The organism is Leptospira barantonii (genome assembly GCF_002811925.1).
In the GTDB taxonomy this organism is placed as follows: Bacteria; Spirochaetota; Leptospiria; order Leptospirales; family Leptospiraceae; genus Leptospira; species Leptospira barantonii.
In genome coordinates, this window is sequence record NZ_NPDS01000001.1 from 345,629 (window position 1) to 401,786 (window position 56,158).

At 45.1% G+C, this 56,158-nt stretch carries 55 protein-coding genes and 3 tRNA genes (2 of these 58 cut by a window edge); 29 read left to right on the forward strand and 29 right to left on the reverse strand.

What is annotated here, in order from left to right; translation table 11 throughout:
* A protein-coding gene (locus CH367_RS01590) for a GGDEF domain-containing phosphodiesterase (protein WP_100760763.1) crosses the window boundary here: on the reverse strand, positions 1-485 show its beginning. It extends 1,234 nt beyond the left edge of the window; only the first 485 of its 1,719 coding nucleotides appear in the window; it begins with the start codon at positions 483-485; its stop codon lies off the left edge, out of view.
* A 316-nt stretch (positions 486-801) separates the two neighbouring features.
* On the opposite strand from CH367_RS01590, the gene CH367_RS01595 reads away from it, so the two are divergent.
* Positions 802-1,203, forward strand: a complete 402-nt coding sequence (locus CH367_RS01595) for a hemerythrin domain-containing protein (RefSeq protein ID WP_100761305.1) — start codon at positions 802-804, stop codon at positions 1,201-1,203.
* Positions 1,204-1,275: 72 nt separating this feature from the next.
* Here CH367_RS01595 and CH367_RS01600 read toward each other — a convergent pair whose 3' ends face one another.
* Positions 1,276-2,142 carry an MBL fold metallo-hydrolase gene (locus CH367_RS01600; protein WP_100760764.1) on the reverse strand — a complete coding sequence of 289 codons (867 nt, stop codon included), beginning with the start codon at positions 2,140-2,142 and terminating at the stop codon, positions 1,276-1,278.
* Positions 2,143-2,641: 499 nt separating this feature from the next.
* On the opposite strand from CH367_RS01600, the gene CH367_RS01605 reads away from it, so the two are divergent.
* Positions 2,642-4,315, forward strand: a complete 1,674-nt coding sequence (locus tag CH367_RS01605; RefSeq protein ID WP_100760765.1) for a porin — start codon at positions 2,642-2,644, stop codon at positions 4,313-4,315.
* Positions 4,316-4,321: 6 nt separating this feature from the next.
* Here the strand turns inward: CH367_RS01605 and CH367_RS01610 are convergent, their stop codons facing one another.
* Both CH367_RS01610 and CH367_RS01615 read right to left on the reverse strand, forming a co-directional pair.
* Positions 4,322-5,014 (reverse strand): TetR/AcrR family transcriptional regulator, encoded by a 693-nt coding sequence (locus tag CH367_RS01610; RefSeq protein WP_100760766.1) that lies wholly within the window; start codon positions 5,012-5,014, stop codon positions 4,322-4,324.
* Positions 5,015-5,018: 4 nt separating this feature from the next.
* A complete protein-coding gene (locus CH367_RS01615) occupies positions 5,019-8,132 on the reverse strand; it encodes an efflux RND transporter permease subunit (protein ID WP_100760767.1) in 3,114 nt (1,037 codons plus the stop codon).
* Between the two features lie 181 nt (positions 8,133-8,313).
* On the opposite strand from CH367_RS01615, the gene sppA reads away from it, so the two are divergent.
* The 7 genes from sppA to CH367_RS01650 all read left to right on the forward strand — a co-directional run bounded on the left by sppA (position 8,314) and on the right by CH367_RS01650 (position 11,608).
* Complete coding sequence (sppA, locus tag CH367_RS01620; RefSeq protein WP_020986454.1) at positions 8,314-9,267, forward strand: signal peptide peptidase SppA; 954 nt, start codon at positions 8,314-8,316, stop codon at positions 9,265-9,267.
* 4 nt (positions 9,268-9,271) lie between these two features.
* The gene (locus CH367_RS01625) at positions 9,272-9,871 is read left to right on the forward strand and encodes a hypothetical protein (protein ID WP_100760768.1); all 600 of its coding nucleotides are present in this window, start codon (positions 9,272-9,274) and stop codon (positions 9,869-9,871) included.
* Positions 9,868-10,620, forward strand: coding sequence for a 5'/3'-nucleotidase SurE (gene surE / locus CH367_RS01630; RefSeq protein WP_100760769.1), 753 nt, complete (start codon positions 9,868-9,870; stop codon positions 10,618-10,620). The genes CH367_RS01625 and surE overlap by 4 nt, the downstream gene beginning before the upstream one ends.
* Complete coding sequence (locus CH367_RS01635) at positions 10,610-11,317, forward strand: tetratricopeptide repeat protein (RefSeq protein WP_100760770.1); 708 nt, start codon at positions 10,610-10,612, stop codon at positions 11,315-11,317. Before surE ends, CH367_RS01635 begins: the two co-directional genes overlap by 11 nt.
* Before the next feature lie 35 nt (positions 11,318-11,352).
* Positions 11,353-11,424: transfer RNA gene (locus CH367_RS01640), tRNA-Pro, on the forward strand.
* 16 nt (positions 11,425-11,440) lie between these two features.
* Positions 11,441-11,517: transfer RNA gene (locus CH367_RS01645), tRNA-Arg, on the forward strand.
* Between the two features lie 15 nt (positions 11,518-11,532).
* Positions 11,533-11,608: transfer RNA gene (locus CH367_RS01650), tRNA-His, on the forward strand.
* 150 nt (positions 11,609-11,758) lie between these two features.
* On the opposite strand, the gene CH367_RS01655 is transcribed toward CH367_RS01650, so the two are convergent.
* On the reverse strand, positions 11,759-12,421 hold the full coding sequence (locus CH367_RS01655) for a hypothetical protein (protein WP_100760771.1): 663 nt from the start codon (positions 12,419-12,421) through the stop codon (positions 11,759-11,761).
* A gap of 95 nt (positions 12,422-12,516) precedes the next feature.
* On the opposite strand from CH367_RS01655, the gene CH367_RS01660 reads away from it, so the two are divergent.
* Positions 12,517-13,431: a TIGR01777 family oxidoreductase gene (locus CH367_RS01660; protein WP_100761306.1), complete on the forward strand. Its 915-nt coding sequence runs from the start codon at positions 12,517-12,519 to the stop codon at positions 13,429-13,431.
* 1 nt (position 13,432) lies between these two features.
* Here the strand turns inward: CH367_RS01660 and CH367_RS01665 are convergent, their stop codons facing one another.
* Genes CH367_RS01665 through galK form a run of 3 tightly spaced genes read right to left on the reverse strand, consistent with a single transcriptional unit; the run spans position 13,433 to position 15,676 of the window.
* Positions 13,433-14,050 carry a uracil-DNA glycosylase family protein gene (locus CH367_RS01665; protein WP_100760772.1) on the reverse strand — a complete coding sequence of 206 codons (618 nt, stop codon included), beginning with the start codon at positions 14,048-14,050 and terminating at the stop codon, positions 13,433-13,435.
* 15 nt (positions 14,051-14,065) lie between these two features.
* Entirely contained in the window at positions 14,066-14,488 is a 423-nt protein-coding gene (locus tag CH367_RS01670; protein WP_100760773.1) for an STAS domain-containing protein, read from the reverse strand.
* 36 nt (positions 14,489-14,524) lie between these two features.
* The gene (gene galK / locus CH367_RS01675) at positions 14,525-15,676 is read right to left on the reverse strand and encodes a galactokinase (protein ID WP_100760774.1); all 1,152 of its coding nucleotides are present in this window, start codon (positions 15,674-15,676) and stop codon (positions 14,525-14,527) included.
* Between the two features lie 207 nt (positions 15,677-15,883).
* Here galK and CH367_RS01680 point away from each other — a divergent pair, with 207 nt between their 5' ends.
* From CH367_RS01680 to CH367_RS01690, 3 genes are all read left to right on the forward strand, one after another.
* Positions 15,884-17,221: a glucose-6-phosphate isomerase gene (locus tag CH367_RS01680; RefSeq protein ID WP_100760775.1), complete on the forward strand. Its 1,338-nt coding sequence runs from the start codon at positions 15,884-15,886 to the stop codon at positions 17,219-17,221.
* A 126-nt stretch (positions 17,222-17,347) separates the two neighbouring features.
* On the forward strand, positions 17,348-17,680 hold the full coding sequence (locus tag CH367_RS01685) for a hypothetical protein (RefSeq protein ID WP_100760776.1): 333 nt from the start codon (positions 17,348-17,350) through the stop codon (positions 17,678-17,680).
* A 402-nt stretch (positions 17,681-18,082) separates the two neighbouring features.
* Positions 18,083-18,973: a hypothetical protein gene (locus CH367_RS01690; protein ID WP_100760777.1), complete on the forward strand. Its 891-nt coding sequence runs from the start codon at positions 18,083-18,085 to the stop codon at positions 18,971-18,973.
* On the opposite strand, the gene CH367_RS01695 is transcribed toward CH367_RS01690, so the two are convergent.
* Genes CH367_RS01695 through CH367_RS01710 form a run of 4 tightly spaced genes read right to left on the reverse strand, consistent with a single transcriptional unit; the run spans position 18,964 to position 24,598 of the window.
* Positions 18,964-19,692, reverse strand: a complete 729-nt coding sequence (locus CH367_RS01695; RefSeq protein ID WP_100760778.1) for a sugar phosphate nucleotidyltransferase — start codon at positions 19,690-19,692, stop codon at positions 18,964-18,966. The two genes, CH367_RS01690 and CH367_RS01695, sit on opposite strands and share 10 nt — an antisense overlap.
* Before the next feature lie 19 nt (positions 19,693-19,711).
* Entirely contained in the window at positions 19,712-20,710 is a 999-nt protein-coding gene (locus CH367_RS01700; protein WP_100760779.1) for an aminoglycoside phosphotransferase family protein, read from the reverse strand.
* Between the two features lie 6 nt (positions 20,711-20,716).
* A complete protein-coding gene (locus tag CH367_RS01705; protein WP_100760780.1) occupies positions 20,717-22,228 on the reverse strand; it encodes a hybrid sensor histidine kinase/response regulator in 1,512 nt (503 codons plus the stop codon).
* Positions 22,229-22,276: 48 nt separating this feature from the next.
* Positions 22,277-24,598: a PAS domain S-box protein gene (locus tag CH367_RS01710; protein WP_100760781.1), complete on the reverse strand. Its 2,322-nt coding sequence runs from the start codon at positions 24,596-24,598 to the stop codon at positions 22,277-22,279.
* A 194-nt stretch (positions 24,599-24,792) separates the two neighbouring features.
* Between CH367_RS01710 and CH367_RS01715 the strand changes: the two genes are divergently transcribed.
* Complete coding sequence (locus CH367_RS01715; protein WP_100761307.1) at positions 24,793-25,656, forward strand: alpha/beta fold hydrolase; 864 nt, start codon at positions 24,793-24,795, stop codon at positions 25,654-25,656.
* A 92-nt stretch (positions 25,657-25,748) separates the two neighbouring features.
* Here the strand turns inward: CH367_RS01715 and CH367_RS01720 are convergent, their stop codons facing one another.
* Complete coding sequence (locus CH367_RS01720; protein WP_208861966.1) at positions 25,749-26,960, reverse strand: DegT/DnrJ/EryC1/StrS family aminotransferase; 1,212 nt, start codon at positions 26,958-26,960, stop codon at positions 25,749-25,751.
* Between the two features lie 162 nt (positions 26,961-27,122).
* Between CH367_RS01720 and add the strand changes: the two genes are divergently transcribed.
* Positions 27,123-28,451, forward strand: a complete 1,329-nt coding sequence (gene add, locus CH367_RS01725; protein WP_100760782.1) for an adenosine deaminase — start codon at positions 27,123-27,125, stop codon at positions 28,449-28,451.
* 40 nt (positions 28,452-28,491) lie between these two features.
* Positions 28,492-28,902 (forward strand): VOC family protein, encoded by a 411-nt coding sequence (locus CH367_RS01730; protein ID WP_100760783.1) that lies wholly within the window; start codon positions 28,492-28,494, stop codon positions 28,900-28,902.
* Positions 28,903-28,936: 34 nt separating this feature from the next.
* On the opposite strand, the gene CH367_RS01735 is transcribed toward CH367_RS01730, so the two are convergent.
* The 4 genes from CH367_RS01735 to CH367_RS01750 form a co-directional block, all read right to left on the reverse strand.
* Positions 28,937-29,257: an LA_3781 family PerA/PerB upregulated protein gene (locus CH367_RS01735; protein WP_100760784.1), complete on the reverse strand. Its 321-nt coding sequence runs from the start codon at positions 29,255-29,257 to the stop codon at positions 28,937-28,939.
* A gap of 10 nt (positions 29,258-29,267) precedes the next feature.
* Positions 29,268-29,648, reverse strand: a complete 381-nt coding sequence (locus tag CH367_RS01740; RefSeq protein WP_125226082.1) for a Bor/Iss family lipoprotein — start codon at positions 29,646-29,648, stop codon at positions 29,268-29,270.
* The gene (locus CH367_RS01745) at positions 29,623-30,069 is read right to left on the reverse strand and encodes an LIC_10463 family lipoprotein (RefSeq protein ID WP_100761309.1); all 447 of its coding nucleotides are present in this window, start codon (positions 30,067-30,069) and stop codon (positions 29,623-29,625) included. The genes CH367_RS01740 and CH367_RS01745 overlap by 26 nt, the downstream gene beginning before the upstream one ends.
* 64 nt (positions 30,070-30,133) lie before the next feature.
* Positions 30,134-35,812, reverse strand: a complete 5,679-nt coding sequence (locus CH367_RS01750; RefSeq protein ID WP_100761311.1) for a beta strand repeat-containing protein — start codon at positions 35,810-35,812, stop codon at positions 30,134-30,136.
* A 459-nt stretch (positions 35,813-36,271) separates the two neighbouring features.
* Between CH367_RS01750 and ygiD the strand changes: the two genes are divergently transcribed.
* Entirely contained in the window at positions 36,272-37,042 is a 771-nt protein-coding gene (gene ygiD / locus CH367_RS01755) for a 4,5-DOPA-extradiol-dioxygenase (protein WP_100760785.1), read from the forward strand.
* 4 nt (positions 37,043-37,046) lie between these two features.
* On the opposite strand, the gene CH367_RS01760 is transcribed toward ygiD, so the two are convergent.
* The 4 genes from CH367_RS01760 to CH367_RS01775 form a co-directional block, all read right to left on the reverse strand.
* Positions 37,047-38,558, reverse strand: a complete 1,512-nt coding sequence (locus CH367_RS01760) for an HTTM domain-containing protein (protein ID WP_100760786.1) — start codon at positions 38,556-38,558, stop codon at positions 37,047-37,049.
* Positions 38,482-39,498: a DNA-processing protein DprA gene (gene dprA, locus CH367_RS01765; RefSeq protein WP_100760787.1), complete on the reverse strand. Its 1,017-nt coding sequence runs from the start codon at positions 39,496-39,498 to the stop codon at positions 38,482-38,484. The genes CH367_RS01760 and dprA overlap by 77 nt, the downstream gene beginning before the upstream one ends.
* Positions 39,495-40,385, reverse strand: a complete 891-nt coding sequence (locus CH367_RS01770) for a tetratricopeptide repeat protein (protein ID WP_100760788.1) — start codon at positions 40,383-40,385, stop codon at positions 39,495-39,497. The genes dprA and CH367_RS01770 overlap by 4 nt, the downstream gene beginning before the upstream one ends.
* Before the next feature lie 164 nt (positions 40,386-40,549).
* The gene (locus CH367_RS01775; RefSeq protein WP_100760789.1) at positions 40,550-40,897 is read right to left on the reverse strand and encodes a DoxX family protein; all 348 of its coding nucleotides are present in this window, start codon (positions 40,895-40,897) and stop codon (positions 40,550-40,552) included.
* A 90-nt stretch (positions 40,898-40,987) separates the two neighbouring features.
* On the opposite strand from CH367_RS01775, the gene CH367_RS01780 reads away from it, so the two are divergent.
* From CH367_RS01780 to CH367_RS01790, 3 genes are all read left to right on the forward strand, one after another.
* The gene (locus CH367_RS01780) at positions 40,988-41,434 is read left to right on the forward strand and encodes a GNAT family N-acetyltransferase (protein ID WP_100761312.1); all 447 of its coding nucleotides are present in this window, start codon (positions 40,988-40,990) and stop codon (positions 41,432-41,434) included.
* Positions 41,435-41,621: 187 nt separating this feature from the next.
* Positions 41,622-42,674, forward strand: coding sequence for an Lcl C-terminal domain-containing protein (locus CH367_RS01785; protein ID WP_100760790.1), 1,053 nt, complete (start codon positions 41,622-41,624; stop codon positions 42,672-42,674).
* 80 nt (positions 42,675-42,754) lie between these two features.
* Positions 42,755-43,501 carry an LIC_13076 family protein gene (locus CH367_RS01790; RefSeq protein ID WP_100761313.1) on the forward strand — a complete coding sequence of 249 codons (747 nt, stop codon included), beginning with the start codon at positions 42,755-42,757 and terminating at the stop codon, positions 43,499-43,501.
* A 10-nt stretch (positions 43,502-43,511) separates the two neighbouring features.
* Here the strand turns inward: CH367_RS01790 and ispF are convergent, their stop codons facing one another.
* The 3 genes from ispF to CH367_RS01805 all read right to left on the reverse strand — a co-directional run bounded on the left by ispF (position 43,512) and on the right by CH367_RS01805 (position 45,548).
* A complete protein-coding gene (ispF, locus tag CH367_RS01795; RefSeq protein ID WP_100760791.1) occupies positions 43,512-43,997 on the reverse strand; it encodes a 2-C-methyl-D-erythritol 2,4-cyclodiphosphate synthase in 486 nt (161 codons plus the stop codon).
* Between the two features lie 64 nt (positions 43,998-44,061).
* Complete coding sequence (nadA, locus tag CH367_RS01800; RefSeq protein ID WP_100760792.1) at positions 44,062-45,036, reverse strand: quinolinate synthase NadA; 975 nt, start codon at positions 45,034-45,036, stop codon at positions 44,062-44,064.
* A complete protein-coding gene (locus tag CH367_RS01805) occupies positions 45,033-45,548 on the reverse strand; it encodes a hypothetical protein (protein ID WP_100760793.1) in 516 nt (171 codons plus the stop codon). Before CH367_RS01805 ends, nadA begins: the two co-directional genes overlap by 4 nt.
* Positions 45,549-45,718: 170 nt before the next feature.
* On the opposite strand from CH367_RS01805, the gene CH367_RS01810 reads away from it, so the two are divergent.
* Positions 45,719-46,786 carry a lipoprotein LipL41 gene (locus tag CH367_RS01810; RefSeq protein ID WP_100760794.1) on the forward strand — a complete coding sequence of 356 codons (1,068 nt, stop codon included), beginning with the start codon at positions 45,719-45,721 and terminating at the stop codon, positions 46,784-46,786.
* A complete protein-coding gene (gene lep / locus CH367_RS01815) occupies positions 46,767-47,147 on the forward strand; it encodes a LipL41-expression chaperone Lep (protein WP_100760795.1) in 381 nt (126 codons plus the stop codon). Before CH367_RS01810 ends, lep begins: the two co-directional genes overlap by 20 nt.
* 17 nt (positions 47,148-47,164) lie before the next feature.
* Here the strand turns inward: lep and ftsZ are convergent, their stop codons facing one another.
* From ftsZ to CH367_RS01830, 3 genes are read right to left on the reverse strand one after another with little or no spacing between them, the layout of a single operon-like run.
* The gene (gene ftsZ, locus CH367_RS01820; RefSeq protein ID WP_100760796.1) at positions 47,165-48,373 is read right to left on the reverse strand and encodes a cell division protein FtsZ; all 1,209 of its coding nucleotides are present in this window, start codon (positions 48,371-48,373) and stop codon (positions 47,165-47,167) included.
* 25 nt (positions 48,374-48,398) lie between these two features.
* Entirely contained in the window at positions 48,399-49,628 is a 1,230-nt protein-coding gene (gene ftsA / locus CH367_RS01825; protein ID WP_100760797.1) for a cell division protein FtsA, read from the reverse strand.
* Position 49,629: 1 nt separating this feature from the next.
* Positions 49,630-50,376: a cell division protein FtsQ/DivIB gene (locus CH367_RS01830; RefSeq protein WP_100760798.1), complete on the reverse strand. Its 747-nt coding sequence runs from the start codon at positions 50,374-50,376 to the stop codon at positions 49,630-49,632.
* A gap of 276 nt (positions 50,377-50,652) precedes the next feature.
* On the opposite strand from CH367_RS01830, the gene CH367_RS01835 reads away from it, so the two are divergent.
* Complete coding sequence (locus tag CH367_RS01835; protein WP_100760799.1) at positions 50,653-51,453, forward strand: MlaD family protein; 801 nt, start codon at positions 50,653-50,655, stop codon at positions 51,451-51,453.
* A 69-nt stretch (positions 51,454-51,522) separates the two neighbouring features.
* On the opposite strand, the gene CH367_RS01840 is transcribed toward CH367_RS01835, so the two are convergent.
* Positions 51,523-51,921: a type II toxin-antitoxin system VapC family toxin gene (locus CH367_RS01840; RefSeq protein WP_100760800.1), complete on the reverse strand. Its 399-nt coding sequence runs from the start codon at positions 51,919-51,921 to the stop codon at positions 51,523-51,525.
* On the reverse strand, positions 51,918-52,157 hold the full coding sequence (locus CH367_RS01845; RefSeq protein WP_100760801.1) for a type II toxin-antitoxin system Phd/YefM family antitoxin: 240 nt from the start codon (positions 52,155-52,157) through the stop codon (positions 51,918-51,920). Before CH367_RS01845 ends, CH367_RS01840 begins: the two co-directional genes overlap by 4 nt.
* 214 nt (positions 52,158-52,371) lie before the next feature.
* Between CH367_RS01845 and CH367_RS01850 the strand changes: the two genes are divergently transcribed.
* The 6 genes in view from CH367_RS01850 to kdsB are tightly spaced (at most 40 nt apart) and all read left to right on the forward strand, a layout consistent with a single transcriptional unit that may run on beyond the window.
* The gene (locus CH367_RS01850; protein ID WP_100760802.1) at positions 52,372-53,472 is read left to right on the forward strand and encodes a glycosyltransferase; all 1,101 of its coding nucleotides are present in this window, start codon (positions 52,372-52,374) and stop codon (positions 53,470-53,472) included.
* A gap of 5 nt (positions 53,473-53,477) precedes the next feature.
* Complete coding sequence (locus CH367_RS01855; protein ID WP_100760803.1) at positions 53,478-53,702, forward strand: flagellar FlbD family protein; 225 nt, start codon at positions 53,478-53,480, stop codon at positions 53,700-53,702.
* A 6-nt stretch (positions 53,703-53,708) separates the two neighbouring features.
* Positions 53,709-54,491: a motility protein A gene (locus CH367_RS01860; protein ID WP_100760804.1), complete on the forward strand. Its 783-nt coding sequence runs from the start codon at positions 53,709-53,711 to the stop codon at positions 54,489-54,491.
* Positions 54,492-54,506: 15 nt separating this feature from the next.
* Positions 54,507-55,334 carry a flagellar motor protein MotB gene (gene motB / locus CH367_RS01865; RefSeq protein WP_100760805.1) on the forward strand — a complete coding sequence of 276 codons (828 nt, stop codon included), beginning with the start codon at positions 54,507-54,509 and terminating at the stop codon, positions 55,332-55,334.
* Between the two features lie 40 nt (positions 55,335-55,374).
* Positions 55,375-55,899: a flagellar basal body-associated FliL family protein gene (locus tag CH367_RS01870; protein ID WP_010573664.1), complete on the forward strand. Its 525-nt coding sequence runs from the start codon at positions 55,375-55,377 to the stop codon at positions 55,897-55,899.
* Positions 55,899-56,158, forward strand: the 5' end (the start) of a protein-coding gene (gene kdsB, locus CH367_RS01875; protein ID WP_100760806.1) for a 3-deoxy-manno-octulosonate cytidylyltransferase. The gene runs 481 nt beyond the window's last position; only the first 260 of its 741 coding nucleotides appear in the window; it begins with the start codon at positions 55,899-55,901; its stop codon lies off the right edge, out of view. Before CH367_RS01870 ends, kdsB begins: the two co-directional genes overlap by 1 nt.

The window sequence follows — 56,158 nt, forward strand, 5'->3', positions numbered from 1 at the left end:
AAATGTCCGTCCGTTCCGGTTTCTTCCTCGGAGATCTGGTTTCCGAAATGATTTAAAAAATATTTTTGATTCGGCAGATTGGTGCTTTTGTCCCATTGACCCGCCTCGTATTCCCTGCGCGGTTGTGCGATGGGTTGCGGTTTGAATCGGATCATGTAAGAATCTTCCAAATCGTGAATGCTCAGCTTCAATTGGAAGTTCGTTTCGCTCAGGAAAGAATCTTCGGCGTCTTCCGTTTCCCGCAAAAGATGGGAGATGTTCGTATCGTTTCCGAGATCCTGTTTTTCTTTGGATTTGAGGAGAGGTATTATCTTTTCGTAAAGTATTTGGAAATTGGGGAACGACCAAAAATTTTGAAACTTATGATTTGCGTATACGGTTTTCCATTCACGATCGACAACAACGATTCCTTCCGCAGACTGATCCGAAAAATACAATAAGGATTTCTGCAAGGATGGCGATAGATTCTGTAATTGCGTTCCCATGTATGAAATTCTAACGTCAAACAGCGATAATGAAATCCGTACTATAATTCAAAATATTCGCTATTATAAGTATACATAGATAAATGCTTTCGTTTTGAGATAGTTTTCACAAAAAAATTATTTCTTTGTGATACTCGATCGTTTTGATTCACCCGAGTATATCTCTGAGATTCAGCGCTCGCATACGGATTCTTGCGCTAAAACAAATAAATCATTGGCCTCAGAACGGTTTTCTTCTTTCTGGAATAGTGTTTTTACTTTCGGTTTACTTGGAACGAGTGGCGAAATAAATTTTCCGAACGCAAGGGTATCGGTTTTGAATATAGAGTTCTATAAGGTTCAGTATGTAGAAATTCAAAAATTGCTGAACGACATTGAAAAAAGACTTCTCGGTGAAATTTCGGAAGGAATGGACGAACTACTTCACGAGTTGGCGAGCTTTTCCGCTCGACTGAAACTTCATTTGAACTTTGAAGAAAACCTGTTGTATCCCACAATCAAAAGTATGAAAGACGAAGGAGCCGTCACCCTCGCCGAAGAATTCAAAGTTCGTACGATCGATTTAAAAAATCATTTTAAGAAATATTATTGTAAGTGGACGCTTCCTTCTTCCATTCTCCAGGAAGAAAATCTGTTTCGGGCCGAAACGGAAAAGTTGATCTTTAAACTCAGAGATAGAATTCGCACCGAAGAAAACGAGATTTACGTTCTTTTTTAAAACAGAAAGTCCAGTAACCAAATTCGGATTCTTAGGCTCTTCTAAATTGTTCTGATCGCTGACGCCGAGTTCTTATCTTTTTTCCATCCATTCGATACAATCGTTCAAAAGTTTTCCCATCGCCTCGGATCCCTTGTTTAGGGGATAACCGTGTCCCGGTAAAATCCATTCGAAAGAATATTCCTGCAAACGTTTCATCGATCGGATCTGTTCCGGCCAAGAATACCAACAAACACTTCGAAACGCGATCAATCGTTCTTTACGAGGATCGTAAGCCAGATGATCCCCCGTAAACAAAAACCGATCCTTATGTAAAAGAACCGCGTGTCCTTTCGTATGTCCGGGGGTCGGTATGATCTTTACATCTTCGTCCAACTCGAAAATCGATTCTCCCGTGAGAATGATCTCGGAGTTCGGGGCCGCACCTCGATCGAATTCGTGGATGATTCTTTCGGAGCCGAATCGTTCGTGAAACTTCTGATGATCCGCCACATCGTCTTGGTGGGTTAGGAAATGATAACGGATTCCTCCGAGCGCTTCGATCTTGTCGGCGAGGGAAGGCACGTAGCGGGGAGAATCGATCAATATGTTTCCGTTCTCCCTTTGAATGAAATACGAGAACGCCCCGAACGAATCCTTGGAATGATACCCGCTGTGATATACGTTTTCTTCGATTCGGGTCGGGAAGGTTTCCTTGGCTTCCTGAAGATCCATTCTGTCTTCGGTCCCGATGGAAGTCGTAGGACAAGCGATTAGGGCACGCAGAGCGTTGACTTTCTCGATCGGTGTTTCGGGTTGTTTCCATACGTAAGAAGCCCCGTTTTTTTCGGAGAATGTAGTCGGCGCGAGAATTCTACAGGTTTCACAATCGATACAAGTCGAATCCACGTAGAAATTGCCTTCTAAGTTTTCTGTGCGCTTTTTGAGCCTATTTGCCATAATTCTTAGACTTTGAATCCTCGTTTTTTGTAAGGTTCTCCGAATTCGTTTGAGGCATCATTCGATTTGAATCTCGAACCGCCGGAACTTGCTGTGTTCGCTCGGAAATAAATTTCTGAAACCCGCTTTTTGTCCGTTTAAAGACTTTCTTTTTTCGTCGAATCGTTTTATATTTTCAGGCTACCTTTCGGAAGTTTTCCCGTAATGTTTCCGAAGGATCGTCTTTAAATTCTCTTCATCGTTTTTCGGAATTTGAAAAACGTTCCATATACAAAGTCCGTTTCTCATCGAGTTTCGGACCTTTCGTTCCTTTCAAGAAGCATCGGTTTGCAATACGGTCTTTTCGCATCGAAGAAGACGCGTTTTTCAGATTTGAGATTTTGTAATCAAAATGAAACATTTCTCTCATCTGATTGTAACGTAAATGAAATATAGATTTCGATGACATTACAAAAAGTTCGAGTAGAGAAGGGGAACGGCTCGGGGCCGGTATCTTGAAATGGAAAAGAAAGAGAAACGTAATATAAGAAGTAGAAAGTTACAAATCGGTTTTCTGATCTTCAGCTTGATTTTGTTGGCTGAAACCGGTTTATTCGCGCAGGATAAACCCGCAGGAGGCGATAAGCCCGCGGAGAAACCTAAGAAAGAATTTTACGAGGACAACGATACGGGTTTGATCTATTCAAAACCGGGTCCGAACCGCACGAAGATCGATTCTCTCGGTAGTAAGGATTCTAATAATTTTCCGGAACGGAAGGACATGCAACTTCCGAATCATTTCAAACACAGACCGGACAATATCAACGAGGAGAAACTCGTAATCGCGGCGAGAACTCAGTTTCGCGGAGTGAGCGGGGATCACAATTCTTCCTTTTCCGGTAACGAAGACTTTCATACCGCGGACGCGAACTTTCGAAGACTTCGTCTCGGGTTCTTTTATCAAGGCGCGAAGTGGTGGGGTTTTGCGACACAACTCCGTCTGGAGAACGCGCTGAACAGTCAGTTCTTAAGAGTGACCAAGGATAAAACCACCGGCGACGTTCAGGACGTAACTCTCAACGATTCGAGAGGTTTGATCCACGAGGCCGTGATCTGGATGAACATTCCGTTTATGCATTCCCGGATTACATTGGGTCAGATCAACGTTCCGTTCAACAGAGAATACATTCAAAGTTCTGCGAACTTCATTTCTTTGGAAAGATCGATGATCACCAACATGCTTCCTCAGTTCGATACGGGCGCGATGGTCGCGATTCATCCTCTCGAATTACTCGATAAAAAATATGTGCGCTATTTGTCCTTACACGGTTTTATCGGTAACGGTCACGGGGGCGGTGGTGACTACGGTTACGGTAGAAGACAGGACAACACGGCGGCTCGTCAAAATCTTCCGCAACTTCTTGCTCCGATTTATTACGGAAGAATTCAATACAACGCATTCGGCGGTTTGAATAAAAAAGACAAGGACATCGGCTGGGTGGAAGGAGACGAGATCTTTCAAGACGACGCTAAGTTGTCTTTCGGTGCGGCGGTCGCACAAACGACTCAGTTAAAAACTTCTCAACCGGTTCCGGTCGAATATCTCATGAAGGATCTAAACCCGACTACGAGACTTGCGATTCAACAAACGACTCCGACCGGAGGAACCGATCCGACGGGGCTTCAATCCAATTATCTCGCGGATCGATCGATCACAACTCCGGGACGTCCCAATCTCGGAATCGTAGGTCATACGTACGACTTCACGTTTACATGGAAGGGTTTTTATCTCAACGGAGCTTGGAGTAAATTCTCCGGCGCGGCCGCGAATCAAGTGATGGGTTATCACGGGATGATCGGTTATAACATCCATTTATACGATTCCAAATACATCATGCCCGTTCTGAAGGCGGAGTTTATGAAAGGCGATTGGAACCAGAATCAGATGTTCGAACCCGGTGAAGCGTATTACGTTTATTGGGCGGGTATCAACTTACTCGGAGATTATCATCTCTATAAGGTTCAGCTTTTTTATCAGGTCATTCACACGAACACCGCTAAGAATTATTTCTGGAACACGACGGATAACCGCGATTCAAGAACCGTTTATCTTCAGTTCCAAGCGAACTTTTGGACGGGGACTTCTTCACCCGAGAATATTTCCGGTGGGGCGATCTACAGACAGGATTATTGATCTTATTTAGGAAACGAGAAGGGATCGATCGAACAATTTCAAAATCGATCCCATCTCCACGTTCCCGCTTTCAGAACAGAACAAAGAATAGGCTTGGTTGATCGTAAAACCGTCGACCAAGTATCGAAACAAAACGAATATCTCCTCTCGATCCATATCCTTTTTCAAGTAGTTTAGATTTTGTGCATGTTTGATGTTTTTAAGATGGTATCTGCGATACAATCGATTGTAGTAATCGATCTTCTTCTGAAGTTTTTCTTTGGTAAGAATTTCGTTCGTTAAGAATTGATAACAAACTCGGTTGAGTTCTTTTTTGGAATGAATGTCCAGAAGAATCGGCTTGAGATATTTATCTCTGATATCCTCGGAACTTTTACACTTTAAGAACAGGGATTGTGTGACTTCCAAATCCTTTCGAGCCGCGTAGTCGATCAGGATGTAAATCAAATCGTCCTTGCTCTTAAAATGTTCGTAAAAGGTTCCTTTTGCAAAACCCGCTTGAGCGGTGATGTCTTCCACTCTCGCTTCGTGAAAACCCTTGCTACTAAAAACGGCGAGGGTCGCCTCCAGAAGTTTATCTCTCGTCTCTACGGATTTTTTGGATTCTTTTCCGGAAGCGGGGTAATAAGCCCCGAATCCCGGAAAAGAATTCTTTTTCCCGGGATCCGATCGATATTCTTCTTTGGCGTTCGAGCTCAACGAATCACTTCTTCTTGTTCGATTTGCCGGTGATCTTCATCGTAAGATCGTTAAACACCGATAAGGTGACGGGAACGTATAGAAGGCTTCCCAACGTTCCGAAACCCAATCCCCAACCGAGCGCGAGGGTCATAGGAATCAAAACCGGATCCGAACCTCCGAGACTGTATGCGGTAGGCAACAAACCCGCAACGGTGGTAAGAGTCGTCAGAAGAATCGGTCTGAATCTTCTTTGACTCGCTTCGATCAGAATTTCGTCCATCGTCGCTTTGGAATCCTTCTTGATCGAATCGATACAATCCACAAGAACGATCGAAGCGTTTACAAGAACTCCGGCGAGACCGATGATACCGATCATCGCCAAGAAGCTGATCGATTTTCCGGAAAGAGGAAATCCGATCACGATACCGATGATTCCCAAAGGAATCGTACTCAGAATCAAAACTGGTTTCCAGAAACTTCGGATCGTAAGCGCGAGAATTCCGAAAATACCGAAGATCGCTATGATTCCCGCCTTGGCGAGAGAGGCCATCGATCTCTGCGTATCTTTTTCTTCTCCGCCGAAACTGATCGATATCCCGGGATATTGTCTTTCGATCAAGGGTTTGAATTCGTTCGCGACTTTTTGATTCGCGTCGTGCGCCGTGATTTCGTCTAACTTTACGTCTCCGTTGATGGTGATCGCGCGTTCGAAATCCTTATGCGCCAAAAGTTCCGGAGATTCTATCAGATCCATCTTGGAAATCTTTGCAAGATTCGTAATATTCCCCGCCTTGTTTCTGAGAGGAATCGTTTTGATCTCGTTCGGATTTTTCCGAAAGTCCTTGTCATACATGACTCTCAGATAAATTTTCGTTCTTCCTTTACGGACGGTTCCCGCTCTTTCTCCGTCGTAAGCCGCACGAAGACTGTTCGCGGCGGACAAAGTCGAGACCCCCGTAAAACTTTCGAGACCTTCGTCGAGTTGGATGTACATCTGCTTCCGTCCGTAACGATAATCGTCCCGAACCGAGAATACACCCGGAATCGATTTCAAAAACGCTTGAAGCTCGTTCGAAATCTTCTTTAGAGTTTCATAATCTCTTCCTTGGATGGAAATCGTAATCGGCGCTCCGATCGGAGGTGCGTTTCCGAATTCCTCCAAAAAGATTTCGTTTACTCCCGGAGTTTTTCTAAGCTCCGGTTCGATGGAACGGAGAATCGCGGAAGCTTTGCGATCTCGTTTCGATTCCGGAGTAAGATAGATCAAAATCACAGCGAGGTTCTCGCCGAAACGGGACAAAGGATCGTCCGGATCGGTTTGTTGAACTCCGATCTTTGTGGAGTAACTCACCAATTCTTCCTTTGGAATTTTTTGAACGATCCCTTCCATATACTTCATCTTCTCTCTGGTCTGAAAGATTCTGGAAGTCGCGGGGAATTCGGCCTTGATCATGATGATCTCGATGTCCTCTTTTGGAAAAAGAATAAAGTCCATCTGGGACATCGCGCCGCAGGAACCGAATACCAAAAGGAGAATCACTCCGAACGAAGCTTTCTTATGCCGAATGTTAAACGAAACGAATCTGGTAAAACCCGTTTCGATCGATTGAAAGATAGAATCCATCTTCGCGCGGAATTTGCTCTTGACCTTCATCTGATCCGGGCTTTTTGCGAACGCCGCGATTCTTGCCGGAAGAAACAAAAAGGATTCGATCAAACTCGCGGTAAGAGCCACGATCACGACCAAAGGAATTTCCCAGATGAACTTACCCATGATCCCGGTCATAAACAACATCGGTAAGAACGCGGTGACCGTCGTAAGGTAAGAACCGAAAATCGGAACGATCATCTCCACGGTTCCGCGTAGGGAAGCGGTGAATGCGTCGTTCTTTTCCGCGAGATACGTATAGATGTTTTCCGAAATTACGATCGAGTTGTCGACGAGCATCCCCAGCGAGATGATCAAACCCATCATCGAAATCATGTTGAACGAAACGTCGAAAAACGGAAGAACCGAAAACGTCATGAGCATCGAAAACGGAAGGGACAACGAAGTGAGCGTCGCCGTTCTAAAATCCAAAAAGAGGAAAAGAATTCCGAACACGATCGTAAAACCGATCAACGCGTTAGACGAAACTACGTTGAGACGATTTTTAGTTCTTTTTGCCTCGTCGTTTAGGACGAATGTTTTCATCCCCGAAGGAAAAGTTTGCCCGAGATCCTTCAGTCTCGAATGAACGTTAGCCGCAACCTCGATCGCGTCCGCTCTTTCCTTTTTGATCACGGAAAGAATCAAACCTTGTTTTCCGTTTGCGATCGCGAGAAAACGCGGATATTCGAACGTGTCTTCCACTCTGGCGATGTCGCCGAGTTTTACGGTGGAGAAAATCTCGTTGGTGCGAGTGGGAATTTTGGAGATCTCGGAAGGATCCTTGAATTCTCCGTCGATTCTCAAGTCGAAAGCCGTTTCCGAATCCACCGAACCCGCGGGAAGATTGATGTTTCTGTTTCGGATCGTATTGGTGACGTCGTTCAAATCGAGAGAATACTGTTTGAGTCTATTAGCATTTACTAATATTTGCCATTCTCTGTCGCGTTTCCCGAATACGTCCACTCTCGCGACGCCCGGAATTTTTTCGAGTTCGCGTTCGATGAATTCCGCGGTTGTGTGCAGTTCGATTTCGTCCTTACCGCCGAAAACGGAAAACTCGATAATCGGAAACGAACCGGATTTACGTTCGGTCATTTTCGGTTTTTCGGTGACCTGAGCCGGGAATTCCGACATTGCGTTGTCCACGGCTCTACGGATTTCATTCAAAACCTTTTCGGGGTCTTTTTCCTCCAAACTCACTCGAACGTCTATGTCCGAGACCGAGTTTCTGGAGAAGGAACGAATCTCGTCGATCCCGTCGATTTCCTTGAGTTTTTCCTCGATCGGATACGTGACCCGGAGCTCTACGTCTGCGGGAGAAGCGCCCGGGAATTTCGTGGAAATGACCATTTGTTTCATATCCACGTTCGGGAACGCGTCTCTCCGGAGTCCCAAAAGGGAAATAAGCCCGGATAAAAAGATGAAAACCATCCCCAAATACATGAAGAGGCGATTGCGGATAAAGGATTCTATTAGTGATCTCATATTTATTTCTATTACTGACTGACTGGTCAGTTTCTCAAAAGGTTCGTTTTGATGTCAAACTTGAAAATGTGGGAACTCCTAAAATTCCGAAATCGATGTTCTTTGGGGAGAATGGAGGGTGTGGGAACTCATACAAAAAATCTCATTTGACACCGTCAGAGGAAGGAATCTGATCACAAGAGTGGAAAGAAACCGCCTTGCGTTAGCAATTACATTCGTATTAACCATTTTGTCCGTTTTGATCGGACTCGTGAACATCTCACTCGCGACTACAACTTCCAAATATTCCCGGACAACCGGAGGAACCTTCTTCAGCACGGCTCCGATCGGCGCGGCCTTGATTAAGATCGAGGGAGAAATTCATTCCGGACATTCCACTTTCGAATCCACCGGTTCCGAAAGTATTCTTCAGAAGCTGAGGGATATAGAAGCAAATCCGAATATTAAAGGAATCTTAATCGAAATCAATTCTCCCGGCGGAACCGTCGGCGCGTCTCAGGAAGTTTACAACGAATTGATGAGACTTCGTAAAACCAGAAAGATCGTAGTGTCTATGAAGGACATGGCGGCTTCGGGCGGTTATTATATCGCGGCTTCGGCGGATAAGATCTTCGCGTTATCCGGAACCATTACGGGTTCGATCGGTGTGATCGCGATGGCTCCGAATATCAAAGGACTTTTGGATCGTTACGGAGTGAAGATGAAAGTCTACAAAGAAGGAAAGTATAAGGATTCTCTTTCTTTGTTCCGCGACGCGACTTCCGAAGAAGACGAGATGATTCAAAAGATGTTGTCCGATACATACAACGAATTCATCCAAGACGTAGCTAAAGGAAGAAACCAAACCGTAAAGTCGGTACAAAATCTCGCGGAAGGAAGAATCTATTCCGGACAAGACGCGTTTAGAAACAAACTTGTCGACGAGATCGGCGGAAGAAAAGAAGCCTTGGAAGAATTGTCCAGACTTTGTCAATACGACGGAGAAATTCCTTTATACGAAGAGGAAGAATCCCCGTTCGACAGATTGTTTATGATGTTGGGTTCCAAGATGAATTCTTTTTCGAGCGAAAGAATTTTCTTCAAGGAATTCAAAAATTCTCCGGTGCTTGTGATTCTTCCTCAGGCGATCAGGTAAGAACTTGAAAGATTTATTCAATTCCATTCTCGAGTTATTGGAAGCGTCCTTGTACGAACCGATCCGTTTGGAAGCCGCGCTCGCCAATCTTTCCGAAAAAAGTCTGAATCTATTCTCGTGGATCATATTGATTCCGAGTGCGCTGAGTATTTCCATCGGAGCGACTTATCTTTCTCCGCCGTATACGAGCGGTTCTATGGGAATGATCGGGCTCGCGTTTCTTGCGAACCTTTCCATGATTTCCATTCTTCCCATGATCTTGGGAGCCGTGATCGATTTTCACGCGCAGAAAAAACAAAGAACAGGTAACGTTCATTTTTCGTATAACCTTTGTCGTTTCGGAATGGCGATCTTTTCGTTTTTTACTCCGCTTGCGATTCTGTTGAGAGAAACGGGTTTAACCGGAGGATTCGGTTACTTTCTGATTCTTATTTTTCTGATCGGTTATTACGTTATGATTCTTTCGAAAGGAATTCAATACATCTATGATTTGAAAACCTCGGACGCGGTTCGTTTTGCGGTGACCGCGGCAGTGATTTCAGGCGCGTTTCCTTTTGTGTTTTATTTTTACATCTCCGGTTCCATTCTTCATTTGATTTTATGAATATTCTCATCACCAACGACGACGGAATCGCTTCATCGGGAATCAAAGCCCTGGAAACGATCCTTCAAAAAGAACACAATACGTTTTTGATCGCACCCTTGCGTGAAAGATCCGCGACTTCCATGGCCTTGTCGATTTACGATTCTATGCGAGTTGAAAAGATCAACGACAACCATTATATCGTGGACGGTTATCCCGCCGATTGTGTAAACATCGGTTTGCACGGAGAAATCTTTCCGAAGATCGATCTCGTTTTATCGGGAATCAATCGCGGGGTCAATATGGGCCACGACGTTCATTACTCGGGAACGGTGGGCGCGGCGAGACACGGAGCGATTCACAGCAGACTTTCCTTGGCGGTAAGTTCGGGAAATATCGATAAAGAATATGATTATATTCGAGAAGCTGAATTCGTTCGTCACTTCATCAATGAATACGTTTCTCTTTTGAAAGTCGGCGTCGTGTACAACATGAATATTCCTTCCGATTTTGTTTCTTCGATGGAGAATTTAACGATCACAAAACTCGGTAGAAGAACTTACGAGGACACGTATTCCAAAAAGAACATCATCGGAGGAATCGCCGATTTTTATCTCGGAGGTTCCGAACTCGGTCATTCCACGGAGGAAGGAACGGACTTTGCCGCGTTTTTTTCGGGTAAGATTTCCTTAACCCCGTTGTCCTTGGATCAGACCGATTCTTCTTCGTTGAACGAACTCTCAAATTCTTTGAGTAAGAATGGCAGATAAGGATAAGAATAAAAAATCCGCTTCCGCGAAGAGACGAATTCTTCAGGAGATCAATAAGGAGAATTTTCTTTTCGCTCTTACTTTGATCGATCGGGAAATTTCCTCCGGCAACGAAGACCCCGAACTATATTATAATTTTGCGATATGTTGCGCGAGGACGGACAATCATAAAAAATGTGTTTCCATTCTCGAGGAACTTTTGGAAAAATTTCCGAGGTTCGGAGAACGAGAAAATTCGATTTTGATGATCGTGTATTCTTTGATTCAAAATAAGGAATATTCCAAGGCTCTTGAAAAATGCGAGGAACGTCTCAAGGTTCAAGTGGACGATCTGAGAATTCTTTCCATGAAGGCTTTTACTTTGGAAAAGTCGGGACGAATTCCGGAAGCGATCGAGATTCACAAAAGAATTCTCAGATTGCGTCCCGATTATAAAAACAGTTTGAATTCTCTCGGTTATCTTTTGTTGAACCAAAGGGAGCCGAGTCCGGAAGAATGGAAGTTGGCCGCCGATTGTCTGAAAACGGTTCTGAAAAACGAGCCGGATAATCCCGCTTATCTGGATTCGTTCGGAGTTCTTCTTTCCAAAAGCGGTAAAAAACAAGAAGCGATCCTGGCTTTTAAGAAAGCTCTTACGAAAGCTCCGACACATCCCGAGATATTACGACATATTGAAAAAGTAGAAGACTCTACTTGACAGTGGGGCTGTTTTTAAAAACATGGAGTCGGAAACGGGATGTAGCGCAGGGGTAGCGCATCTGCCTTGGGAGCAGAGGGTCGTAGGTTCAAATCCTATCATCCCGATTTTCAATCCTCCCAGGACTCGGTAGCTCAGTTGGATAGAGCAACTGCCTTCTAAGCAGTGGGTCGGGGGTTCGAATCCCTCTCGGGTCACCAGGATAAAACGAGATGGAGAACGTAGCTCAGTTGGTAGAGCTCCAGTTTGTGGTACTGGCTGTCGCGGGTTCGATCCCCGTCGTTCTCCCCAGTTTTTGTGGGAACTCCTTCATCCGCCGCTTTTACAAAAGAATTTTCCAGTTCAACTTCAAAGCCCTTTTCGAATTCGATTCGATTTCACTTTTCAGCTTCGGTACTTTCCGATACTTTTATTTTCGTTTAAACTTCGTTCAATCGGAGTTCAATTCTCGCTCAACCAAATGTCTTCGAGACAAAGTTCTTCGTGCGCGTTTTGGCTTGGTTCGTTGAGGTTTGTTTTGGAAGTTGCCGCGTCGGATTTTTCTTTAGGCCAGGTTCCTTTGACCGTCCAGATAAACATCTTTTGTGGGAACTCCTCCGTCTCTTCCGGTTTGTAGTAAGAATCCAATGGAATGCTAAAGTGTTTCGATTCGGAGAAATTCAAAATCTTTTCTCCTAAAAGTTTGTCCTTAGGCAATCTGAGTTCTTTATCCATATCGATCGATTCTCTGAGAATCAAATCCAACTTCAATTCTCCCGATGTTTGTTTGCAACCTACAACGTGAAGTGTTTTCCATTTCGAGATAGCTGGTTTCCCGTTGGTAAGATGATGCGTTTGTCGTAACTCCACTAAAAAATCTTCCGGCGCCGTGGAAGGACGTCGTTTTGTCCAAGTTGTCGTAGGATTTTGATCCAAGAGATGAGAGATTCTCGAGTTGCGATCTCCAAGATAGGAATTGGTAAAATCAAAAGCTAAAAATGGGGGTTGAACCGTAAACGTCTCGATTCTATTCTTTGTCGTGTTGTAGAGATAAAGATTCCCAGAAAGGATTGCGATCGGGAAAATTAAGGTTAAAATCTTCGAAAGTAAACTTTTGGAAATCACAGAATCAAAAATGTAGGATCTCCTACTTTGGGCAATCAGATTCTGTCGATTCGGATCTACTCAAAACGATTCAAAATACCGAAGGTAATAGAATGATGAAAGTGGGAATTGCCGGCGGAACCGGTTTGATCGGAAGAAATCTGGCAAAACGTTTGTTGGAGCTCGGACATTCCGTAAGAATTTTCAGTAGGTCTTCCAACATTCCCTCTAACTTACGCGGCCAAAAAAATTTGGAAGTTGTCGGAGGAAGTTTTCCGAAAGCGAAGGACCTGGAAGGTTTGGACGGTCTTGTCAATCTCGCCGGATCTCCGATCGCCGGAGTACGTTGGACCGACAAAGTAAAGGAAGAACTTCGTTCTTCCAGAGTGGATTACACGGAGAATTTGGTTTCTTCCTTTTTGAAAATTGTGGGAACTCCTCCAAAAGTTTTTATCCAAGGTTCCGCTGTGGGTTACTACGGTTCCTACGAAAAAAACACGGAAGAGTTCTCGGAAGATTCTCCCCTGGGAACCGACTTTCTGGCCGGTCTTTGTTCCGACTGGGAACACGGAATCGAACCGATTTTGAAACGTCCCGTTCGACTGATCCGGGTTCGGACCGGAATCGTTTTGAGCAAGGACGGAGGCGCTTTAAAAAGTATGCTTCCTCCGTTTCGTTTGGGTTTGGGCGGACCGATCGGTTCCGGAAATCAAATCTTCAGTTGGATTCATATAGACGACGCGGTGAACGCGCTCGTATTCGCATTAGAGAATTCTAATGTTTCTGGCGCTCTCAATCTGACCGCGCCGAATCCCGTGGACAACGGAAGTTTTACGAAAACCCTCGGAAGGGTTTTGAGACGTCCCGCTTTTTTCAGAGTTCCCGCGACCGCTTTGAAAATTCTTTTCGACGACGGAGCGGAAGTTCTTCTGAAAGGACAAAGGGTACTCCCGAAAAAATTAATGGATACGGGATATTCCTTTCAATATCCGAACTTGGAAGAAGCGTTACGTTCTCTTTTGCGATCTTAAATCAAAGGGAGAATTCTTCGCGGATAACGGGATGTTTTTTAATCGTACTCAGAGCCTTTTCGATTAATTTTTTTCCGATCTCGGTGTGATTCCATACGTTGAGACCGGAAGGATGAGGAAGCGGAATCCAATCGAGTTTGACTCCGTGAAAATCACGGGAGAATTTTTGACCGATTACGTCTTCCAGTTTGTATTTTTTGATTTCGATGAGTTGATCGATCGCCAACTTTCCGATCGGAATGAAAAGTTCCGGTTTGTGAAAACGAACCTCGAACTCTAAAAACTCGGAACAGTTTGCCACTTCTTCCGCGTCGGGTTTACGATCCCCGGCTTTCGCCTTTCCGGGAAAACAACGGCAAACCGCGGACATGTTCACTTTGTTTCTGAAAGTCTCTTCTTCGATTCCGATTTTTTTGAACCAACCGAAAAGGGTTTTGCCCGCGGTGTATGCGAACGGTTTACCGAATCTTTCCTCGTGAATTCCGGGGGCCTGTCCGAGACTGATGATTCTCGCGGAAGGCACACAACCGTGAACGGGGTTGCCCTCCATTTTGGGACATTTTCTACAGCTTAAAAGATGATTTAGGTGATTTGAATATTCTAATTTTCTGTTTTTCATTCGAAAGGGAGAAGTTCAGTTTAGGAGAATGTTGACCGCGTCCGACAGGGTTCCGGTCACCCGGATTAAAGATTTCAATTTAGTAAGTTCCAGAATTTTATTTACCTGAGAAGAAGGGGAGAACATTGCGATTCCTCCTTTTCCGTTTTTGACGAGTCTGGCGTGTGTGCTCATAAAAACTGCGAGCCCGGAAGAATCGATATACCGGATGTTTTCCATATTCACGAAAACGAATATAAAACCCTTGTCGATCAGATCGAAAATTTTTTCCTTGAGCGCGTGTGCGGAATATAGATTGATCTCCCCGCTGATCTTTAGAACGACCGCGTCCTTAGGAAAGTTTCCCGGAAGGTCCTCCTTTTGAAGACTCACGTTTAACTCGTTGATCGAAAAATCCACTTCCTCGCCGTCAAGGTCCAAAGAATCGTCTGCTCCCATTTGTATGTCTCCCGGTTCTATTTTTAAATTCGATTTTTAGAATTCTCTGACTCCGTCCGAAATTCGGAACGTATAAAGCTGTGGTTCGTTTTTAAATTTTTGAATGTAACGGTTTTTGATTTTCTCGAACAGTATATCCCGTCTGCCGACTTTGTCCAGTATCAAAACACAGCCGCCGAAACCTCCGCCGATCATTCTCGCACCCAGAGCCCCTTCGATTCTAAGTTCTTCGACTATAAAATCCGCCTCTTCACACGAAACTTCGTAGTCTGTCGAAAGGGAATTGTGGCATTCGAAAAGAATTTTTCCCGCCTCTTTAGCGTCTCCGCTTTTCAGATTTTGAATCATACGCTCGGTCCTATATCTTTCCGTAGTTACGTGTCTTGCCCTTTTCTTTTCGATTTCGTTCAAACCGGAGGAGGGGTTTTCAACGTCTTCGGGTTCTGCGGAATAAAGAGTGGGAATCTCCGGTCTCGTTTTGTGAATTTTTAAAAAAGCGGATTCCACTTCTTTTCTACGGTCGTTGTAAGCGCTGTCCTTAAGCGAATGTTTCACTTTGGAATCGATCAAATAAAACTCGTAACCGTCCAATCGCATTTCATAATAATCGTAATTGAGAGTTTCGGTATTCAACGCGATACAAAAACCTTCTTTTGCGGTGGCGATCACGAACTGATCCATGATTCCGCAGTTGACTCCGACAAAACGATTCTCGGCTCTTTGACAGAGTAAGGCGATTTCTTCCCTGGAAAGTTTCCAGTCTTGAATTACGGAAAGAGCGTAAGCGACCGCAACCTCGAAAGCCGCGGAAGAAGAAAGTCCAGCACCTTGAGGAATGTTTCCCCAAACGACCAGATCGAAAAAATCCGAAACGTAATCGAGTTGTCTAAACTCTTCCACAACACCGAAAACATAGTTCACCCAAGAATGTTTCGAATCATACGAGATTTTGGAGGTTTCTATTTTTTCATCCGAGGAAACGGAATAGATTCTAAACTTTCCTACCTCGTTTTTGCGGATCGCGATGGAAATCGAAACGTCGATCGCCGCGGGCAAAACGATTCCGCCCGCGTAGTCCACGTGTTCGCCGATGATATTGATTCTTCCCGGGGCTGAAAAAAATCGGATCGGATCCGAGCCGGGGGAGAATTGAGTATTCAGGACTTTCTCTAAGTCTTCTCGATTCATTCTATGTATTTACGTTTGAAAATCCCGGAAACATTGATGCAGGTTCGTATTCCCGTCAATCCTTCTCCGTTTTTCTAAGCGCTTACGACTTGGTTTTTTCTTGCCCGTCGATTCCATTTTTCTAAACTGTTCAAGCGCTCGTATTTCGGGAGAATTCAAACCAGATCTCGGGATCGAAACGTTCAAAAAGGGATTTCGTAATAATTTATGATTCGATTGGAAACCAGATTTGCTTCTTCTTTCGTTGATTCTCGGGAATTCGAACCCTTTTTAGCGCAAGCCGAATCGGCTCGTCGCACTCTGCATTCTTTTCAAGGCAAGGGAAAGGAATATCTGGGATGGTTGAATCTTCCGAAAGAGATCGACGATTCCGAAATCGAAAGAATCATTCGGGTTTCGGAAAAACTCCGCGCTTCTTCCGAGGTCGTCGTAGTCATCGGAATCGGCGGTTCTTATTTAGGTTCCCGCGCCGTCTTGGAAGCGACACTTCCATTTTTCAAAAAAGCTTCCAAAGGAAATCCGGAAGTGATCTTCGCGGGTCATCATCTCGAATCCAGATATCTTTCCGAACTCATGGAATATTTGGAGAACCGAGATTTTTCCATAAACGTAATTTCCAAATCGGGAACAACCACGGAACCCGCGATCGCATTCCGTCTTTTCTGGGAACTTCTCCAAAAAAAATACGGAACCTCCGCGTCTTCCAGAGTTGTCGCAACCACGGACGCATCCAAGGGAGCCCTAAAGACGTTTGCGGATTCGGAAGGATTTGAAACGTTCACGATCCCGGACGACGTGGGCGGAAGATATTCCGTTTTAACTCCTGTAGGATTGTTTCCTCTCGCCGTGGCGGGAGTTCCTATCCGGGAATTTATATTAGGATTTCAGAATATTCTAAAGGACTTGCACGCCGAGTCCGATCCGATACGAAATCCTGCGACATATTATTCCGCTCTGAGAAACTACTTTTTGTCGAAAGGGCGGCACGTGGAAGTATTAGCGAACTTTAATCCTTCTCTGAGATACATTTCGGAATGGTGGAAACAACTTTTCGGAGAAAGCGAAGGAAAGGAAAATAAGGGGATTTTTCCCGCGTCCATGGACTTTACCACGGATCTGCATTCTCTCGGGCAATACGTTCAGGAAGGAAAAAGAATTCTGTTTGAAACCGTTCTAAGCCCCGAACGAACGCATTCTGACCTGACCCTAAAGCCTACGCCGGACAATCTGGATTCTCTCAATTTTCTTTCGGGGAACACACTCGCTCACGTAAATGAACAAGCTCGGCTTGGAACTCTTCTTGCGCACGCGGACGGGGGCGTTCCTTGTTTGGAATTGATCTTCACCGATATCTCTCCGGCTTCCTTGGGCGAGGTGATGTATTTCTTCGAATATTCCTGTGCGATCTCCGGTTATTCCTTGGGTGTAAATCCTTTCGATCAGCCGGGCGTGGAAGCGTATAAGAAAAACATGTTCGCCCTTTTGAACAAAGCCGGTTTTGAAAAAGAGGGAGAATCTCTGCGCAAAAGAATTCTCGGAAACTAAGTGTTTAGTTCCTCTAATCAGATCGAGTTATTTGATTTGTAATAAAAATATTTCTCGTTTGTTTCCTTTTCGATGAAATTAATTTTCCTGCTTGACATCTTTTAAATTTAAGAACCCGATGAAGGCATGAAGAGGAAAGGAAACAAAACCAGCTCCGTTCTGGCCGCCTGCGTTCTGGCGTTTCTGTTTTTATCCATTTCCGTAACCTCTTCCAGCAATCTTCCTGGGAAGTTGCACCCCCACAAACAAACAATAGACGGGGTTGAATCCGAATTTAAAGAGCCGGTTCAGTTGGAGGAGGAATCCGAATTCCTTCTTAGCGTCCTCTCTTTAACACACAAAAACATTCTGTTCGTATTCAAAGGCAAAGTAACTTCCCTCCAGGATAGGTTCCAATTCCATTTCTGTAACATCCAAACTCTAAATCTGCTGAATTTACCTCCACCCTCTCTCGTTTAACTAGTTCTCACTTTCTAGTTTTTGTCCTTTAACGGGGGAAATATGTCTTACAATCCGCTTCTAGTTGCGTTTGTGATATTCAATGCGACCTTCTTAAGTCTTCGGACCACGGTCTTATCCTATTCTTATCTTGTCGCATCGTCCTTATTACTGTTTGCAACTTACGGATCTCCAAATTTTGCCAATCCCGGTCTTGGGAATTTACTCGTTCTTAAGGGCGGGGTTGGCTTACTTTTTTTCTCCTAAGTTTGATCTCGAGTTTAGCTTTTTCAGGGAAAAATCTTTCCTAAAGTCCTAAGACCTCGCGTATACTTTTCTTCTTTTTCGAAAGCGACTTAAAAATGGGTTTTCTTTCTCGGAAAACTCAGATAGGTTTTTCGGAGAATTTTCCCTTAAGCAAAAATGGACCAAGAATTTAAAAGATGGACCCGTCTTCTCAGGGCGATCGAATCCGGAACACGGATCGAACTTTCCGGTTATATTTTAAACGATTCCTTCCGGTTGAACCTGGAAAAGTTCGTCAAACTCTGTCTTGAAAACTACAACAAAAGCGATCTTACTCCCGTCGTCTATTCCGTGATCCAAGAAATGCTCTTGCGCGCGGCCATGTCCAATCTCAGGGAATATTTCTCATCGGAAAACGGAATCGACTCCTTCGATCAAAACGCGTTCGACTCGAGCGAGGAAGAATTTAGAAAATTCCTAAATACGTTCGACACAAAGTCCGTTCGTTCCGCGTTAAAAACAAAAGGCCTTTTCTTAAAAGTCATCATCAATCACAACGATACCGGATTGGCCGCGGAAGTATTACACAATTCTAAAATGATTCCGTTCATGGAGGAACGTCTTAGAAAGTATCTTGCCTCCGCGATGGATTATAAAAATCTAATGGACTACTACGATTCCTATCCCGAGGATCGAGAGGGTAGGGACATCGGTCTTGCGTTTTCGATTTTGATGCTTCGGGAAACCGGCTTAAAGCCGGAACTGCTCCGAATCGGTTCCGGAGAAGAGGTTCACACTTCCAGACTCGAGGTTCCTTTTGGGGAAGAATACAGAAGTATTCGTAAAAAAATCCTGAACGACGAGGAGATTCTTCCGTTTCCGAAAGATCCGCACGACGCTCCGACGGAACTTCCTTGGAAAACGAGCCGTTGTAGTTATTGCGGTAGAACGGTGGACGATCGGATTTTCTTTTCTAAAATTCCGGACGATATTCCGGTAAAGTCGATTCCCGAGCCGATCCGCGCGGGCAACGGAATTTGCGCTTGGTGTCTTTCTTCCTATCTCTGAACCGGAAGTTTGCAGAGTTCTAAAAATTCTCCCCAACGAGGACCGAGTTTTTCGGAGAAGTTTTTGTTCTTTAGAGAAAGATAATATTCTTTTTCGCCGAGATCGATCGCTTCTCCCTCGAATTCAATTCCGCCTAATCTTTGTTTTGCGGATAATTCCTGGAACGTTTTGGATAGATCGAAAAAAGTTTCGGAAGGAATCGTTTCTAAGACCGCGCCGTTCAATACGGAAATGCCGATGTAGAATAAATTTCCGTTTCCGAAAAGAATTCTCCCTTTGTCCAAACCGAGTCCGGTATAACCGGCCGATTCCGGTTGTGGTAAAAGATACAAAAGACAATCGTTATCTTTCAATGTGGTTGGAAGCGAAAAATTCTCGGGTGGAAAGTATAAAAAATCGGGATTGATGATTCCTATGGTTTCTCCCATCCAACCGGCTCTTTCGAGTCCGGTGCGGATTCCGCCTGCGGTTCCGAGAATCTCTTTGTTCTCGTCCGAAAAAAACAAAGGGAAGAGCGAAAACGTTTCGAGTTCTTTTCGAATCTTTTCTCCGAGATAGTGCGTATTGATCACTGCACCTTCCGCGTTTTGTTTCCAGGCTTGAAAGAGAGAATAGTAGACGAGTGGAATTCCGTTTACGGGCAACAAGGGTTTTGGAAGTTCTTTGGTGAGTTCCTTCATCCTTGTTCCGAACCCGGCGGCCGGTATAAAAAATTTCAAGGGAACGCCTTTGCGTCTTTCATCGTTTGATTCCTTTCATGAAGGAATAATTCTCCAGAAGTTCTTCCTTCAATAGATGAAAGAAAACGTAAAGTTGATCGGGAAACAATCCTGCTTGTACGATTTCCAAAAGATTGTCGAGTGCGCTCAATACGCTTTCCCGATATTTATCCATTTTCTTATCCGCAACGAGATAAAAATAAGAACCGAGCGCCTTATACGATCGTTGAAGACATTGGATGTAATAACATTCCTTGGATTTCGGAAAATCATGATCGCTCAACTTTAGAAAAAGCTGATAGAGTCCCTGTCTCATCGCGAAAGGAATCGGTCTATATGCGTCGTAAAGAATGCTCGAAAGATCGTAAAACGGAGTTCCCATTCTCGCGTCCTGAAAATCGATCATACAGATTTCTTTTTCGGAATTGATGAGAAGATTTCTTCCGTGAAAGTCCCTGTGACAAAAAACCTTCACGGGATATTCCGCGAGAAAGCCGGAACATTCCTCGATAAAGATTTTCATCTCGCTTCTGAGTTGTGTTTTTAGATCGAATTCCTTTTGGAATTTTAGATAATTTGAATATGTGAAATTGCTTTCGAAACAAAGCTTTTCCAGGTCGAATTCCCTCGAACTCACCGGAGGAATCGGACGTGTTTTTTGAAGTCGCACCAAAAGTTCTATGGATTTTACGAGCCATTCCCTGTATTCCACGTCGTCGGTTACGGAAGTCAGATCCTGATCGCCTCCGTCGCTCATCAAAATCAAAAAATGAATGAGATCCTTCTTGAGAATTTCGGGAACCGCAAATTGTTCGTGACCGAGAAAATCCGCGATCTCCACGAAGTCGTGTTGGAAACGAACGTCCTTACAAAGGATCAAGGTTTCATCGGGATAAAAGACCCGAAAGTATTTTCGATCCGAAGCTTCGAGCGTGATCGGCGCGATCTTCTGCGGAAGTTTTCCGGAATATTCCAAAAACTTTAAGTCTCGTTCGGTAAGGGGAGAATTAGAACTCATATTTATTTATACCTTGTCCGGGAAAACCAAACGGAACTCGGTTCCCGAGTTCGGTTCCGATTCGATCTCGATTCTGATTCCGTATTGATCCGCAATTTCCTTGGCTACGAACATTCCGAGTCCGGTTCCCTTTCCGATTCCTTTTGTGGTGAAATAGGGTTGATAGATTTTCTGAATGATTTCTTCGTTCATTCCGATTCCGTCGTCCAGGATCGCTACGATCGGATGATGATTTCTAATATATACGGAAATCTTAATGTTTCCTCGGTTGCCGGTCGCGTCCGCCGAATTCAACATGATATTGGAAAGTAAAAGCGAAAGTTGATCCTGATTGGATTGGATCAACACGGGAGAGGGTTCCGGTTGAAAGTGGATTACGCAGTGTTTGAGTCTGGAAGTTTTTTGAAACACGTCGATCACGCTCTCCACCGAATCGTTTAGATTGATCGGCTCCGATGATTTCCGCAAACTTTCGCCCGGTTTTCCCAGTTGTAAAAGATTGTTCGTGAGAGTTTTTAACTTAATCAACTGACCCCAGGTGATCGTGATCGCCTTTTGACGGATCTGTTCCGTGGAATCCGCCATCTTCGCGATTTCGATATGGCCTTGAATTGCGGTTAAGGAATTATTGATCTCGTGTCCTATACTCGAAGCGAGCGTGGACAAAAACGCGCGGCGTTCCGCGTCTATGAGTTTTTCGGAGATCAGAAGTTTGCTCGTGATGTCCCTTGCGATTCCGGTGTAGTATGTCTGACCTTCGATGTCGTAATAACAAATGGAGATGTCGTAGGTTCTGACTTCTCCGTTTTTGCTTTTGAGATCGGAACGGTTGATTCTCGCGATTTGTTTTCTGGCCTTTCGTTTTAAAAGTTGGGCCACCTTATCCATGTAGAGATTTTCCAAACCGGGAGGAATCAGAATGCCGAAATGTTTTCCGATGATCTCTTCTTCCATATAACCGAAAGCGTTGAGGGCGGCTTGGTTCATGCCGGAAAACTTCATATCCTGATCGAGAGTGATCACACAATCGCTTGTCGCATTGAGAATATTATAATTTTGTAAATAAAGATCCTTGGCCCTTTGTGCGAGTTTCGTATTTTCCGTTTCCGATTTGATCAGGGACTCTGTGTGTTTGTCCCTGGTTTCCTTTTCGGTTTTCGCCTTTTCCAAGACTTCGAGGATGTTCGTTCTTCGGATGGGTTTGGAGATATAATCGAAGGCTCTGTTGCGAACCGCTTCTTCGGCGGTGGTCAGATCCGGGTTGCCGGTCATGAGAATCACGGGAATGTTCTCGTTGATCTTGCGGATTTCCTTAGCGACCTCGATTCCGTTTTTACCGTTCATTACGATATCGGAGATGACCACGTCCACGTTCTGACTGCGTATGATATCGATCGCGGAATCGTAGTCCTTCGCCAAAAATACGCGATACCCTTCTCTGGAAATGACCCTTTCCAAAGCCGTACGAATTTCGGATTCGTCGTCGATAACGAGTACTGATGTGGACTTTGATTCCATGGGACTGAAGATGCCTCGGTGAAACCTTATTTTACCAAAAAATCCGTTCTATATAGGAAGGCGAATCAAAACCCTAGTCCCGTTTCCGGGGGAAGAATCCAGGGAGATCGTTCCGCTGTGCTCGGAAATAATTCTTTGAGAAATCGCAAGACCCAAGCCTGTGCCTTGTTTTCCTCTTCGAGTCGTATAAAGGGGAAGAAAGGCTTTTTCGAGCACGTCCTTCGTCATTCCGGGTCCGTTATCTGCAATCGTAAACAGAATCGAATCCCGATTCAAATGAAATTCTTTCCGAGCCGTGATCGAAATTTTGGGAAGCGCGGGTTTTGTTTCCATTTCGGATATTGCGTTGATCGCGTTGACCAGACAATTGATCAGGACTTGTTCGATTTCCTGCCAAGCCACTCTGATTTTCGGAAGATCGGGGCTTGCGATTCGTTTTAATTCGATTCCGTTTTTTTTGCAGGAAACTTCGATCAACTCGCAGGCTCTAAGGAGAATGTAATAAGGCGATACGAGTTCTTTTTCTCTCGTGACGGTTCTTCCCAAATCCAAAAGCGATTTGATTAAGTCTCGAATTCTAAGACTCGCGGCTTCGATTCGTTTATAAATCTTTAATCTTTCCGCGGGATCGGATTCTTCCGTTTCGATCAGATCTTCGAGATACAAAAGACTTGCCTGTAACGGATTGTTCACCTCGTGCGCGATCCCCGCCGCAAGTTCACCGATGGACGCGAACCTCGCGGTTTCATAGAGTTGTTTGTCCAAAAGTTTCGTTTGTGTGACGTCCGAGAAGATGAGCATTACCGCTTCGCCTTCTTCCCTGTATTTTTTTAAGGGAAGAATTTTGATCGAAAAGAAACTCTCTTCGTCTTCGATAAACTGAATCGAAAGATCCAAAAATACCGCGCGTTGCGACGAAAGACAGTTTTTGATTCCGTCCCTGATCTCGTCGGATACACTTCTTACAAAAAGGGAAAAGAAATCTTCTCCTGGATTTACATTCAAAATTTGGAATAAAAGAAATTTGAGAATCGGCGCGACTTCGAGGATGATTCCGTCCGGAGTAAGAATTACGATTCCGTTGTTCATCGCGGAAAAAAGGTTTCTGAGTTTGATTTCGGAGGAACGGATCAGTTCCTCGTTTTTCTTTTGTTCGGTGATATCGAGTAGAAGTAGAATCGTTCCGATCGCGTTTCCGTATTCGTCCCGGATTCTGGAAGAAGCGAGCAACATAGGAGCTTCCACGTCCGGAAATATTTTCATCTTGATTTCGGTTCTGAATTCTTCCCTGGAAAGTCTGTCTAAGATGTCCGGTGTAAGGTTTAGAAATTCTCCGATCGGAAGATCCACGAAATCTTCTTTATAAACTCCTAATATTCTTTCGAGGCTTCGGTTTCCATACGTGATATAACCCTCGTCGTCCGTGGAAATCAAAGGAACTTCGATCGAGTTGAGAAGCGCTCCTTGGAATTGGAGTTTTTTCGAGTTTTCGATTCTGGTTCTTTCCGTTTTGGCGTTTTGAAGAGAGCTGTGAACGTCGGAGATGATTTCCTCGTACAAAAAATTCTCCCCCGAATCGAAAGCCATTCCTTCCAAGGAAAGAATTTCTATTCCACCCAGGAGATTTTCCTTTTCACGGATTCCGATCGCGAGACTTCTTCTGAATTTATGATCCGCGAATATGGATTCCCATTCCGGATAAATTCCGTTTCCGAATTCGTGGATGATGAAGTTGTCCTTCGTGTTCATGAGATTTCTCATCGGGAACGGAACATTCGAAGAAATGAATGTATGAATTTTCTGTTTTAACTCGGGGTTCATGTCCCTTTGTCCGAGCACTTGAAGTTCCCCGTCCTTAAAGAAGAACGCCCAGACCAGGAAGTAATGCGGATTTTCCTTCAACGTGTCGCAGAGTTTTTGAAATACGGAACTTTCCGAAGTGAGATATCTTAGGTTTTGTCTCAAGAGCCGAAGGGTTCTTAAGATACTTTGCATATAGTAAAGCCTAAGTTCCGTTTGTTGAATCTCGGATCGGTCCGTAAAATAAAATAGAAACACGTCCTTTCCTAAAAAGTTGGAAGTGTTGACAGTGAAGTTTACGAGTTTTCTTTCCCCGTTTTTGTGACGGAGTTGCCAATAGACTTTGAGAGGTTCGTTGCGTTTGAATGTAAGAGCTTCTCTCGGATGTGTGGGACTGGGAAGAATAAAACTTAAGGTTTTGCCTTGCAGTTCTTCGACGGTATAACCGAGAAGATTTTCCAAGGTCGGATTTACATATACGATCGTTTCGGTTTCCGTGTCGAGGGCGAGAATCCCTTCCTTAACCGGATAAAAGAAGGAATTCAGCACGGAAAGTAAGGAGTCGGGCATTCTGATTCCAGTTAAACCTAATTAGAATTTCGGCTCAATTTCGATTCTTGCAAGAACTAATTCCGATTCCGGGCCGCGGAAAGATTTACAGAGAGAGAAGGGATGGAATTTTTGAAATCGGATCGGACCCGTCCGAAGTTGCGGTCCCGCGTCGGACACGTTATCAACAAAAACGGAATAGAGAATCTACATTTATGAAATCCTTGTACTCGTTATTTCTAAACTACTATCACTGGAAAAAGAAAAAATACATGAGGGAGATTCTCGGGTTTCGGGATCTCGAGGTCGAAACCGGAGGCAATTCGGTTTATTTTTTGGAGAAGAATCCCGAAAGAAACAAGTCGATTCTTTTGATTCACGGTTTGCTCGATTCCGCGACCGGTTTACGAAAGATCGCTCCTAAAATCCGTCAGGATTATCGTGTGTTGATTCCGGATATTCCCGGTTTTGGAAAAAGCAAACTTCCACCTCTCAAGTATTTGTTTCAAGTGGACGTATTCGCGGATCTGATCTACGAAGCGATTCGAAAATTGGACCTCACCAATCTCGTGTTAGGCGGTCATTCGATGGGAGCCTTGATCGCGATGCATATCGCTCTTCGGGACCGTGAAAAAAGAATTTCCAAACTCGTTTTGATTGCTCCGGGCGGGATTCCACATCCAAAGCGGGACGAAATGAAGGAACTTTTGTTTCCTAAAAACGAGGACGATCTCGTGAAACTCATCCAAGCCTTGTATTATGAAACGCCCGAACTTCCGGGAAGAATCGCGAGAAAGGCGCTGATCCAATCCTGGAACGAACTTCCGAATCAGTTTTTAACCGTGAACACTTTGGAAAGGGAAGAAGAGATTTTTCTCGGAAAAAAATTGGGCGAGATCAAAATTCCGGCGTTGATCGTTTCCGGAAAAGAAGATCCGATCACGGACGCTACGATGACTAAGAAACTTCATTCTTATCTGAAAAAAAGCAAACTGGTTTTTATACCGGACGCCAAACACGCGATCCACATGGAAAAACCGGAAGAACTTTCTTTGGAGATCAATCGTTATCTCGATTGATGTTGTACTGGGATTTTGTCGTAGTTCCGACGATTTTTTCGGAATACGATGTCGGCCCCACCCGCATGCGGTGCTTTCGCGGAAACTTTCGATTAAAGCGCGCCGAAAATTTCCTTAACAGCTTTGATTACGTCCTGAACGTCCTCGTCTTTCATTCCCGGGAAAAGAGGAATCGAAAGGGATCTCGAGAACATCGCATTCGAGTTCGGATAGTTTTCCTTCTTAAATCCGAAACGAGAACTGTAAAAAGGATGTTCGTAAAGCGGAATAAAATGTAGGCTCGAACCTATATTCCGTTTTTTTAATTCAATTGCGAAGATATCGCGATCCATTTTTGCGGATGCACGATCCACTTCGACTCTGAAAAGATGCCAGGAATGTTCCCCGTCGGGAGCGGAAAGAGGAAGATGTAAAAACGGAAGATCCGCGAATTCTTTTTTATACAGTTCCGCGATTTCGACTCTTCGTTTCCAAAGATCGTCGGCTTCGGAAAGTTGAACGATCCCCAGAGCCGCCGCGACGTCCGTCATGTTGTATTTAAAACCCGGAGAAACGACTTCGTAATACCAACCCGGACGATCGTAAGTTTCGCGGTTGATTCCGTGAAGACGCATGAGTTTGATTCTATCCGCAAAGTGAGAATGGTTGGTCGTCACCATTCCACCTTCTCCGGTTGTGATTCCCTTGGTCGCGTAAAAACTGAATACGGTGAAATCACCGAAGGTTCCGATCTTTCTTCCCTTGTGAACCGCAGGAAACGCGTGGGCCGCGTCTTCGATTACGTAGAGATGATATTCTTTAGCGATTTCTAATATACCTTCCATGTCGCAGATTACACCCGCGAGATGCACCGGAAGAATCGCTCTTACTGTCTTTCCGGTTTTTTTGTGGAACAGGGTTCCGTTTTGATAAGTACATTCTCTTTCGATGGTGGCTCGAAGAGTTTCCGGAGTCATAAGATTGAAGATCGGATCTACGTCCGTAAGAATCGGTTCCGCGTCGAAGTAACAGATTACTTCGGCGGTCGCGGTGAAAGTCACCGCCGGACAGATGGCCGCGTCTTCCCGGCTCATTCCGATCGCTTCGAGTGCCAAGTGAAGACCCGCGGTCGCGGAGTTCAATGCGAGCGCGTAGTCGGCTCCGGTGTAACGCGCAAATTCTTCCTCGAACTCCTTCACTTTTGGCCCGGAGGTAATCCAGCCGGAACGAAGTACTGAGGATACTTCTTCGATGGCCCTTTCGGAAATGCAGGGAAGGGCGAATGGGAGAAAGGTTTTGCGTGCTGTAATCATAGTATCGGACATAACCCCCGGTGCTCTTCTAAACTTCGGCAGATTCGTATTTTTCCTGAGCAATTTTAGCGGGGAAAAGGGAGAATACAGAGTGTAGTTCGCAGGTTATCTCGCTTACTACGGTGCGTTCGATATAGAATTGAAATCTTTTCCGTGGAAATATATTTTGCCTTAGTGGCTTTAACTTTCGGAGAGATTTTAGATAGAATTCGGATCATCGACCGCGATGTAACCGAATTGAACCGCCTGAAATCCAGGCTCCCCGCAGACCGTCCTTATTCCTCGTCTTTACAGATTTCCTTCGACAAACAGATCAACGAACTCTTGAACGAAAGAGTGGGTTTGATGGAACTCGAGGTTCTCGATCCACCTTCTTGGATTTTAGGAGTTCCCACAACCGGTGTCGTTCAGGAAACCCCGGTCCCGATCAAAGGACTTTTCCCGTCGGGAGATCTTTCCAAGGAAAAACCCGACGACCAAGATGTTATCAACTTCTTGCGGGAACTCCCTAAAACCGAAATCCATCTTCACCTCGAGGCTTGCGTCAACAAGGACACGATGAAACAGTTGATGGCAAAGAATGGAATCACCGTTTCCGACGAAGAGTTCGAAGCCAAGTTCAACTTCAAAGATCTCAACGGATTCATTCAGGTATTTTTCTTCATTCAATCCCTCGTAAAAGAACCGGCCGACTTTTCGTTCTTCGTGGGAAGTCTCGCGGAATACATGCGTGCGAATAACATCGTTTATACGGAAGTGTTCTTCGCACCTTCCAAGTTCATCCAGAACGGACTCGACTTCGAAGAGATGGTCGACTTTCTCGTAAATCGAATCCGCGAGGAAAAGGAAAACGACGGAATCACCATACGCTTGTTAGTCGACGTTTCCCGTTCCTTCGGACCGGAGAATGCGATGAACAATCTCAACCGGGTTTTAAAACTCAGACATCCCGAAGTGATCGGGATCGGACTCGGTGGAGCGGAGTTGATGGGCCCAGCACGCGATTATCAGGAAGTTTTCCGGAAAGCGAGAGAAGCGGGTCTTCGTGTGGTCGCTCACTCCGGAGAAGACGACGGACCTTGGGCGATCTGGGAAGCCGTGGAACTTCTCAAAGCGGAAAGAATCGGTCACGGAACTTCCGCGATTCAAGATCCGGAACTCGTAAAATATCTCAGAGAAAATCATATCCCGATCGAGATCTGTGTGACGTCTAACGTGTTCACGGGAAAATACGTTCGTAAGGAACAAAATCATCCGGTTCGTTACTACTACGATCAGGGACTTGCTCTGAGCGTCAACACGGACGATCCGGAGATATTCAACGTAAACCTTACATACGAATATTATAAACTTTGGAGATTCCTCGACTTCTCCCTGGACGAGATCGTGGATCTGATTCGTCAGGGCGTTTTCGCTTCCTTTCATCCGAACAAAGAATCCCTTTGGGCTGAAATGGAAAAGAAAATCCAACTCGTAAAAGCAAGATACGGTTTGAAACGATAAATTTCTTTTCGAAATTCCGCTTCGTTTTAGAATTCAGTCCATGCAACCCAGAATTAACATCATCACCCTCGGAGTGAAAGACTTCGATAAAACGGTTCGTTTTTACGAGGAAGGACTCGGTTTTCCCAGAATGAAATTCGAGGGAGGCATCGCCTTCTTTACGTTAAACGGAACTTGGTTTGCTTTGTATCCTTGGGAGGCTTTGGCCGAAGACGTGGGTGTTCCCGCAAACGGAAACGGATTCAGAGGTTTTACCTTGGCTTACAACGGTCAATCCAAGGAAGAAGTGAATCAAGTGATCGCAAAGGCGAAAGCCGCAGGCGCTAAAATCGTGAAACAACCGCAGGATGTTTTCTGGGGAGGATACTCGGGTTACTTCGAAGATCCCGAAGGTTATTATTGGGAAGTTGCTTGGAATCCTGCCTTTTATCCCGGTCCGAAAGAAGTTTAAGAATCTTTAAAGTTCTTTCTACCTTTTGTGGATCTTATTTTTGACAAAACACTTGGACGGTTCTTCGCGTGTAAATTCCGCCGATCGTCCAGTGAATCACGTTGTCTAAAAAGTTTCTTTGAATCAAAATCTGCGGTTTTCCTTCTGTACAACGGACTTCCGGGGTTTCGAACGAGTCGATCAAACCCACCAAATATCCTCCTTGTTTGAATGTTTGATCCGGTTTGGATTCCGCGGGAAACTTGAGGGGACTTTGGTTTTCGTGGATCTGCAAGGTTGTGTTATGACAACCTACCACGATCGTCGTTGCGATCGCGATCTCAATCCAAGGGAGAATGGTGTTTAATGATTTCATAATATTCTTTTTAATTGTAACAGATCAGGTTGAGCGTTCTCGGTGAATAAATTCCCAGAGTCAGTTGTTCGTATAGGGAATCGAAAAAAGTGGAATATTGATGCGCTTCCTTGATCCCGTTCGGACAATACGTCGAGCCGTTGATCGCATAGTTTTTAGGACTCATTCCCCAAAAGTAAAACGACTGTGGAATTACGTGCATCTGGCTCGGTTCCGCGTTCAATCGTTCGCGATCGTCCAATGCGTTTTTACACTGTTTTTGTGTCGCAGGATTCAGACAGGACTTAGGCGGTTCCTGCGGAAAACGAACCCTTGCGTTCTGGCAAGCGGCAAAAACGCTCAGAATTAAAAATGAAAATAAGACCTTAACGATCTGTCGTCGATTCGACATCTATATAACCTATTCCGAATATTCCCGCGAAAAGATTGAAGTTGGATTCGTTTTCGTAGTTTTTCCGATACACGGAAAGTAGATAACGTCCTTTTTCCAAGGAATTGATTTCAATCTTACAGGAATACGTGTTTCCTGAATTCGTATTTGTACATTCCATCTTTGTGTCCAAAGGGAATTCTTTTTTTGTTAAGCGAACTCTCAAATCAGGGTTCGTCGAGTCGATTTGGAAAACTCCTCGGACGTTTTCGGATTGTTTAATCGTAAATTCGTAATTATGAATATTACTTCCGATCTCCATTCTCCCGTGAACGAAAGATTGAAGACGAAACATTCCGTTTTGTTCGTTGTTGAGAAAGGTCAGCTTTTCGGGTTTTTCGCTTCCATGGCAGAATAGAAGTCCCGCAAAAACGATCCACATGATCGAAACGATCTCTAGGACGCGGGCAAACAAGTCGGCTTTGATTCTTTTGTGACTTCGCATATCAATTGTTCTGTTGTCTATATACGCGTACGGGTTGATTATTTCTTCCCGCGCTTATGTAGATGTAGTTCATACCTGCGTCCGCTCCCGAAATCGCGGAATAGATCTGACGATTGGCCGTGTCGCCGAGTCCGTTGCCTCCGATCTGCTCCCATACGTTAGACGCGCTTCCAGGGTTGGAGATGTTCGTTCTCCAGACTTGGATTCCGTTTTCGTTGTCGAATCCCACATAAAGATACGATCCGTTCGCGACCACCATCGTCATACTGTGATTGGAAACGTTTCCGAAATTCGTAAATCCGTTTCCGTCGTCCCCGACAACGGACCAGTCTCCAGCCTCACAGAGTGTGGCGTTTCCGCTGATCGCAGGATCACATTTCCAAAGTTGAGGTCTTCTGTTCGTATAAGTTCCGTTTGTGCAACCCGAGATCGTTTGAACCGATCCTCTGAGTCCCGAGTTGTCCTGAGGAGTCAAACAGATCGTTCTTGTTACGTACATTCTTCCGTTAAACTCGGCGAACTGAGAGAATGCTTTGTCCGCGGGAATCATATCATAATACTTCGTAAGTTCGAGTGAGAACCAATTGTTATTGGAACCGTTGTGCCATTTTGCGTCCGTTCGAGGAGCGGCATCGGTCCAACCCGGACAACTATCGGTTCCGTCGCAAGGAGTTGGGTTGCCGCTTGTGGAACGTATTATACTTCCGTTATGTAATGAATTCGGAAATCCTCCGTTCGCCGCATACAATCTTCCGTTGAAAACGAAGAGAGAATCGATTCCCACATAGTAGGCCCAGTTGATCGAAGAATTGTTTCCTTCCTGAGAACCTCCTCCGAAGTAAGGCATTCTATCGATTCTAAAACGATCTCCTCGTGATCCGTCGTTCGCGTTACAATTGCTTCCAACCGTACATCTTGTGGAATCCGAAGTGTTGAACGTAATTTTTCCGAAGTCCGGAGAATTCGAACCTTGATTTCGTTTCGCAAAACCGGCGTAGATTCTATCGTTTAAAACGTTGATCGACGAAGTTCCCGCGGTTACGGTTCCGGTGATCGTTCCCATATCGATATACTTGAAGTCGAGTCCCGAGTCCGTATCGGAAGAATAGTAGAGATAATTGAAGTTTTCGGAGGATCTGGAACCCGCCATAAGAATATGAGCCGTTCCACCTAACATACCTGTTGCGAACACACCTCTTCCGTCCTCGTTGTCCGGTCCGCACCCGGTCGCTTGGTTTGCGTTGTTCAAAGTGCAACCCGTATGACCGATCGTCACGTAAGGAGGAACGCCGATTCCTCCGTCTCTCGTCGAAGCGCTGTTAGACGAAACATTGGAAGTTCCAGAAGAGGACGTTGTGTCCTTCGTAAAGGAGAAGGAAACCGATTCCGGAGAAGTTCCGTTGTAATTAAAACGAACCGCTTGGTTTCCGTTTGTGTTCGGACCGATATAGATCTGATTGTTATAACCCGTGAGATAACCGAAGGAAGAATCGTCTCCGAAAGGATTTGTTGCAATCGGGCCGTCCGCAAAGTTTACGGGAGAGCTTCCGCATCCGATAAAGCTGGTTCTATCTTTCGGAGAGGATTGTAGATTTTCCGTATCGGAAGAATTTCGAATCGCACCCCAAGATGTGTTGTCGAAACCGTCTCCGTCCAAGTTGTTCGCAGAGATCACGGTGTACTGACCACCCGATTGAGAAAGAGAATGCGTTAGACATACTTTGGAAGAATCCGCAGGAGCCCCACCGCAAACCGTTCCGTCCAAAATTTTCACGCTCGTGATGTTTCCTAAAGAGGAAACGCCCGTGAATTTATATCTCAACGCGCACTGCGTTTGATTGGAACATTCCGCGGACTTTGCGACGTCCGCTCCCGCAAACAATGGTTTCGAAAAGGAAACGATTACTCGACCCACGGTGTTACAAACCGCTCCCGAAAGTTTGAGTTGTTCTTGTCCCGTAAAATCGGCGTTATTCGGACAACCCAAAAGATTCGGAGCGAAGGAAAGATCGTGAATTCCCGCTTTGTTCACTACAAGCGTATATGTTTTTCCCGCAATTTGAGAACTCGAAAGTGTGATCGTAAACGTGTTGCCGCTTCCACTGATGTTACTCAACGAAAAATCTCCGGTTTGAGAATTTCCGCTAAAGTCCGTGTTATCCGAACAGATTCCGGTAAACGAAGAGCTATTCACGACTTTGTAATTGGATAAGGTAAGGGCTTCCGTGTTGTTTACGGATTCTGAATATACGATTCTTATCGTGGTCGGAGATAAGGAAACGATAGAAGTCACCGTAGGCGGAGTTGTGTCGATCGCGTTTACGGTAAGAGTCGTATTGCCCGAGACGGAACCGTATGCAGCCGTGATCGTTGCATTTCCCGCGAGAATTCCCGTCGCCAAGCCTTGTGTGCCAAGCGCGTTACTCACCGTTGCTAACGAATTGCTGGAGCTGGACCAGGTTGCGGTCGAAGTCAAATCCAAAGTGGTTCCGTCCGAATACGTTCCAACTGCGGAGAATTGTCTCGTTGCGGTTGCGTTGATTGCAGGGTTGGTCGGAGATACGGCGATCGAAGTAAGAATTGCCGCGTTTACCGTGAAGTTCGTATTTCCCGTGATCGAGCCTGAAGTTGCAGTGATCGTAGTCGTTCCGAGTTGAAGTGCGCTCGCTCTTCCGATGGTTCCGATCGAATTGGAAATCGAAGCAAAGACGGGATCGGAAGAGGACCAAGAAACCGAAGTAGTAATGTCCTGAGTGGACGCGTCCGAATAAACACCCAATGCTGTGAACTGACGGTTTAAACCTTTGGCGGAACTTCCGTTGACCGGGCTGACCTCAATGGAGACTAACGCGGCCGGATTGACAGTGAAACTCACCGAGTTGCTGTTCACTGAATTATAAACCGCGGAAATGTTCGAAGAACCCGTGGATAGCGCGGTTGCTAAACCGACAAACCCGATCGCGTTGCTGATCGGAGCCGAATTCGTATCGGAAGAATACCACGTGACAAGATTGGTAAGATTTTGGCTGGAACTGTCCGTATAAATTCCAGTAGCGGTGAACTGTTGAGTCAAACCTTTCGCTTTCGAGGGAGAAGGCGGACTCACTACGATATTTACAAGTTCCGCGGCGGTTACGGTCATCGTAGTCGGTGCGCTTTGGATCGAATTGTAGATTGCTCTAATATTCGAACCTCCTAATGCAACTGCGACCGCCAAACCTTCCGAACCGGCGGCGTTTCCTACGGTTACTTTTGAGGAATCCGAAGAAACCCAAGTGGAAACCGAGGTAAGATCCTGAGTCGAGTTGTCCGAAAAGATCCCGGTTGCGGAGAATTGTTTGGTAAGACCCTTTGCCACCGAAGGAAGACTTGGTGTAACGGAAATCGAAGTGAGAATCGCCGAAGTCACGTTCAACGTAACGTTCCCCGAAATCGTACCGATCGTAGCTGTGATCGTCGTCGCGCCCGTGGTTAATGTGTTGGTCAGACCTTCCGAACCGGAAGCGTTGCTGATCACCGCCTTGGAAGGAAGCGAAGAAGACCAAGAAACCGAAATGGTAAGATCCTCGGTGGAATTGTCCGTATACGTTCCAGTCGCATAAAATTGCTGTGTTAAACCTTTTGCAACGGAAGAATTGCTCGGAGTAACGGAAATCGAAACGAGAGATGCCGGAGTTACCGAAAAAGAAACGCTCGGACTTGTGATTGCGCCTAACGTAGCGGATATGTCGCTCGAACCGGGAATCAAAGCGTATGCGAATCCTTTATTGCCGGAAACGTTTTCGATTTGTGCGATCACCGTATCGGAGGAATTCCAGGTTACTTGTTCGGTAAGATCCTGCGTAGAGTTATCGGTGAAAACACCGGTCGCCGTAAAATTCTCCGTAAGACCTTTTGCTTTTGAGGAGGACGCAGGGGTGATTCCGATCGAAACGAGTTCCGCCGCAGTTACGGATAACGTGGAATCCGAGCTGTTGATACTTCCCAATGTCGCTTTGATGTTTGTGGTTCCGAGAGCGCTTCCAAACGCGGAACCTTCGCTACCCGACGCGTTTGAAATCGTAGCGACCGTAGAATCCGAGGAGGACCAAGTCACCGAGGAACTGATATCCGAGTTCGAAAAATCGGAATAGATTCCGGTCGCAGTAAAAATTCTCACCAAACCTTTGGCAAGAGAAGGATTGAGAGGTCCGATTTGAATCGAAGTGAGAATGGCCGAAGTCACCGTAAACGTGGTATTCCCCGAAACGGAACCGAACGTGGCGGTGATGATCGTGTTTCCGGTCGTCACCGTTTGCGCAAGACCTTCCGAACCGGAAACGTTAGATACGCTTGCGATGCTCGAAGAAGAAGTCCAAGTAACGGCGGAAGTAAGGTCTTGTGTGGAGTTATCCGTATAGGTTCCGGTGGCGACGAACTGTTGTGTAAGACCTTTCGCCTTCGAAGGCAGGTTCGGAGTTACTCCGATGGAAACTAACGTGGCGGAAGTCACCGTAAAATCCGTAAGACCTTCTATGCCGCCGATGGTCGCAGAAACCGTAACGTTTCCTTGGTTTAAGGTCGCACCCAAACCGTGACTGCCCGACGCGTTTGAAATGGAAAGAATGCTCGTATCGGAAGAAGTCCAAGAAACCTGATCCGTGATATCCAAACTCGTGTTATCGGAAAGAATTCCGGTCGCGGTAAACGATTGATCCAACCCTTTTGCTCGGGAAGAATTTACCGGTGAAACGGAAATTCCAACCAAGGACGCCGATGTTACGGTTAACGCGGACGATCCGATCGTAGAGCCGATCGAAGCGAAGACCGTGGTCGAACCCGTATTCGAAGTTTCTAATAGACCGTTTGTTTGGATCGAGGCTAACCCCGTATCCAAAACGGCCCATGAGACCGAAGACGTGATATCCTGCGTGGAATTGTCCGAATAAACACCGGTCGCGGTCAATTGTTGATTCGCACCGAGCGGGATACTCAAACTAGAAGGAGTTACCTGAATCGAAGAAAGTGTCGCAGAACTTACGGTAAGAGAAGCGGAACCTTGTTTGGAACCGAATGTCGCTCGAATATTAGAAATTCCTAAATTGATTCCTTTTGCCAAACCGGAAGCGTTTACGGTTGCAACGGAAGAATCGCTCGAAGACCAAACGATCAAAGGATCGGCGGAAAGATCCTGATTGGAACCGTCCGAAAAAATTCCCACAGCGGTAAAACTGCGGTTCACACCTTTCGGCAAAGAACCGGAATTCGAACTCGTAACTTGAATCGAAATCAAAGAAGCGGAAGTCACAAAAATTTGAATCTCGGAAGTCAGACCCTTATATTCCGCTTGGATTTGCGAAGAACCGGAAGAGGTTCCTCTCACGCTGTTTCCTTGAATCGTCGCAACGGATTGGGAAAGAGAAACGATGGAAGCGGAATTGGTGATGTCTTCGTTCGTACCGTTATCGTAAATCGCGGTGACTTGAAAAGTCGTGCTCGTTCCTTGAGCGATGGAAGAATCTTGAGCGCCGAGTTCGATACGCGAAAGAACGGGAGCCGAACTTCCCGGAGGAAGAAGGAAAAGGGAACCACCCCCTTTTTTTCCCGCGGCCAAACCGATCGTGCCGGTGAGGAGGGGCCAAGCCATACAACTCTGTAAAAAAATGGATAGAAATATAAAAACGAAAAATCTGCTCTTCATCAAACCGGCTTGTCTTATTGCTTTGTTTTTTGACGTTTCCATACGCGTAAATCCGGCAATCGGTTTATTTTTTTAATCCAAGCGGATTATTGTGAAAGAGATAAGAGACTAAGTCTTTGTCTTCGGCGTGCAAAGAACACAAAACTGGGTTAAAATGCCATAACTTCGGATGAGAGTTCATAACGTGTCCTTTTTTTTCGGATCTATGTCCCGAAGGAAAGAGCGGATAACGGTCTTTCCTTCGGGAAACTTTATACTAAAAATTGTATATTCAAAAAATAGAATGTATTTGTTTTTCAAAATCGAAAACGACTCCGTAAATAAAGTCTCGGATTTCAAAAACCAAACATGAGAGGACTCGGAAATAAATTGAAAAAAGGGGAGATCCCCACGCCGATATTTGGGGAAATCGGTCAAAACTATGTTTCTTTTTAAGACGGGTTATGTCTAAATAACAGTATGAATCCAGTTTTATTTTTCGGACACGGTTCTCCGATGAATCTCGTAATCCCATCGGACTTCACCCGCAATTTGGAAGAATTCGGATCCACCTTAAAGGATGTAAAAAACATACTCGTCGTTTCCGCGCATTGGAAAACGAGAGGAACTTACGTGAGCCTTTCCGATCCGCCGGAACAGATTTATGATTTTTACGGATTTCCACCGCAGTTATACGAAGTGCAATATCGACCATCGGGATCACCCGAGCTTGCAAACCGAGTGAAGAATCTCATCAAAACCGTGAACGTGCAGACCACGGAAGAATGGGGGATCGATCACGGAAGTTGGGGAGTTCTTTACTTTCTTTTTCAAAAAGCGAATCTTCCGGTCGTGCAGTTGAGCATAGACGCAAACTTAAGTCCTGAAAAACAATACGAGATCGGAAAAGAATTACGACCGTTGAGGGAAGAAGGAACCTTGATCATCGGAAGCGGAAATATCGTGCACAATCTTCACAAAGCGGATTTTCACAATATGAACGCGACCCCTTCCGATTGGGCGATCGAGTTTGACGAGTTCGTAAGACAAGCGTTGGAGTCTCGAAACGATAAGGCGATTTTGGATTTTGAAAAGAAGGGAGAAATCGCAAAACTTTCCCAGCCTACTACGGAACATTTCGAACCGATCTTTTACGTTTTAGGAGCGATGAAACCGGAAGAGAAGGTGAAGTTCATTCATCAGAGTTTTCAAAACCGATCGGTTTCGATGCGTTCCTTCACTTCGGTTTAAAAAATTATTCTTCGTCGCCGGAGAGAATCCATTCCTTGTTCGTAAGCGAATTGGAAACCTTCATCAGGTCCCTCTCCGGGTCGATCAGAACCTGACTCTTTCTTCCGTTTAACGAAACCATAACGTCCGCATACACGGAAACTTCCTGACCGGTTCTTTCCTTTTCATTCTTTCCCGCCCAATGTGCGAACTGAAGAATCAGATCGGGTTGATAACTCATCATGATCCTTTGAATTTCGTTCAAATGCGATTCGGGAAGAACCACGTTCGTTTCTCCGGTCTGTTGATTTACGACACGAAACGAAGCGATTCCGTTTTTTTGAACCAACATGATCTGCCAGGAAAAACGAAAACCTTGTTCGGTCCAAAGATGATTTCCCGGATAAAGAAAATGTCTGAGAGGAAAAAGACTTTGAAATAGAACGTAAAAAATCCAGAAGTAACGCAACATCCGATCGGATAAAAGAATCCCGAACTTCTTTTTCAGAACTTCGACTTTGGAAAAAAGAAGATTCTCCGAAATCGCGGACTTGGATTCCAAATACGCCAAAAAGGATTCGATAAAGGAGAATACGGATCTTCTAAAATGAATCGGAAATCGGGTCCATAAGAAATGTAGAATATTCTCACGATCGGGCAACATTCTTCTGGATTGAAGAAAACGAAACAGATCCACGGGCCAAGTTGGCGAAAAAAACAAGGTCGCGTTGACGATCATCACCCAAGGAAACATTCCGATCGGAAAAAGCTTCCAAGTCAAAAAATGGAATATTAGAACTAATGAATATCCGAACGCTCTCGTATTCTTATTTAAAAGAAGAAACGGAACCGTAAGATCGAAAAACAAACCTGCATAACTGAAAAAGTATCCGGTCGCCGACATGGAAAGTGTAGATCCGAAAACCGGCATGTCCGAATTTCTCAAAAGCCAAATTCGAACTGGTTGCGCGTCGAACAACCAATCCGGAACGAGTTTTCCGATTCCTCCGAAAAAATAAACCGCTCCGATTTGAAACCGGAGAATGTAAAGATTCCACGCGGGGATCGGTTCTATCTCCTGAATCGCTCGGTTTTTGAATATTCTAAAAATATGAAATATGTTCAACGCTCTGTCGGCCGGAATCCAGATCAAAAGAAAGAGAATCAGACAGATGAGATAGTAGTGATTGAGATAAACCGCGACTTCGAGGAGGTTGATGTATGTGAATATTAGAAAAAAACAAAGCACCGAGATTCTATAAAAGACTCCCAGGGAGATAAACACCGCGAAAAAAAGAAGGGAAACGAAAAGAGGATACAAAATCCAAGCGGGAAGAACTCCGATCCAGGAAAGACCGTAGAATTTAAAATGAAAAACCGGATCGAGAAAGTATCTCGCGATCCATCCGTTTGCAAAATAACGAAATGCTAATATAAAAAGAAGAAATCCTAGGACGATTCTATAAAGACCCAGGGACCAAGCGGGGACCGGGTTCGAAGCCCGGGAGAATAGGTTGAAAAGAAGTTTTTCTCGCATAGTAACCGGAACCGATCGGTTTCCACTCGCCAGAAAAGCGCTTCTTAGAAAGTTCTGCAAGCATTCCCGGAATTTTCGATTGAGAATCGGGTAAAAGATCGTTTAAGTGAAACACTTCCCGCATCCCCAAAGAGATGTCGTTCAAACTCAAGACATCCGCTCCGTCTTGAATCAAAATTTCTCCGCCTTGATTTTTTGTTTGAAGCGGATCGGAAAAGATAAAAATCCTTCGGTTTTGTTCGAGGGCGTTGTGCGCGGAGGAGATCGCTCCCGATTTTTGGGGAGCTTCCACGATAAAAACGGATTCCGCGAGACCGGTCACGATTCGATTTCGTTTCGGAAAGGAATACTTCAACACCTTGTGGCCCGGAGGATATTCGGTTAAGATCAAGGTTCTTTCGGAGGACTTCATTCTTTGATAGAGCGATTTGTTTTCGCGCGGATATTCCGTTTCGGGTCCGGTTCCCATCACTCCGATTACGTCTAATGTTTCGTCTAACGCGGAGTTCATCGTTGTCGCGTCGATTCCTTTGGCAAGACCCGAAACGATTCCGGAGAAGCCGTTCTTTTTCAGATAAGACGGAAACAACTCGGACGCAAATGTGGAAATCGGAGAAGGATTTCTCGTTCCGACCACGGCGGCCAAGGATTGGTTTAAAATTTTAAGATCCCCTTTGTAGAATAGAATCAAAGGCGGATCGTAGATCTGTTTTAATCCTATGGGATATTCAGGATCGAAAAAACAAAGAACGGAGAATCCGGTTTTGGAAAGATCCGAAAGAATTTTTTCGGAATTGTCCTCCGCATTTTTGAGAACGGACGCGGGAATTGAACGTTTTATGACTTCGCTAAGTTCACCCCAAGAGTCGTATTTTTCGAATATTCTATTTTTATAACATATCTTGGAAGCGACCGAATCCGAAAGAACGAGCGGGTTCATTCTTCCTTGGAGGAACTTTCTTCTATTTTTTTCAGGTTTTGTAAAACGTTTTGATAAGAATCGTTCTTTTCCAACCCGCCCCTTACAAGTCCGGCGTCGTTCAATTCCTCGATTGTTTTTTTTACCTTCAGATATTCTTCCTTGGAATCCTCGACTTTGCCGAGTCGATACAAAAAATTCGCTTTTGCAAATCGGGCGGGAACGTTCTTATATTCTTTTTTTATAATATCATCGATGATCCTAAGCGCCTTGTCCTGATCGTGGAATCCCGCGGATACTCCCTCCCAAGAAGAATCCGGCATGGAAGAATCGAAATAGATCAATGAAAGCTGAAACGGAAATCTGGAATCGCGGGGATCCTGAATCGCGAGATGTGTGAAAAGATCGATCGCGATTTGTCTTCTTGTGGTTTCCCAACCGCGATCCTTGGAAGCGTTTGCGTAAGCGAGTGCGGTTTCATAAAGAAGTTGTTGATCGACCGGTTTTAAAAGAAGGGCCTTTTCGAAATACGGAATCGCGGGTTCGAAAAAATGTAGTTCCGCTCCGACGATTTCCACTTTTTTGCCCTCGTTGTTTTCCTTGAGCGCGCGGTTGTAAAACTTAACTCCCATATCGTAGTCGCCGATTTTCATATAACCCTGAGCGATCTTCCAACTCAGCGTTCCTGCGGATCTTGTCTTCTGTGCCATCGCGGAAATTTTCTTTTCCAATTCCACGATCTCCGCTTCTTCCATCGCAAGTCTTTCCTTCCAAGCCTCGAGGTCCTCTATCGTGGGAGGTCGATCTCCTCGATTTTGAAATCCGAAATTTTTGGATCGTTCGCAGGAAACAAGAAGGGTTACGGACAAGAAGAATGGAAAAAAATAACGAAGAATGTTTTGCATCATAAGAACTTCCCGGTCGGCGTCGACCTTTCGTAATGAGTATCGGCTCGAAGAAAAAATCCCTTCTCCCCTAAATGATGCGGTTTTGGAAATTGAATCGGCGGAATGAATTCTCGGAAAAAAAGAAAAAAAGCGGAGAAGCTCCGCCTTTTTTATGAAAGATCGAATTAGTCTTTTGTGCTTCCTGAGATCAAAAGAGCCGCTCCCAAAAGGGCAACGTCCTTTAAAAGTGCAACCGTCGAAGCTTGATTTCCCGCGGCCGCGCCCGGAAGGTGAACTAAGACCACGAAAATTCCCAATAAAACCGCAAGAAGAATGGTCGCGAGATGCGTTTTAATTCCCGTAATGATCGAAACCGAAGCCGCTATGAGCGCGAGTCCGATTAGGTAAACCCAAATGACCGGAAAGGGAATATAAGAAGGAACGAGTCCAGACATAGCCGGACCCGAGATAAAATGAAACAATCCGAAGATCGCAAAAGGGACCGCATAAACTATTTTACCTATTTTTTTCATGGTTACTCCTTGATTCAAGTGCTGAATCCTGATTGAATATTGGACTTCGGCAACTAGAATTTGACCGAAAAACGAAAATGGTTTTTAATTTTGGATATTAGAATTCTCGATAAAAACGATCTGGATTGGCTGTTCGCTTTGGAAGAAAATTGTTTCGGAAGCGGGGCCTGGACAAAGGAGATGTTATATTCTCATTTGAAAGAATGTTCCGGGATCGGCTCGACTGATCAATGTTACATTCTTTACAAAGGATCGATCGGCGAAATCGAAATCTACCGGGTCGCGGTTCATACTCGTTTGAGAAGACAGGGAATGGCCAAAGAACTTATGGAACGTCTTTTCAGCATGGAAAAGGAGAAGACGTTTTTCCTCGAAGTGAGTTCCAACAATTCTTCCGCGATCGCATTGTACGAATCCTGCGGTTTTCAAAGAATTCATATTAGAAAACATTATTACGAAGACGGCTCGGACGCGCTGATCTACAAAAAAACTCACTTGGACGTTTTTGAAAGTTTCAGTTTCGACGTTCCGAATTGAAACGAATCGCTACTCGAACGAGGGATTTTCGATAAAATTTAAGCATTCAAAAACTCTAAACGAACGTCGATCATGTCGCTTTAACGAATTCGATGAACTTTTTTTCGTTATGCGCTCCTTGAAATCCCTTTTTTAGCTGAAAGTTATTTCCAATCGGTATACACTGCTCCTATTGGAAAATTATAATATGAAAAGGGTTCTTTGTACTTCGTTCTTATTCTTCGTTTGCACATTCGCTTCGAATTGTTTTTTAAATCCGCTTTCCCAACTCGTTACGGAAACGATTTTTCCCACACAAGAAGTTTGTAAGGACTGCGACGCACAGCGCGCCATCGCGTTGGCCGCCGTGTTTCAACCTCAAGCGAACGGAATCAAAGCGTTCGGTTTTGATTTATCCGCTTCGTTTTCGACGTATTGTAAGGCTGGAATTTGTGCGGGAGGAATTACGGAGAAACAACCGAATTCCACCGTGACCATCGCCGTTCCCAGTGCGACTGACGTTACCAGTTTAAAACCTACTTTTTTGATTCCGGAAAATTCTAAATTGGAAGTGAGTGGAACCGCTCAGGTTTCGGGAACTTCGGTTCAGAATTTTACGAACCCCGTCGTGTATAAGTTTACGGATGAGAATGGAAATTCTCAAAGTTATACTGTGACGGTTGTACCTGCGGCGTCTCAGGATAAAGTAAACGGAACGGTTATCATTGGTGGCCAGTATATTTGGACCAAATGCTCTTACGGACAAGTTTGGAGACCTGGGTTTAACGACTGCATGGGAAAGGGAACCGAGGCCGATAACTACGGAGCGAATCTCGATGTCGTGTTTTGCGATACGGATGATAACGCCTGCGGTCCTTATGGAAAAACAGAATTTTCAAATGCTTGTTACGACATGCAGACCACATTGGCCCCTCCGGAACTCGCTTCTCTTCCGTTTGTAATGCGTCCCGGCGGCTTTGACCCCACGAACCTATTGACCTCTTGTAGTCCCTATTCAAAAGGAACTTTCTGTACCACAGTTTCTCAGTATCAATGCCCGAGTAACGCGAGCACGGATTCTACGATCAATACGACCTTATTTCCTCAAACCGTAAACGGATATTATTGGACTTTTACCCCAAGCGGTTGCACTTCCGCAACTATGCAAGTGATTCAATTCGGCGGTAAGAGCGAAACGATCACGCATACGAAAAGCAGTAAAGGTAAAGCCATTCGCTGTATGTATGATCTTTTTTCATGATCCGAATCCAAAAATCAAAATTCACGTTTTATTATAGAGGCCTTCCTAATATGAAATTCAAATCTCCTTTGATTCCTAAAATGAAATACACAATTCACGTTCTCCTTTCTTTCATCCTTTTCTTTGCGATCTTATCCGATTGTAAGATCGATCAGAGAATCAGTTCGGATAAAAATCACAGAACCATTCTCGCTTCTGCGGACGCGAACTGCCAGGTTGCGGCTGTGGAACCGTTGTATTCTTTCTTGTTCGGCCTGGTTCCCGTGTTTCGCAAACCGGAACCAGAACCGGGAATGGGACAAACGTTACGCATCACCGAAATCACCAACTGGAAGGATTACGCGATCACCGCACTCGGAGGTTGGGCGATCACCTTGGTTCGTAGAACGAGAACGATCGAATTCTGCGAAGAGAATTTATACGCGAGCAATTGGAATCCCGAAAAAGTTTCAGTGGATCAAACTTTGTATCAGATGGCCGTTACCGGAAAGGTGATCGTTCATCTGAAATCGGGCGATCCTTTGACTCAGGTAAGAATTCTATCCTTCGACGAAACTTCTATCGACGTAGAAACCGTGGTTCCCGATCCGCAAGGCGGATTTACGGATCGAGCGATTCTAAGAGACGGTTCCACCGTAGACGGGAAACAAGTCGGTCAGGACGACAAAGAAGTGATTATGGAAAATCTCGAAGGAAAGAAGATCACGATCACCAAGGCCAGTCTTCACAAGATCGATATGAGAGTTCCGAAAACCATTAAAGAAAAGAAGAATATTCAAAAGTCTGAAATCTCTAGGATCGCGTTCGAAGATACTTCCAAAAAGTAAACGGCCGCGTTTAAACCTTCTTTCCCAAAAGAATCGTACAAAACGTTCCGATTCCTTCTTGGCGACCTAAGGCTCCCATCTTTTCCGTGGTTGTCGCTTTTACGGAAACACAATCCGCGGGAAGATTCAAAAGATCACATAAGGATTTTGTAATTCTTTCTTTGAGGGGAGCGATCTTCGGTCTTTCTCCGATCACCGTACAATCCACGTTGACGAGTTCGAAATTTCTTTCCCGCATCAGTTCCAAACATTTGCGGAGAATCACCTTGCTGTCCATGTTCTTCAGATTCGGATCCGTATCCGGAAAGTATTGACCGATGTCGCCCAATGCAAGCGAGCCGAGAATCGCGTCCGAAAGCGCGTGCAAAATGATATCCGCGTCCGAATGTCCTACAAGTGCGAACTCGGATTCGCATTCGATTCCACCGAGGACCAAGGGTCTGTTCGGGTTGATTTCGAGTTTGTGAAAATCGATTCCGTTTCCGATTCTATACATTTTGAATATTCCTATATTCGAAAATTCTCACGTACTCGCGGAGTTTTTCGATAAACGATCGTTTTTACTTTTTAAAGGAAAGATCCAACATTCTCTGTACGGACATTCTTCCCTTTTCGATGACTTCCGGGTCGAGATGAATCTCGTATTGATCGTAGAGCAATGCGTCTCTGATTTTTTCCAACGTGATCCGTTTCATGTGAGGACAAACCTGGCAAGTCGAAACGAAATGACGATCCGGAAACTCGGAACGCAGATTGTCTCCCATGGAACATTCCGTGATGAGAAAAATATTCTTAGCTCCGGATTTCTTGATGAACTCGCTCATCTGAGAAGTGGAACCCGAATAATCCGAATGATCGACCACCTCGGTTTTACATTCCGGATGAGAGATCACTGTGACGCCGGGGAATTGTCTTCTCGTAAGTTCGATGTCTTCCGCGGAATACATTTCGTGAACCATACAACTTCCGGGATGTGTGATGATTTTTTTCTTAGTAAGATTCTGAACGTTTGCGGCGAGATAACGATCGGGCAAAAAGATAACCGTGTCGCTTTCCAAGGATTCAACGACTTGCAATGCGTTTGCCGATGTGCAACAAATATCGGTTTCCGCTTTTACGTCCGCGGTGCAGTTCACATACGTCACGACGGGAACGCCCGGATATTTTTGTTTGAGATCGATCACATCCTGTCTTGTGATACTTTCGGCGAGAGAACAACCCGCTTTCAAATCCGCGATCAACACTTTCTTTTGCGGAGACATAAGCTTTGCGGTCTCCGCCATAAAATGAACCCCGTTGAAAAGAATGATATCCGCGTCGGTGTCCGCCGCGACCTTACTTAAGTAAAGAGAATCACCCGTGATGTCGGAGACACCGTGAAAAACGTCGGGTGTCATGTAATTGTGACCGAGAAGAACCGCGTTCTTCTCTTTTTTCAATCTTTGAATTTCTTGGATCAGAGGAAGTTTTGCTTCGACCTCGTGTTCCATATAAGTGGTTTTGAGTGCTTTGGTTACTTCTTCGAGAGTTTTCATGGGTAAGGCCAATATGTCGTCGTTGTTGAAATTCCTTTTAGCTTTGGAAAGGAAGAATCGATTCCCGTGTTACAATTAGACTGACACTGTCTCCAAAGATTCCCGCTATTTGCGGAAGATGAACGTTTGGCAGTGACGTAATCCGACTCGGTTTCAAAGGAGCAAGACGAGCCCGAACTATAACTTAGGAAGAATGTGGAATTGCATTTGCTCCAGCAACGAAGAAGCTCTTCCAGAATTTCCCGTTTTTGCAGATTGGCGGGTTGAATTCCGTTTTCTAACTTATCCAATTCGTTACTCGAACATTTGTCGTTGATTGATACGGGAGATTTTAAACATAAATTCTCCTGAGTGTAATAGTCCACGCAGGAAGGGTTGGAACCGGAGGCGAGCAACCAGCTAAGAAGTTGTTGGTTCTGTGTATCCGCTTCTTTCTTGCGAGCGATACAACCGAAAACGACTACGATACAAAGGAGAATTAAAACGTATCGTTTGTGCGTAGCAAAATCCATTCCTTTTCAATTTCTTTCACGAGAAGTCTCGATACAATCAAAAAAACGACGGGAAAATCGTCGATTGTTCAATTCCGATTCGGCCCATTCTAAAATATATTGACACGATTCTTTTTGAATTTTAAATAAGCCCTTATCCCCAAAATCAAACAGGTTGGTGTTACTTTACCATGAGAAAATTATCTTCTCTAATTGCTGTGCTAGTTCTCCTTATGTTCTTAGGAAATTGTGCAGATACAGTAGATGTAGAATATCCGGTATTCCCGAAAGATAAAGAAGGCCGTGCTCTTCAAAAATTCCTCGGAACAATTCGCAACGTAGGTCTGGCAGTTGAGCCTCCAAAGAAAAGTCTTTGGGAAGCGATCTTCGGAGAAGGTTCCAGCTTTATCGATCAAATGCCTTCTAAAGTTTTCGAAGCATTCGACAAAGAATCCTATTACAAACTGATCGACCTTAGCAAACGTGCGGACGTTCTGAACGAAGCGACTCTTTCTCTTACTGGTATTACTAAGTCCAGAGCGAAGATCGGAAACCTTCTCGGTGCAGAAGCGATTCTTTACATCGGTTATCAAAAACCTTACACTGAATGTGGTAGCGAAAACAAAATCGACGCGGTAGCGGCTGGTTTGAAAGTAGCCGGTTTCGCGGCTTCTATCGCAACCGGTAAAGAAGTGAACACAGGAAACGATCCTGTTTCTAAACCGACAGGCGTTCGTTACATGTTGATTCCTCTCGATGCAACTTTGATCAAAGTTGACACCGGTGAAGTGAAGAAGGCTGTCGTTTCTAATCCTGCAAAAATCTTCAACAGCGTTGGAAATCTTTCTTGCCCATCAGTTCTTGATTCTTTCGGACAAGGTCTTGACGAAGCCGCGGCTTACATCAAGGGCAGACTTTCTCCTCTTGTTAAAACCGAGAAGATCGAAATTTTCGTAAAAGACGAAGATGAAGAAGTAAAAGAACTTCTTACTGAAGGTTACGAAGAAATCCAAGGTGAAACTCCAAGCTTCAAAAAAGCAAAAGAAGCATGGGAAAAAGCCGACAAAAAAGCGAAGGGTCAGTCTTGGGGAGCAAAAGCGAACCTCGGAACTTACTACTTCTCTTCCGGTGATTTCGAAAAAGCAATTAAACTCTACGAAGAAGCTATGAAAATCAACGGTGCGAAAAAAACGTATCTGAGAGAACTTAGAAAAAGAGTAGAAGCTACTTTTGCGGTTGATGAAAGCAACGCGAAATAAGCCGATTCTTTTGAATCTTCCAAGTGATAAGAAAAGCGGGCGCAAGTCCGCTTTTCTTTTTTTAACCCTAACGATCGTATCCTTATTCTTACTGGATTGTAGAAAAACTCCGAACGAAGAAGAATGTGTGGAGAATCAAATGCACAACGTAAAGTTGATCGCACAATCTACGGATGAGGAAATTCCCACAGGTATGCGTCAGCTCATGTTGAAGCAGATTCTTCAACCGGATATGTCTCGGGCGATCGTATTGCGTTGTATGTCCGACAAAACGTTGAAACAGGTTCAATGTGAGTTGGCAAAGGAAAAGTTCGGCGACTTAAAAGAATGTTCGAAGTTCGCTAAGGAAGAATCGAAGTAGATCGACCTCAGCTCCGATCAAGGTCCGGAGCTGTTTCTTCTTAAATAAGCCGGGATATCGTAGTCTTCCGCTTTCGGAGAAGAGCTGTTCGGAGAACGATGACGCAACGATCCCGGATTTCTTTGCGATTCCGCGTTCTCTTCACCGAAAAAATCTTTTTTCTCCGAGGAAGAATTCTCCATCCCAACAGCCTTACGTTGAAACCCGTAATTCTCCTGAACTCTCGTAACCAAATCCTGATTCTGAATCAGTTTACCCGATGAAGAACGTTTGTTAAAACCGGTTGCGATCACCGTTACACGGATTTTATTCGAAAGAGTTTCGTCTTCGTGAAGACCGATGATGATGTTCGCATTCGGATCCACTTGAGAAGTGATGATTCCCGAAACTTCGTTCCAATCGGAGATCGTAAGATCCTTACCGCCGGAAACGTTGATGAGAAGAGAGGACGCGCCTGCGATCGAAGTGGAGTCTAACAACGAATTGTTGATCGCGTATTCCACCGCTTCTTTTACTTTTCCTTCTCCGCTTCCTTCGCCGACTCCCATGACCGCGTCGCCCGTATCGCGCATGATCGTCTTAACGTCCGCAAAGTCCACGTTGATCAGACCGGGATTGTTGATGATATCGCTGATGCCTCGAACTGCGTTCAAAAGAATATCGTCGATCACTTGAAACGCGAGATCGATCGGAGTGTTTTTATCCACAACTCTAAAGATCGAATCGTTGTTGATGAGAATCAACGTATCCACGTGAGAACGGAGTTGTTCGATTCCTTTGCGTGCGAGTTCCATTCTTCTTCTGCCTTCAAAGGAGAATGGAAGTGTGACAACTCCGACCACGAGACATTTCATTTCTTTTGCGATCTTTGCGATTACGGGCGCGGCTCCGGTTCCGGTTCCACCGCCCATTCCCGCAGTGATAAAAACCATATCGGCTCCGCGCAAAGACGATTGGATTCTTTCCTTATCCTCTTCGGCGGCCTTGTAACCGAGTTCGGGATCGCCACCCGCTCCCATACCGCGAGTCGCTTTGGTTCCTAAGATGATTTTGTTTTCCACGGGAGAACGAAGAAGAACCTGTTCGTCCGTGTTGAGAATCGCAAACTCCACTCCTTTCAAAGTGGAATTGGACATTCTGGTGACGGCATTCATACCGCCGCCGCCGATTCCGAATACTTTAATGACTGCGGGACTGGTTTTTGTTTCTTCTTCAAATCGGATCATATTCTGTTTTCCTAATGGAGTTGGTTCAAAGATTGTCTTCGATCCATCTTCTGATTTTTTTCGTCCAACCTTCCGAACGGTCCACGGATTTCTGATCCATGTCCGTCATTCTATCTGCGTATTTGATCATTCCGATTACGGTCGAGAATTCGGGCGAAGACGCCTTCTCCGCGAGTCCGCTGATTCCGCCCGGTCTTGCCCTGGAAGCCGTTAGACGAAACACGTCTTCCGCAAGGGTGTCGATTCCTTCGAGAAGGCTTCCTCCTCCGGTAAGAATCACTCCTCCCGCAAGAAGTCCTTTTTTGCCGGACTTTTCGAGTTCCTTGTCGACCATCTCGAAAATTTCGCGCATTCTCGGTTCGATGATGGAAACGAGTTCTTCACGGAGCACTTGTCTTGCGGGTCTTCCGCTGATGGGAGGAATCTCGATCGTTTCCGTGGGATCGATTTCGGAAAGAACGGTATGACCGTATCTTTTTTTGAGTAGTTCGGCTGTTTCTAATGTGGTTTTGAGTCCGATGGAAATGTCGCTCGTGACGTTGATTCCTCCGAACGGAATCACGGAAGAATAAGAAATCCCTCCGTCTACGTAAACGATCAGATCGCAGATTCCGGCGCCTATGTCGAGAACGGCGGTTCCGAGATCCTTCTCACCCGAGGTCAACACGGCTTCGGATGATGCGAGGCTGGAAAGAATCATGACCTCGCAGACGAGCCCCGATGATTCAACACATTTTTCTAAATTATGAATTGCTGTTATACCCGCGGTCACGATATGAACTTCCGCTTCGAGACGAACTCCGGTCATTCCGATCGGATCGCGGATACTCGTTTGATCGTCCACCGAGAATTCTTTGGAAAGAACGTGAAGGATTTGTTGATCCGCGGGAACACGGATCGCTTGTGCGGCTTCGATCACTCGAACCACATCCGGTTCGGTTACGGTTCGATCTCGGTTCGTGATTGCCACAACTCCCTTAGAGTTATCCGCCTTTACAGTTTTGCCGGTGATGTTTACCGCTACGGAAGAAATTTCCTGACCGGACATGAGTTCGGCTTCGCTTACGGCTTCGATGATGGACCGGGTGGTGGATTCGATATTGATGATGGATCCGTTTTTGACTCCGGAAGAAGGATATGCTCCGGTTCCTATGATTTCCACTTCGTATTCGGAGATAGGTCGGGCCACGACCACTTTTGTCAAAGAGGTCCCGAGGTCCAATGCGGCGATGATTCTATCTCTCGGTTCCAACATATCAATGATAGACTGCGTCTTCTCCTCGGATGTCCACAAGTTCGGATTCGATCTTGTCTTTTTCAAAATATGCTAATATAGCGTAGAGTTTGCGAACCTGATCCCTATGAAGAAGAGTGCCGATCTGAATTCTCAAGCGAATCGGTTCGTCCGCGAAGAAGAAAATTTCTCCGTCTTCTTGTAGAAGAACCTCGGAGATTCTCGGCTTTAACGCGGGATACATTCTAAACGCTTGTTCGACGGAATTATAAAGATCGCGGAAACTTGCGTCTTGGATCGATCCATTCTTAATCGGAAAATTTCCGGAAAGAACACAAAGGTCCTTTTCGCGAACGTCGTCTTTGGAAAGAAGTCGTAACTCGCCATCGATCTCGTATAAATGTCCGTCGGAGTTTACGATGTAAACGGCCTTTCTTTCGGTAAGTTCGATGAGAAGTTGGTCTTCCGACTTTTTAGTAATGCGGGCGGAATTGACTCGGGGAAGTCTGGAGACCCTTTTTTCCAGAAGATCCAAGTCCAGCGTGTCGAAGGAGGTTCCGGGTTGAATTTCAAGCATTCTTACGATTTCTTCCGTTTTGAGCTTTTCATGCCCCGTAATGATTAACTTATTCAATTCTCGGGGAATCCCTTGAAAACCGAACCCGAGAATCATCCCAATGCTCAAGATTCCGACGAGGAGAGCCAAAAGGAGAATGTTTCTCCTTTTCTGCACAAATTCTCGTAGAAAGTCAATCAGATTATGTCTCATGATAAATTCTTCAGGGAAATTTCTTCTCTGGTTCCAATATCGGGATTTGTTGCGTGGAGTACATCCGTTTTTCTGAAGGCCCGTTGTCGACGCGGTCTTTCAGAAAGGTTTTGAGGAAGTTTGGAAAAGGTTTGCCGCTTTGTTAAAATGATTCATCGTCGTAAAGGTCGGAAGTACGAAATGCCGAGAATTCGAAAGGTAGTAGTTCCTACATTTTTCTAAAAAATCGGAACGTCCAAGTTTGAAACCGGGATCTGAAAAGAAGCTGAACTCATTATGAATCTTACCAAACACACAGCGGTCCTTACGGGAGTGATCTTCTTCCTGGCTTTTTCCTTGGGAATGTATATTTCCGTGATCGAAAAGGCGGGAACCAAGGACGATTATCCATACACGATGAAGATCTATTATCCTCGTTTGGAAGGAATTCATCCCGGCGCGCCGGTGCGGATTTTGGGCGTGGAAAGAGGGATCGTTTTGAGTTTGGACGTGGTTCCGATCGACGAAGTAGGAGATCAGAAATTCTTAAATAAGGATCAAACCAAGGCGATCGAAATCGTGATTCGTTTGAAGGAACCGATCACTCTTTGGGACAATTATAAGATCACCTTTCAAACCAATACGATTCTTTCGGGTAGAACCATCGATATCGATCCGGGTTCGTCGGAAAAGGAAGACACTACATTCTTTCAACCGACGTATTTGGAAGAAGAACAAAGACCTCCGGACTTCTTACCTTCGGCCGATTACTTTGAGGATTTTTTCGCGGCTTCCACGGGTGTGATTCGCGAGAATCGAGAGGATATTCGCGCTTCGTTTACCAATCTTTATGAGATTTCGGAAAAGCTGAAGTCGAACCGCGGAACGATTCCTCAGATCATCAATTCTCCGGAAACATACGACAACGTGTTGGAACTCCTTACCGACGCGAGAATTTTCGGCAACGACGCCCGTCGTTATACGGAAGGTTATCGCAAGTTGGAACGTTCTGCGCCGACTCCGTTTACGATCAATTTGTATCGTAGGACGACTTTGATCGGTAGTGTCGGGAACGATTACTATTTCGGGAAGTTGTAGTAGATCCTACACGATTTGTCGGAACAACGGTATAAGAGAGAACTTGTAATAGATCCTACATTTTTCGTTTTACCAAATCGTTTTTAAACCGCGAGCCTTATACTTTTTCATCTCAGAATCCTTACTAACAATGGTTAGCTTTCGTTTCATCGCCTGCCAAATTAACATTCGATCGAACGGATCTTTGTGATGGGATTCCGTTAAAGAATCGTAACTGCTTGCCTCATCGGCTTCCAAAGGAATGATTTCAATATTGAGTTTCGTTAATAAATCGGGAATCTGAGAAGGTTTGAATCCGGTAATTTTAAGTTTTCCTAATTTACATTTGAGAGAAATTTCCCACAACGAGATTGAACTTGCATATATGGCGTTTTCCGGGTTTTCAATGATTTCTCTCGCCCTTTTGCTGAGAAGATTTGAAGATCCGATTGCCCATAAAATTACGTGCGTATCCAGAAGATATTTCATGGTGAATCGAGAAATTCTTCCTCTGAAATTTTAAAATCTTCGGAAAAGGTTATTTTCGATTTTTGATCTAAGAATCCGATTTTTCGTTTAGCCGGTTTTTTAGGAGAGATCGGCACGATCATTGCGACCGGTTTTTTGCCTTTTCCGTAAAGAATGCCTATCTGTTCTCCGTTTTTAACGGATTCGAGAACTTTGGAAAAATTCGATTTGAGTTCGCCTACGGGAAAGGATTTCATATTCCGATTTTAAACTTTTTCTTGTCAACTTGTCAAGTAAAACGAAATCGGGAGGATCGGTTTTTGGCTATCGTATGTCGGAAGAATCATCGTAGCCACGGAGAATGTAGTAGTTCCTACATTTTCGAAAATTTACTTCGTACGTCGCTAAGAACGTAATAGTTCCCACACTTTCCTCCGACTGAAAATCTCCGAACCGACCGATAAATCCAATATGAAAGTTGCCATCATCCATGACTGGCTGAACGGAATGCGCGGAGGAGAACTCGTCCTCGATTCTCTCTTAAAAATTTATCCGACAGCCGACCTATTTACGTTATTCTACACACCCGGAAAGTTGAACCCACGGATCGAACAAAGAAAGATCACGACCGCGTTTACGAACAATCTTCCGTTTAAGGATTCCAAGTATCGTTGGTATCTTCCTTTGTTTCCGACGGCGATCGAATCCCTCGATCTAAAAGGATACGATCTTGTGATCTCTTCTTCCCATTGTGTGGCGAAGGGAGTGATCACCGATCCGGATTCGATTCATTTTAGCTATGTCCATTCTCCGATGCGTTACGTTTGGGATTTGTATTACGATTATTTTCCATCGCGCAAGGGTTTGAAATTTTTTGCATTCGAAGCGATTTCGAATTATCTGCGGACCTGGGATGTGGCTTCTTCTTCAAGGGTGGATTCTTTTTGGTCCAACTCGGAGTTCGTCGCGAGGAGAATTCAAAAATTCTATCGTAGAGAATCTAAGGTAATCTTTCCTCCTTGTTTGCCCGAAAAGTGGAAGGTCGATTCTCAAACAAAGGACGACTTCTATCTCATCGTCTCCGCCTTTGCGCCTTACAAAAGAATCGATCTCGCCATCGAAACGTTTCGTAAGAACGGCAAACGTCTTGTTCTGATCGGAGGCGGACAAGAATTTAAGAAACTGACTTCCGATCTTCCGAAAAACATCGAGATTCTTCCCCATCTAAAGCGCGAAGAGGTCCTCGAATATTACAAAAAGGCGAAGGCGTTTATCTTTCCGGGAATGGAAGATTTCGGAATCGCCCCCGTAGAAGCTCAGGCCTACGCAACTCCGGTCATCGCTTTCGGAAAGGGCGGGGCCTTGGAAACGGTGGTCGCGGGGAAAACCGGAGTATTCTTCCCCGAACAAACCGTGGAATCTTTGCAAGCCGCGATCGAACAAGCCGACCGGATTTCCTGGAAAACTTCCGATTTTCAGAAGAACGTAAGTCGTTTTACCGAGGAAAAATTCATTATCGAAATCAAAAAGCAGGTCGAGAATAGAATCAGAACTCCAAGGAAAAAAGGATAACCGTTTTGATTCTACTTCATAGACTAAAAGGGGACGAGTTTGTACTCAACGCTTCTCACATTGAGAGTCTTGAAGCCAATCCCGACACTACGATTACTCTTTCCAACGATCGAAAGTATGTGGTGAAAGAATCCGTTCCCGAAGTTATCGAAAAAATCTTAGAATATAAAAAACGGATTCTTGTGTTTCCTATGGGATCTTCTCCGGATCAGTTCAAAAGGATGGATTAATACAACATGGATTTTGGAACAATAGTCGGCTTAGGTGGCGCGAGCGTCCTGATGATCTTCGGGATCATTTCCGCAGGGTTAAGTCCATTGGATCTTTTTGACGTTCCTTCGATCTTGATTACGTTCGGAGGGGCTACTGCGGGAACGATCATGGCGGTACCTTGGGAATCCACTCTCGCGGTTGGAAAGGTTACTCAAAAAGTTTTTAGAACCGAAAAACACGATCTTATAGAATTGATTAAAACGTTAGTCTCCTTTTCGGAGAAGGCGAGAAGGGAAGGTCTTCTCGCGCTTGAAGACGACGTAAACGAACTTCCCGACGAATTCTTACGTAAGGGAATTACTCTCGTCGTGGACGGAACCGACCCGGAACTCGTTCGTAACATCATGGAAACGGAGATGGGAAACATCGCTTCCCGTCATAGTAACGGAAAGGCTTGGTGGGAAAACTGGGGCGCCTTGGCTCCGGCCTTCGGGATGATCGGAACTCTGATCGGACTCGTTCAGATGTTGAAGAACCTCGGTTCCGGTGACCCTTCGGCGATCGGAACGGGGATGGCGGCGGCTTTGATTACGACGTTATACGGATCCATGGGCGCGAACATGTTCGCGATTCCCGTCATGAAAAAACTCATGAGAAAATCCGAAGACGAACTTACGATCAAACAGATCATGATCGAAGGAACTCTTTCGATTCAATCGGGGGACAACCCGAGAATCGTGAAGGATAAGTTATCCTCTTTTCTTCCTCCGTCGGAAAGAGACGTTCTCAAGGACGACAGCGAGTAAACTCGGGCTTTCATTATGGCAAAAGCAAAATGTCCGGAATGTATTCAGAATATCCCCGAGTATATGCTTACCTACGGGGACATGGTGACGCTGTTGTTGTGCTTCTTCATCATGCTTTATACCACCGGTAAAACGAACGCGATCGAAATGCAGATCATTCTTTCGGCGTTCAAAACGACGACCGGATTTTTCGACGGAGGACAAACTCTTTCCAAAGGTAGATTGGAAGAGATGGGAATGAACATTGAAAGTCTTCCTTCTCAGACGACCGGAAAGGCTCTGTCGAAATCTAAAAAACTTGCCACCGAACTTTTTAAACCGGAAGTGGAAGCTGGAAAGGTAAAGATCACCGAAGACGAAAGAGGTTTGATTATCTCTCTCGTAAGCGCGGATTATTTCAATCCGGGTTCGGCGGTTCTAACGGATTCGATCAAGATCGCACTTCGTAAAGCGAGTTCGCTTATCAAAGAATTGGATCGTTTCGTAAGAGTGGAAGGACACTGTGACGCGGACGCGGTCAATCCCGGAATTCCCCCCGGAAAGGAAGAACGAGCTTATATCAACAACTGGGATCTCGCGGGAGCGAGAGCGATCAACTCCACGGATTATATCATCAACGTGGAGAAGTTGGATCCGGCCTGGTTTCAAGCTGTGAGTTTCGGAGCGTTCAGACCTTTGGTGGTCGAATATTCGGGAACACCCGAAGCGAAAGCGTACAACCGAAGAATCGATATCGTAATTATGACCGATAAGTCAACCAAGAGAAGTCCATATGAAACGAACTTTGGACTTCCAAAAACGAAAATTCCCGGCTCCGAATCCAGCGTACCTGGCAAAGAGTGATCGGAAGAACGACTAACGTTAAAATTCAGGAGGCAAACCCATGGGTGATGCGGAAATAGACGAGGAAGAAGGCGGGCTCCCCGCCGCCGAGGGTGGCGGTGGTACGTCGCCCATTATCAAATGGCTTCTTTATGTAGCCGGAGCCATATTCGGAATTATCATCGTCGCGATCATCGCGATGGTAGTCGCGAAACAAACAGCGACGAGTACGTTTAAACAGATGAAGAACGTAGCGTTGGTAAAACCTCCTCCGCCGTTGGCCAACTATAACTTTACGGAAGAATTTAGAATCAACACTTCGGACAAAGGCGAGGCTCACTTCGTGAAAATGAAACTCGCGTTCGGGATCGCCAAGGAAGATCAAACCTTATCCGCCGAATTAGCGGAAAGAAACGCGCAGATGCGGGATTTGATCAACCTGATCGTGGGAAGAAAGTCCAAGGACGAACTGATCAACATCGAGGATCAATTGGATCTACGCGAAGAGATCAAAGCTCAGGTGAATCACATTCTTACCGAAGGAAAAATTCAGGAAGTTTACTTTACCGAGTTTATCGTCAACTGATGAGAAAAATTCTTGGAGTGATCCCGGCACGTTATGCGAGCTCTCGCTTTCCGGGAAAACCTCTCGTAAAAATCGGGGATAAAACGATGATCGAGTGGACGTACCGGAATGCCTCCCGGTCGACCACTCTTTCCGAGTTGGTCGTCGCAACCGACGACGAAAGAATTCACAAAGTCGTATTAAAATTCGGCGGCAAGAGCGTGATGACGAGCGCGGATCATCCTTCCGGAACCGATCGTATCATTGAAGTCGCCGAAAA

What these genes read in the sequence shown, in the direction of transcription:
- CH367_RS01600 (WP_100760764.1), bottom strand. Translation starts at nt 2,142, where the DNA reads ATGGCAAATAGGCTCAAAAAGCGCACAGAAAACTTAGAAGGCAATTTC.
- CH367_RS01605 (WP_100760765.1), top strand. Translation starts at nt 2,642, where the DNA reads ATGGAAAAGAAAGAGAAACGTAATATAAGAAGTAGAAAGTTACAAATC.
- CH367_RS01615 (WP_100760767.1), bottom strand. Translation starts at nt 8,132, where the DNA reads ATGAGATCACTAATAGAATCCTTTATCCGCAATCGCCTCTTCATGTAT.
- surE (WP_100760769.1), top strand. Translation starts at nt 9,868, where the DNA reads ATGAATATTCTCATCACCAACGACGACGGAATCGCTTCATCGGGAATC.
- CH367_RS01635 (WP_100760770.1), top strand. Translation starts at nt 10,610, where the DNA reads ATGGCAGATAAGGATAAGAATAAAAAATCCGCTTCCGCGAAGAGACGA.
- CH367_RS01660 (WP_100761306.1), top strand. Translation starts at nt 12,517, where the DNA reads ATGAAAGTGGGAATTGCCGGCGGAACCGGTTTGATCGGAAGAAATCTG.
- CH367_RS01665 (WP_100760772.1), bottom strand. Translation starts at nt 14,050, where the DNA reads ATGAAAAACAGAAAATTAGAATATTCAAATCACCTAAATCATCTTTTA.
- CH367_RS01670 (WP_100760773.1), bottom strand. Translation starts at nt 14,488, where the DNA reads ATGGGAGCAGACGATTCTTTGGACCTTGACGGCGAGGAAGTGGATTTT.
- galK (WP_100760774.1), bottom strand. Translation starts at nt 15,676, where the DNA reads ATGAATCGAGAAGACTTAGAGAAAGTCCTGAATACTCAATTCTCCCCC.
- CH367_RS01680 (WP_100760775.1), top strand. Translation starts at nt 15,884, where the DNA reads ATGATTCGATTGGAAACCAGATTTGCTTCTTCTTTCGTTGATTCTCGG.
- CH367_RS01685 (WP_100760776.1), top strand. Translation starts at nt 17,348, where the DNA reads ATGAAGAGGAAAGGAAACAAAACCAGCTCCGTTCTGGCCGCCTGCGTT.
- CH367_RS01690 (WP_100760777.1), top strand. Translation starts at nt 18,083, where the DNA reads ATGGACCAAGAATTTAAAAGATGGACCCGTCTTCTCAGGGCGATCGAA.
- CH367_RS01700 (WP_100760779.1), bottom strand. Translation starts at nt 20,710, where the DNA reads ATGAGTTCTAATTCTCCCCTTACCGAACGAGACTTAAAGTTTTTGGAA.
- CH367_RS01705 (WP_100760780.1), bottom strand. Translation starts at nt 22,228, where the DNA reads ATGGAATCAAAGTCCACATCAGTACTCGTTATCGACGACGAATCCGAA.
- CH367_RS01710 (WP_100760781.1), bottom strand. Translation starts at nt 24,598, where the DNA reads ATGCCCGACTCCTTACTTTCCGTGCTGAATTCCTTCTTTTATCCGGTT.
- CH367_RS01715 (WP_100761307.1), top strand. Translation starts at nt 24,793, where the DNA reads ATGAAATCCTTGTACTCGTTATTTCTAAACTACTATCACTGGAAAAAG.
- CH367_RS01720 (WP_208861966.1), bottom strand. Translation starts at nt 26,960, where the DNA reads ATGTCCGATACTATGATTACAGCACGCAAAACCTTTCTCCCATTCGCC.
- CH367_RS01730 (WP_100760783.1), top strand. Translation starts at nt 28,492, where the DNA reads ATGCAACCCAGAATTAACATCATCACCCTCGGAGTGAAAGACTTCGAT.
- CH367_RS01735 (WP_100760784.1), bottom strand. Translation starts at nt 29,257, where the DNA reads ATGAAATCATTAAACACCATTCTCCCTTGGATTGAGATCGCGATCGCA.
- CH367_RS01740 (WP_125226082.1), bottom strand. Translation starts at nt 29,648, where the DNA reads ATGTCGAATCGACGACAGATCGTTAAGGTCTTATTTTCATTTTTAATT.
- CH367_RS01745 (WP_100761309.1), bottom strand. Translation starts at nt 30,069, where the DNA reads ATGTGGATCGTTTTTGCGGGACTTCTATTCTGCCATGGAAGCGAAAAA.
- CH367_RS01750 (WP_100761311.1), bottom strand. Translation starts at nt 35,812, where the DNA reads ATGAAGAGCAGATTTTTCGTTTTTATATTTCTATCCATTTTTTTACAG.
- ygiD (WP_100760785.1), top strand. Translation starts at nt 36,272, where the DNA reads ATGAATCCAGTTTTATTTTTCGGACACGGTTCTCCGATGAATCTCGTA.
- CH367_RS01760 (WP_100760786.1), bottom strand. Translation starts at nt 38,558, where the DNA reads ATGCGAGAAAAACTTCTTTTCAACCTATTCTCCCGGGCTTCGAACCCG.
- dprA (WP_100760787.1), bottom strand. Translation starts at nt 39,498, where the DNA reads ATGAACCCGCTCGTTCTTTCGGATTCGGTCGCTTCCAAGATATGTTAT.
- CH367_RS01770 (WP_100760788.1), bottom strand. Translation starts at nt 40,385, where the DNA reads ATGATGCAAAACATTCTTCGTTATTTTTTTCCATTCTTCTTGTCCGTA.
- CH367_RS01775 (WP_100760789.1), bottom strand. Translation starts at nt 40,897, where the DNA reads ATGAAAAAAATAGGTAAAATAGTTTATGCGGTCCCTTTTGCGATCTTC.
- CH367_RS01785 (WP_100760790.1), top strand. Translation starts at nt 41,622, where the DNA reads ATGAAAAGGGTTCTTTGTACTTCGTTCTTATTCTTCGTTTGCACATTC.
- CH367_RS01790 (WP_100761313.1), top strand. Translation starts at nt 42,755, where the DNA reads ATGAAATACACAATTCACGTTCTCCTTTCTTTCATCCTTTTCTTTGCG.
- ispF (WP_100760791.1), bottom strand. Translation starts at nt 43,997, where the DNA reads ATGTATAGAATCGGAAACGGAATCGATTTTCACAAACTCGAAATCAAC.
- nadA (WP_100760792.1), bottom strand. Translation starts at nt 45,036, where the DNA reads ATGAAAACTCTCGAAGAAGTAACCAAAGCACTCAAAACCACTTATATG.
- CH367_RS01805 (WP_100760793.1), bottom strand. Translation starts at nt 45,548, where the DNA reads ATGGATTTTGCTACGCACAAACGATACGTTTTAATTCTCCTTTGTATC.
- CH367_RS01810 (WP_100760794.1), top strand. Translation starts at nt 45,719, where the DNA reads ATGAGAAAATTATCTTCTCTAATTGCTGTGCTAGTTCTCCTTATGTTC.
- lep (WP_100760795.1), top strand. Translation starts at nt 46,767, where the DNA reads ATGAAAGCAACGCGAAATAAGCCGATTCTTTTGAATCTTCCAAGTGAT.
- ftsZ (WP_100760796.1), bottom strand. Translation starts at nt 48,373, where the DNA reads ATGATCCGATTTGAAGAAGAAACAAAAACCAGTCCCGCAGTCATTAAA.
- ftsA (WP_100760797.1), bottom strand. Translation starts at nt 49,628, where the DNA reads ATGTTGGAACCGAGAGATAGAATCATCGCCGCATTGGACCTCGGGACC.
- CH367_RS01830 (WP_100760798.1), bottom strand. Translation starts at nt 50,376, where the DNA reads ATGAGACATAATCTGATTGACTTTCTACGAGAATTTGTGCAGAAAAGG.
- CH367_RS01835 (WP_100760799.1), top strand. Translation starts at nt 50,653, where the DNA reads ATGAATCTTACCAAACACACAGCGGTCCTTACGGGAGTGATCTTCTTC.
- CH367_RS01840 (WP_100760800.1), bottom strand. Translation starts at nt 51,921, where the DNA reads ATGAAATATCTTCTGGATACGCACGTAATTTTATGGGCAATCGGATCT.
- CH367_RS01845 (WP_100760801.1), bottom strand. Translation starts at nt 52,157, where the DNA reads ATGAAATCCTTTCCCGTAGGCGAACTCAAATCGAATTTTTCCAAAGTT.
- CH367_RS01850 (WP_100760802.1), top strand. Translation starts at nt 52,372, where the DNA reads ATGAAAGTTGCCATCATCCATGACTGGCTGAACGGAATGCGCGGAGGA.
- CH367_RS01860 (WP_100760804.1), top strand. Translation starts at nt 53,709, where the DNA reads ATGGATTTTGGAACAATAGTCGGCTTAGGTGGCGCGAGCGTCCTGATG.
- motB (WP_100760805.1), top strand. Translation starts at nt 54,507, where the DNA reads ATGGCAAAAGCAAAATGTCCGGAATGTATTCAGAATATCCCCGAGTAT.
- CH367_RS01870 (WP_010573664.1), top strand. Translation starts at nt 55,375, where the DNA reads ATGGGTGATGCGGAAATAGACGAGGAAGAAGGCGGGCTCCCCGCCGCC.